Consider the following 51,275-nt stretch of genomic DNA (forward strand, 5'->3'; position numbering starts at 1 on the left):
GTCGCGGGACTGCCGGCCTGGCTGGTCGACGACAGCTACTCGCACGTCGGCGATCTCGCGGAGACCCTGGCGCTCTTGCTCCCCTCCAATCCGCTGCCTGCGGCGGAGGTTCCGCTGCATGCGTGGATCGAACAGCGGTTGCTGCCGGTCGCAGGTGCGGATGCCGAGGTGCGGCGCCGCACGATCATCGATGCGTGGATGCAACTGCCGGATGGCGAACGCCTGGTGTTCAACAAGCTGCTGACCGGCGCATTCCGCATCGGCGTGTCGCTGCGACTGGTGCAGCAGGCTCTCGCCGATCTGTCCGACGTTCCCATCGCCGTCCTCGCGCAACGCATGCTCGGCGACTGGCCGCCGACGCCGGACTTCCTCGCTGCCCTGTTGTCGACCGACGTGCTGGACAGCGACCGCGAACAGCCCTACCCGTTCTTCCTCGCCTCGCCGTTGGAAGCGGCCGTCGAGCAACTGGGCGACATCGGCGATTGGCTGCTGGAATGGAAGTGGGATGGCATCCGCCTGCAGATCATCCGACGTCGCGGCGAGGTCGCGCTGTGGTCGCGTGGCGAAGAGCGGCTGGACGGGCGCTTCCCCGAAATCGAAGCCGCCGCCGATGCGTTGCCCCGCGACGCGGTGATCGATGGCGAACTGCTGGCGTGGAACCAGGGCGACGCGCCCCTGCCTTTTTCCGCCTTGCAGACCCGCATCCAGCGCAAGCGTCCCGGCAGCAAACACCTGGCGGCCGCGCCCGCCCGCGTGCTCGCCTACGACCTGCTCGAGCTGGACGGCGAAGACGCACGGGAATGGCCGCTGCACGCGCGCCGGCAGCGCCTGCGCGAGCTCCTCGACGCCACCGGCGATCCGCGGCTGGTGCTGTCGCCGGAAGCACGTGCCGCGAACTGGGAAGAGGCCGCCGCGATGCGCGAGACCTCGCGTGGCCGCGGCGTGGAAGGCCTGATGGTGAAGCGGCGCGATTCGCCCTACCGCAGCGGACGCCGGCGCGGCGACTGGTGGAAGTGGAAGATCGATCCGCTCACCATCGACGCGGTGCTGCTGTACGCGCAGGCCGGCCATGGACGGCGCAGCACGCTGTACACGGACTACACGTTCGGCGTGTGGAACGAGGCAGGCGAGCTGGTGCCGGTGGCCAAGGCCTATTCCGGCCTCGACGACAAGGAGATCCTCGCGCTCGACCAGTGGATCCGCAGCCACACGCGGGAGCGCTTCGGCCCGGTGCGCTCGGTCGTAGCGGAACAGGTCTTCGAGCTGGGCTTCGAGGGCGTCAACGTCAGTGGTCGCCACAAGTCGGGTATCGCCGTGCGCTTTCCGCGCATCCTGCGCTGGCGCCACGACAAGCCGGCCACGGAAGCGGACCGTCTGGCGACCTTGAAGGCGCTGGCGCGATGACGCCGCTCGCAAGCCTGCAGCGCTGGTTCGCCGCGCGGGGCTGGAAACCGTTGCCGTTCCAGCGGCAGGCATGGCGGCACTACCTGGCCGGGGAATCGGGCCTGATCCACACCCCCACCGGCAGCGGAAAGACGCTGGCGGCCTTCGGGGGGCCGTTGCTGGAAGCCCTGGCGGAGCCTCCTGTGCCCTCTGGCCGGAAGCGCAACGCAACGCGACCGCTCCGGGTGCTGTGGATCACGCCCTTGCGTGCACTGGCGTCGGACACCACGCGCGCCCTGACGGATACCGCACATGCCCTCGGCCTGCCATGGACGGTGGCGCAGCGGACCGGCGACGCGAGTACGCGCGACAAGCGGCTGGCGCGCAGCGGCAAGCTGGACGTGCTGGTCACCACGCCCGAGTCCCTGTCGTTGCTGTTGAGCTATCCCGACACCGCGCCGATGTTCGCGGACCTGCGCTGCATCGTGGTCGACGAGTGGCATGAGCTGATGGGCAGCAAGCGCGGCGTGCAGACACAACTGGCACTGGCCCGCGTGCGGCACTGGTCACCGGACGCGCGCACCTGGGGCCTGTCGGCGACGCTGGGCAACCTCGACGGCGCCTGCCGTGCGCTGCTGCCTCCGGATGTTGCCCCGCAGGAGCTCTCCGCGGCACGTCCCCGCCCGATGACCCTGGAGACCCTGCTGCCTGCGGACATCGCACGCTTCCCGTGGAGTGGCCATCTCGGCCTGAGCCAGCTGGCAGGCGTGCTGCAACGCGTGCTGGCCGTGCGGACGACCCTGCTGTTCACCAACACGCGGGCGCATGCGGAACTGTGGCACCAGGCCCTGGCCTCCGTCTGGCCGGAGGACGCCGTTACGCTCGCGCTGCACCACGGTTCGCTGGATCCTGGCGTGCGGCAACAGGCGGAAGCGGGATTGCGCGACGCGACACTGCGCTGCGTCGTCGCGACCTCCAGCCTCGACCTGGGCGTGGACTTTCCTTCCGTCGACCAGGTGATCCAGATCGGCAGCCCGAAGGGCGTGGCACGCCTGCTGCAACGCGCAGGACGTGCGCGGCACCGGCCGGGTGAAACAGGTCACGTGCTCTGCGTCCCGACGCACGCGCTTGAGCTGGCGGAGTACGCCGCGACCCGGACCGCCATCGCAGAGGGCGTGGTGGAAAGCCGGCAGGCGCCGCGCATGCCACTCGACGTGCTGGCGCAGCACTGCGTCACCGTTGCGCTGGGCGGCGGCTTCCTGGCGGACGCGCTTTTCGCGGAGGTGCGGCGCACCGACGCCTTCGCCGGGCTCGATGCCGCCACCTGGCAGCGTGTGCTCGATTTCATCGTGCGTGGCGGCGGCGCGCTGGAGCACTATCCCGAGTATCGCCGCGTAGTGCACGACGAGGATGGCGTGCACCGCGTGCATGACCGCACCGTCGCCCTGCGCCATCGCCTCTCTATCGGCACCATCGCCAGCGACGGGAACGTCGCGGTGAAGTTCCTGCGTGGTGGCGGACTGGGCGCGGTGGAGGAAGCGTTCCTGAGCCGGCTGCGTCCCGGCGACCGCTTCCACTTCGCCGGGCGGTTGCTGGAACTGGTACGGCTGCAGGACATGACGGCCTACGTCCGCCTGGTCAAGCAGGGCGACGGCGTCGTTCCCCGCTGGATGGGCGGGCGGATGCCGCTCTCAACGCGGCTGGCCGGGCAGGTGCGCGCGACGCTGGCGAACGACCGCACGTCGCCGGAGATGCGCGCGCTGCAACCGCTGCTGGCGGTGCAGGCGCGGGTCAGCCGGATGCCTTCCCCCGACCTGCTGCTGGTGGAAACGGTACGCAGGCGTGACGGCCAGCACCTGTTCGTTTTTCCGTTCGCCGGCCGCCGCACGCATGAGGGCCTCGCTGCGCTGCTGGCGTGGCGGCTTGGCCAACGCGAGCCCAACACGTTCTCGATGTCGGCCAACGATCTCGGCTTCATGCTGTCGCCGCAACGGCCCCTGGAACTGGACGCCGATGCGCTGCGTAGCCTGCTGGCGCCGGAAGGTCTCGTCGACGACCTCATGCAGGGTGCCAACCTGGGCGAACTGGCGCGCCGGCAGTTCCGCGGCATCGCACGGGTGGCCGGACTGCTGCCTCCCTCGCTTCCGGGCCGGGCGCCGCGCAGCCTGCGCCAGCTGCAGGCCTCGAGCGGCCTGCTGTTCGATGTTCTCGCGCAGCACGATCCCGACCATCTGCTGCTGGCGCTTGCGCGTCGCGAAGCGATGGATGAAGACCTGAATGTCGCCGAGATCGACAACTTGCTGCGGCGGCTGCAGGACCATGCCATCGCCGTTGAACGGCCCGAAAGCCTCACGCCTCTGGCGTTCCCGCTGTGGGCCGACGGCATGCGCGGCCATCTGAGCACCGAGGACTGGCAGGTGCGCGTGCGCCGGGCGGCGGAGCAGCTGGAGCGCCGGCATGGCCGCTAGCCTGACGCTGGAACTGGCCGGCGAGTCCATGCAACTTCTTGCGGACCGCGCGCTGTTCTGGCCCGCACAGGCGGTGCTGTTCATCGCCGACCTTCATCTCGGCAAGGGCGAGGCCTTGCGCCGTGGCGGTATCGCCGTCCCTCGCGGAGGAACACGCGAGGACCTGCTGCGCCTGCAACACCTGCTGGACGAAACCCAAGCACGCGAGCTGTGCGTCCTCGGCGACTTTCTCCATGGTGCCGCCTCCGGAGGCGGCTGGCAGCAGGAATGGCAGGCCTGGCGCGCAGCGCATGCCGGGCTGGTCATTTCTGTCGTCGCAGGCAACCACGATCGCCGGTTGCATCGGCAGGCCGAGGACTGGAATCTCACGCTGCAGGAAGAGAACACCCCACGCGGCCCTTTTCGGCTATGCCACATCCCGAGGGCGACACCCGGGCACGTGATCGCCGGCCATCTGCATCCACGCGTCCGGTTTCCCGGCCTTCCTGGCCGATGGCCCGCGTTCCTGATACGCAACGGCCTGACCATCCTGCCCGCATTCTCCCGCTTCACGGGCGGCGTGGTTCCCGCGGGTGAACCCGGCGACACCTATGTCGTTTGCCTGGATGGGCAACTCGCGGAGCTGCGCCATGAGCGAAAGCCCGGGAAGGCGGTCGGCGACAGGCAGAGTCGCGAAAGATAACCACAGCGCCATCGGAACGAAGATATGCCCTCGGCTCACGAGGCGGTGCAGCTTTCCCGACTTGCGGGGCTACTGATCGCTGATGTCTTTTCTACAAGGGCACCACAAGGTTCGTCGTCGGGACCGTACCGGAAACGTACCTTCGAGCTTCCGCACACCCGCCACTCTTGCGCAAGCGATTGAAGCAGTTGGTGGGCCCACCAGGACTCGAACCTGGAACCAAAGGATTATGAGTCCTCTGCTCTAACCATTGAGCTATAGGCCCCCAGCGGCGGGATTGTACCGGAGGCGTCACTCGTCGATGGCGTGCTGTCATGCCGGGCGCGAAGTCCGAGGGCGCGGTCGAGCACGGGCGGCGGCGTGGTGTCCTCCGGCGTGCGGAACCAGCCCGCCGCGCACAGGCGGCTTCCCACCCGGGGCGAGGCGGTCAGGACATTGATCGGCACGGACAACACCATGCCCAGGATCACCGGCGCCATCCACGCAGCCAAGGCGGGAGACACCAGATAGGCGACGATGCCACTGAAGGCACCGAACAGGGTCAGTCCGGCGTATCGCCGCAGCAGGCTGCCGAGCGACACACTGCCATCGTCGCGGCGCTGCGTTTCCCAACCCGAGTCGCGGCCTGCGAGGACCTCGGCCACGCCGCGCGACTGCACGTACATGGTGACGGGCGCCATCAGCGCCGCCATCGCCGTTTCCAGCAACGCACTGCCGGCGATCCGCGCGGCGCCGCCGCATTGCCGCCGCAGCGCGGGGTCCAGCATCGTGGCGATGCATCCCATCACTTTCGGGGCAAGCAACACCGCCATGGTGAAGTAGAAAACCCACAGGAACCGTTCCGGGTCGCCACCGCGCCAGTACAGCGCAGGGGTGAATCCCGCCAGGTGCGGCTGGTCCAGATGGAAACCTGCCTGCTGCAGCGGGATCGCCAGGCCGACCAGCATCAGCATCGCCCACATCGGCGCGGTGAAGTAATGGCCGATGCCCACCAGCAGGTGCAGGCGGCTGATCCAGTGCAGGCCACGCGCGGGCAATACGGCGCCATGCTGCAGGTTGCCCTGGCACCAGCGACGGTCGCGCACCAGCATGTCGGTCAACGATGGCGGGCCCTCTTCGTAACTGCCGCCCAGCCCGGGCGCCATGTGCACCGCCCAGCCACCCCGGCGCAGCAACGCCGCCTCGACGAAGTCGTGGCTCAGCACCGCGCCCTCGAACGGCTTTCCGCCTCCGAGGTGCGGCAGACCCGCGTGCCGCGCGAACGCCGCGGTGCGGATGATGGCGTTGTGTCCCCAGTAGTTGCCTTCGGCACCATGCCACCACGCAATGCCATGTGCGACGACGGGCCCGTACACACGCCCGGCGAACTGCTGCATGCGCGCGAAGAACGTGCGCCCGTTGACGATCATCGGCAGCGTCTGCACGAGCGCCAGCGTGGGTTGCCGCTCCATGGCCGCCGCCAGCCTGACCAGGGTGTCACCGGTCATCAGGCTGTCGGCGTCCAGGATGAGGAAGTGCGGATAGGCGCCGCCGAAACGGCGGACCCAATCGGCGATGTTGCCGGCCTTCCGCTCGGTGTTCTTCTGGCGACGCCGGTAGAACACGCGCGCGCCACTTCCCAGCCGCTGCAGCAGCTCCTGCACGGCCGCGAGTTCCTCCCGCTGCGTCTCCGGCCTGGTCGTATCGCTCAGGATGAAGAAGTCGAAGCGATCCCCCTGACCGCTCTCCGCCAGCGACTCGTGCATCGCCTGGACCCCCGCGAGGACCCGCCACGGATCTTCGTTGTAGGTCGGCACGAGAAGCGCGGTGCGCTGTGTCAGCGCGGGCAACGGCGCGTCCGGATCGATACCCAGCGGATGCGGACGTTTCGCGAGCAGCATGACGAAACCGGCCAGGGCACTCGAGAACGAGAGTGCGATCCAGGCGAACAGCGCGACGAACAGCACGAGCAGGATGCCCTCGAGCACGTCGATGCCGCCACCGCGCAGTACCCACCACACCTGGTAGGTCGCGAAGAGCGTCAACATCGCCGCGATGCCCATCACCAGGGCACGACGTCCTCCGATTCCGGCGGGCGACGTGGGCAGCGGACGTGACGAAAGACGCCCTGTGCGCAGTTCCTGCACCGGCATGGGCAGGGGCGATTCGAGGGGCAGCCACTCACTCTGCAGGGCGGCGGAAGGCGGGGTTCGGTCGTTCATTACGGGCTCCAGCGGTACAGCCAGGTTTCGGACAGCGGCGTATGCCCCTCCAGCACGCGCGCATGCAGTTCCACATCATGTCCGTCCCCGTGGGGACGGAATTCGAAGCTCAGTCGCCATCCACCCGCTTCCGGATTCGGATACGCGACCGCATTCATGACGTCGCCATGGACCGCCCACACGTCGGGCGTCAGCGTCGTGTCATGGACCATGGACGCCAGGCGCCCTCCCTCCAGATCGATCACCACCAGGCGTCGCGTGGCATCCGGGGCCGCGCCGATGCGGGTGGCGCCGACGGTCGCCAACGCAGCCTCCCATCGGTGCGTGTCGCACCAGTGCATGCGGTAGTCGAAGCGATACTCGCGACCGGCACGCAGCGGTTGTTGCGGTCGCCAGAACGCCACGATGTTGTCGTGATACTCGTCGGCGGTAGGAATCTCCACCAGCGTCACCGCGCCGTCTCCCCACTCGCCCACCGGTTCGATCCAGAGACTGGGGCGCTGGTGGTAGCGCGCCTCGGTGTCGGCGTAATCGGCGAAGCGACGCTTGCGCTGCAGTAGCCCGAAACCACGTGGCTGCCTGTCGACGAACGCGCTTGTCCGCACGCGCGGCGGATTTCCCAGCGGCCGCCAGATCTGCTCGCCTTTGCCGTTGAAGATCGCCAGTCCATCCGAGTCGTGCACGGCAGGCCGGTAGTCGTCGACCCCGGCGCGGTCGCCGGCGTCGAACTCGAACATGCTGGTCAACGGCGCGATACCCGCGCGGGCAAGATCCACGCGCGGATACAGGCGCGACTGCACATCGATGACCGTCTCTCCGCCGGGCCGGATCGCGAAACGGAAAGCGCCGGCGACACTCGGACTGTCGAGCAGGGCATGGACGATCAGATGATCCGCATCGGATGCGGGCTGTTCTATCCAGAAGGCGCGGAACACCGGAAACTCCTCGGCGCCGGGATCGCCGCTGCCCAGTGCCAGTCCGCGCGCGGAAAGGCCGTAGAGGTGTCCCTTGCCCAGCGCGCGGAAGTAACTCGCCCCCAGGAAGACGATCAGTTCGTCGTACACCGTCGCCCGGTTGAGCGGCGTATGCACACGGAATCCCGCAAAGCCGGTGTCCGCGCCCAGTTCCGCGCCGACCCCGGGCGGCAGCGAGAACATCGCGGGCGAGTAGACGAGCGGCGTGGCGGCTCCGTCATGCACCAGGTGCAGGTCGATGCGCTGCTTGAACAGGAAACCGCGATGGAACATCTGCAGCTGGAACGGCAGGGCTTCGCGGCGCCAGATCGCCTGCCCGGGATCGAAACGCAGGTCGCGATACGCGTCGTAATCGGCCGCCAACGCCGCAGGCAGGCTGTCGCCTGGCGCGCGGAAGGGCTGCTTCGCCATCGCCTGCGCAAGGCGTGGAACCGTTTCCAAGTCGAAGCGTGTGGAGGGTGCGGCGGTGTTCGCTGCTGTCGAAACCTGCGCCAGCGCGCGGGGCATGGTGCCCAGCAATGCCATGGCGAGGACGGATTTCACTGCATCCCGTCGCTGCACGCGGAAGTCTTGCTCGTGGGGTGCGACCAGTCTAGGCATCCATGCGTGATGAAGATGAAAAGGCTGTCGTAAACCTTCACCCCTTCGCCAAAAACAAACGCGGCCCATCGGGGCCGCGTTTATCTGGTGCTTATGAAGCCTGGATGCGTCAGTCGATGTCGAGGAAGCTGCGCAGCTGCTCCGAACGCGACGGGTGACGCAGCTTGCGCAGCGCCTTGGCTTCGATCTGGCGGATGCGCTCGCGGGTGACGTCGAACTGCTTGCCGACTTCTTCCAGCGTGTGGTCGGTATTCATGTCGATACCGAACCGCATGCGCAGCACCTTCGCTTCCCGCGGGGTCAGGCCTGCGAGCACGTCGCGGACCGTTTCCGACAGGTTGATGTTGGTGGTGTTCTCGATCGGGGACTCCACGTTGGTGTCCTCGATGAAGTCGCCCAGATGGGAATCCTCGTCGTCGCCGATCGGCGTTTCCATGGAGATCGGTTCCTTCGCGATCTTCATGACCTTGCGGATCTTGTCCTCGGGCATGTCCATTTCCTTGGCCAGCTCCTCCGGCGTGGCCTCGCGGCCGTACTGCTGGAGCATCTGGCGGGAAATGCGGTTCAACTTGTTGATCGTCTCGATCATGTGCACCGGGATACGGATGGTGCGCGCCTGGTCGGCGATCGAGCGGGTGATCGCCTGGCGGATCCACCAGGTGGCGTAGGTCGAGAACTTGTAGCCGCGGCGGTATTCGAACTTGTCCACCGCCTTCATCAGGCCGATGTTGCCTTCCTGGATCAGGTCGAGGAACTGCAGGCCGCGGTTGGTGTACTTCTTGGCGATGGAGATGACCAGACGCAGGTTGGCCTCGACCATTTCCTTCTTGGCCTTGCGCGCCTTGGCTTCGCCATAGGCCATCGCACGGCTGATTTCCTTGATGTCGGCCAGCGTCAGGTGCATCGCCTGCTCGACGGCGATGGTGGCTTCCTGCTCGGCGACGATCTGCTCGCGCACGTCGCGCAGGCCAGACGACCACTTCTGCTTGCGCTTCAGCACCTCGTCGACCCAGCCGAGGTTGGTCTGGTTGCCCTCCCAGGCGCGCAGGAATTCCTTGCGCGGCATCTTGGCGACATTGGCGCACAGGTGCAGCACGCGGCGCTCATGGTCCTTCACCTGTGCCACGACCTCGCGCAGCTTGCGGACCAGCGTATCGGTCAGCGGCAACGGGAGCTTCAGGGTGACGAAGGTCTCGCCGAGTTCGGCGCGCAGCTTGGTGACGGCCTTGTTGTCCGCGCCATTTTTGGCATAGGACTTCTTGAACTTGGCGTAGCCGTCGGCCAGCACCTGCATGCGGCGCGCGACCTCTTCCGGATCCGGACCGGTCGGCGCGGCTTCCTCGGCGGTATCGTCGTCGCCGTCTTCTTCGTCCTCGGCGTCTTCGGTCGCGTCAGAGGCTTCTTCAGCGGCCGGTACTTCCGGCGCCGGTTCCTCGACATCGTTGAAGCCGACGACGACTTCGGCCAGGCGCTTCTTGCCGGCCTTGTGCAGTTCGTACTCTTCCAGCAGCAGCTCGATCGACCACGGGAAATTGCCGAGGGAGGCCTGCACCTGGCCCAGGCCTTCCTCGATGCGCTTGGCGATGGCGATTTCGCCTTCGCGGGTCAGCAGCTCGACGGTGCCCATCTCGCGCATGTACATGCGCACGGGATCGGTGGTGCGGCCGCCTTCGGTATCCAGCGAAGTCAGCGCGGCAGCGGCTTCTTCGGCCGCGGTCTCGTCGACTTCGCGGTTGCCGGTGTTGCCGTCGGCCAGCAGCAGGGTTTCGGCATCGGGGGCAACTTCATGGACATCGATGCCCATGCCGTTGATCATGCCGATGATGTCCTCGATCTGCTCCGGGTCGACCAGGTCGTCCGGCAGGTGATCGTTGACTTCGGCGTAGGTCAGATAGCCCTGCTCCAAGCCCTTGCTGATCAAGAGCTTGATATCGGACTGCTGCGCAGGACGTTCGTTGGCCATGGAGGTTGCGCCACCGGGAGTGAGGAAGGGAGAACCCCGTATTATACCAGCCCGGACCGGCTTGGGTTCCTGCAACCTGGTGCCCGGCAAGGGGGAAACGTCAGGGGCGGAGCAGGAAGGTCACGGGCCCGTCGTTGACGAGGCTGATCACCATATGGGCACCGAAACGGCCGGTTTCCACCCTCCCGGCGTGCCTTTCCCGGCAGATCGAGACCAAGTGGTTGAATCCCTGTTCAGCCTCGACGGGAGGGGCTGCCGTCGTGAAGCTGGGGCGCAGCCCCGACCGCGTATCTGCCGCCAGGGTGAACTGGCTGACCAGCAGCAGGCCGCCGCCCGTCTCGGAAAGTGAGCGGTTCATGCGTCCGGCCTCATCGGCGAACACGCGGTAGCCCAGCAAGCGCTCGGCCATGCGCGCGATCTGCGCGTCGCTGTCCCCCGGCTCGACGGCGACCAGCGCGAGCAGCCCGCCGTCGATGGCGCCGATCACCCGTTCATCGACGGCCACGGAAGCCCGGGTCACACGCTGGATCAGGGAAAGCATGGCGGGATGTCCGGACGGGGAGCGACAGGATAACGTCGCTCCGCGCCCTCGCCGCCAGGGACCGCCATCCGGGTTGGCTACACTCGACGCATGAAACCGGACACCCTCGCCGCCCTCGGCTACCACGCCGCCGCCCTGCTCGGGCGCCTCCCCTGGTCCTGGCTGCGCACCCTCGGCGACCTGATGGCGTGGGCGTGGCGCAAGGCGGACGCACGCGAGAGCCGGGTCACCCGCCGCAACCTCGAGATCGCGTACCCCGACCTGCTGCCGGGGCAGCGCGAGGAACTGCACCGCGCCATCCTGCGGACAACCTCCCGGCAGGCGCTCGAGACCCTTCGCTTCTGGACCCGACCGCCCGCGGAAAACCTCGCCTACCTGCGCGAACGCCATGGCGAGGCGCTATACGACGCGGCGCTGGCCAGCGGCAAGGGCGTGATCGTCGCAGCGCCGCACTTCGGCAACTGGGAACTGCTCAACCAGTGGTTGGCCTCGCGCGGCCCGCTCGCCATCGTCTACCGCCCGCCGGCCTCGCCGACCGGTGATGCGTTCCTGCTGCGCGTACGCGGCGCCGACAACATTCGCCAGGTGCGCGCGGAAGGCCCGGCCGTACGCCAATTGTGGAAGGTGCTCAAGGAAGGCGGTGCGGTCGGCATCCTTCCGGACCAGCAGCCCAAGGCGGGCGACGGCGAGTTCGCCCCCTTCTTCGGCAAGAAGGCGCTGACGATGACGCTGGTCTCGCGGCTTGCCGAGCGCACCGGCGCGGTCGTTCTGTTCGCCTGGTGCGAGCGGATCGGACCCGGACCGGACTTCGCGCTGCACGTCGAGCCCGCTCCCCCGGCGATCGCGGATGCGGATCCGGTGGCAGCGGTCACCGCGCTCAACGAAACCGTCGAGCGGATCGCGCGACGCGATCCCGCGCAGTACCAGTGGACCTACAAACGCTATACGCTGCGGCCTGCGGGCAGCGGCGAGGACAACCCCTACCGCTGAGGGGAACGAACAGGTGATGACGATGCGGATACGGGGATGGCTGACCGGGATGTTGGCTGGCGTGCTGGCGCTGCCGGCATGGGCGACACAGGACGTGTCCGCGATGAACGACGTGTCGCGGACCTGGGAGCGCTACAGCACGCTGAGCAGCCAGGACAAGGTCGAGTCCGTGGACATGCTGTCGGCGTCCAGCCTTGCGCATGTGGGGTTTCTTCGCGACATGGCGCTGTATGCCTCGACGGAGCAGCTGCGCCGCCTTCCGGTCCTCGACCGTATCGTCGTCTACCTCCTGCGCGCATCGCAGTCCGACGACGCCCTGCAGGCCATGGACGCCCGCGCGGTGGCCACGCTTTGCGTGAGTCGCGGCTGGATCAATGTGCGGGCGTCCCAGGCGGGAATGGCGTTGCCGAGCCTGTCGCACGTCACCATTCTGGGTGACCAGGCCATCGGGGAACTGAGCCCGCCGACGGAGACACAATTCCATTTCGGGCCGGCGTTCGTGCGCGAAGACGGTCATTGGCGCTTCCTCTACATGTCGATGGTGGGGGATATGTCCGTCGTCATGGACGAGCAGATCCGGCGTACCGGGATGAGCGAATCCCGCGTGCTGGAAATGTCGGTCTCCAATGCACTGAAAGGGCCGGCGCCCAGTCTGGCCACCCTGGACCGCGCGCCACTGGACGACGCCGCCAGACGCACACGGCTCAACGAGGCCTGGCCCGACTACGACCAATGGCAGCAGCTGCGTGTGCGTGCCATTTTCCGCAAGGCGGAGGACGGCGACGCGCTCGCGCAGTACGCGGCGGGCAACATCACCTACCTGGGCGAGATGCCGGCCGTCGCACCCAAGGACGAGGCGGCCGGCCTGGCGTGGTGGGAGAAGGCCAGCCAGAACGGACATGGCTTGGCGGCCTGGATGGCCTTCATGGCGATCACCGACGGAAAAGACGGGCAGACGGATGCGGCGGCGCTGCGCGCCCTGCCCCACCTGCAACGCGCGGCCGCCCAGGGCACGCCAGCCGACGCGTTGCTGGCCCAGTCCAACTACTATCTGGATGGCATGGCCGGGCTGCCGCGCGATTGCAGGCAGGCCGCCGAGTGGGCCACGCGCGCCGAGGAAGCCGGCGTGGAAAGCGCGCGCAACGAGCGCGTCTGGATCTGGGCCACCTGCCCGGTGGACGGTCAGCGTGATCCTGCCCAGGCACTGGCACTCGCGCAGTACATGATCGGCCGCGAGGACTCCCTCGGATGGGCTGAACTCGACACGGTGGCCGCGGCGCTGGCCGCCAACCGCGACTTCCAGCAGGCGGTCCGCTTCCAGCAGCTTGCCGTGAACAAGATGGGCGCGGATCCGGAATACACCGGCCGCGATCGGGCGGCGATCCTGAAGCGGATGAAGGCGCGCCTGAGCCGCTATCGCGGTGGGCGCGACTATGTGCTCGACTACCGCATGATCGACGAACTCAGGGTAGGCAAGCAGTGACATCCCCCGACATAGATGCATCTCCGAACGACGCGTGGCATGCCTTGCCCGGTCGCGGCGCCTGGCTCGCCGCGCTCGGCGGGGCAGCACTGCTGTTCCCGCTCGGCTTCCCGGTGTTCTTCATCTCCCGATCGACGGATGTCGTCTCGCCCTGGCTCGCCGTGCCGGCGGCCGCCCTCATCGGTGCCGCGGTGGGCGCCTGGGTCGCCGTCAAGCGCCACCGGCGCACGCGCTGGCGCCTCGACGATCGCGGATTCGCGGTGCGCCGCGGCAACTGGTGGCAGAGCGAAACGCACGTGCCCATTTCGCGCGTGCAACACCTCGACCTGAAACGCGGGCCGCTGGAGCGCAGCGCCGGACTGTCCACGCTGGTCGTGCACACGGCCGGCACCCGCATGGCCGCCGTCACCGTGTCGGGCCTGGATGCGGACGATGCAGAGCGGCTGCGCGAGCGGCTGGCGACCCAGGTCGACCACGACGACGCCCTGTGATGGACGGAGCACTCCACGGCGCGCCTCCCGACGAACGCCGCCTGCATCCCTGGTCGTGGCTGTTCGTGCTGTTGCAGCAGCTCAAACAGTTCATCTTCCCGCTGGTCGCGCTGGTGGTGTTCGGCGCGCGCAGGAGCAGCGGCGACGGCGAGCTGTGGGCCTCGTTCGCGCCCATCATCGGCATCACGGTGCTGGTGGTGCTGGCCATCCTGCAGTACTTCACCTATCGCTACACGATCGGGCGCGACGGACTGACCGTACGCGAAGGGCTGCTGCACCGGTCGCGCCGCGAGATCCCGTTCTCGCGCATCCACAACGTGGTCGTGCATCAGTCGCTGCTGCACCGCGTGTTCGGCGTGGCCGAAGTCAGGCTGGAGTCGGCCGGCGGCACCAAGCCGGAAGCGCAGATGCGCGTGCTCGGCCTGCACGAGGCGCTGGCGCTGGAAGACCTGGTCCGCCACCAGTCGCATGAAGCCGCGCCGGTTGCCCCTGGACAGGAGGCAGTGCCGCGCGACCAGGGCACCACCCTGCTGTCGTTGTCGACGATGGAAGTCCTGCGGCTGGGCCTGATCTCCAATCGCGGCATGATCGTGGTGGCCGCGGGCTTCGGTGCCGCGTGGCAGATCCTGCCCGAGAGCATGATGGAGCAGTTCTTCCGCCAGGGCGCGAAACAGGCTTACGGCTATGCCGAAGGCCTGCACCTGGGCTGGCTGGCCGGCGCCGCGGGCGGCATCGCCCTGATCGGCGTCGCGCTGGCCCTGGTGCGTCTGCTGTCCGTCGCGCTGGCCCTGTCGCAGTTCCACGGATTCCGCCTGACCGAAGAGCCGCGCCGCCTGATGGTGGAACGCGGCCTGTTCGCGCGCCTGCGCACCAGCGTCGCGCGCCGGCGCATCCAGGCGTGGACGCTGCACGAAGGCGTGCTGCACCGCCTGTTCGGTCGCCGCTCGCTGCGCATCGACACGGCGGTCGCCGAGAAATCGGGGCAGCAGGACATGCGCGCACTCAAGGATGTCGCCCCCATCGCAGCACCCGGCGCCTGCGATGCGCTGATCTCCCACCTGTTGCCGCAGGCGCAATGGCCGCGCGACGACTGGCAGGCGGTCGATGCGTCCGCGCGCTGGCGCCTGTGGCTGCCTTCGCTGGCATGGCTGCTGCCGGTGACGGCACTGGTCGCCTGGCAGTTCGGCGCCTGGCTGTGGTTTCCCGGGATGGCGTGGATGCTTGCGGCCGCCTATGCCGCACGCCGGCAGGCACATCGGATCGGATGGGCGCTGGACGACCATCTGGTCGCCGTGCGCAGCGGCTGGTGGTCCCGCTACTGGCGCTTCGCCGAGATCGACAAGCTGCAGGCGCTACGCCTGTCGCGCTCGCCGCTGGACCATCGCATGGGGACCGCGACGCTGTGGCTGGACACGGCCGGTGCCGGCGGCATGTCAGCGCCGCTGGCGCTGCGCTTCATCCCCGAGGCCGACGCCGTAGCCGTCCACGAACGACTGATCACCGCGCTGGCGCGGCGACGCCTGCACTGGTGACCCGATGTCGATGCCCCTCCCGACGCCATGACCCCTCCCCTTCCCCTGTCCGCGGTGATCATCACCAAGAACGAGGCCGACCGGCTGGGTCGCTGCCTCGCGTCGCTGCAGGGCGTGTGCAGCGAGATCCTGGTGCTGGACTGTGGATCCGATGATGGAACGGTCGAACTGGCGCGGGCGCATGGCGCGCGTGTCGAGCACCAGGACTGGCTGGGGTTCGCCGGCCAGAAGAACGAGGCCATCCGCCGCGCCACCCAACCCTGGCTGTTGCTGATGGATGCGGACGAGTGGCTCGCCGACGGCAGCGAGGCGCCGCTGCGCGCGCTGTTCGCCAGCGGCGCCGTCGAGCAGGCCGACGTGTGGAAGTTGAGGCGATGCAACTGGTTCCTGGGTCGCATGCTGAGCGGATTCGAGCGCACCGAGCGGCTGGTGCGGCCGGACCATCGCTACCTGCCGATGCGCGTGCATGAGAAACCCGACCTCGCCGGCAAGCGGGTGAAGGACAGCGACATCGTCATCGAGCACAACACGGCGCGCACGCTGGACGCGCATCGCGCCAAGAACGACCGCTATGCGCGCCTGTGGGCCGAACAGCGGCACGAGGAGGGCAAGCGCTGCTCCGCGATCAGCCCATGGACGCATGCGGCCGCCTACTGGCTGAAGATGTACCTGCTGCGCGGTGCCTGGCGCGACGGTCGCCAGGGCTGGTGGTTCCATGCCAGCCACGCGCGCGCCGTGGTCCGCAAGTATCGGCATCTGCATGAGCTGGGGAAGTCCGCTTGACCGTGAACGACATGACCTCCGCGCCTCCCCTGGTCGTGCGCTGCGGCGCCTTCGGCGACGTGGTGATGCTGACCACCATGGTCCGGCTGCTGCATGCACGGTATGGCCAGCGTGTCGACGTGCTGGGCTCCGGGGGCTGGACCGAACCCCTGCTGGAGCCCCTGCCGGAGATTGGACACGTCCGGATCGTCACCAGCCGCAACACGCCCTACCTGATCTGTCCCAGCCAGTGGGCCGCCGTCCGCTGGCTGCGGGCACGGGGGCGCGGCCCCGTCTACGTCTGCGACACCGATGCCGCGACCCTGCAGCTGCTGACGCGCGCCGGCCTGCATCCGGACGACCGCGTGCAACGCACCCGCGACGACGACGAAAGCGGCGGCATCACGCGTCTGTGGCCGGACCGTTGGCTGCGGATCGGCATGCGCGATCCAGACCACACGTATCCGACGCGCGAGGTCGATCCGCTCGCGTACCGCTATCCACGCCTGCAGATCACCGAAGAGGATCGCCGCGACCTCGCCCAATGGCGTGCCGGACAGGGACTGGAAGGCCCCTGCGTGCTGTTCCAGCCCGGCAACAAGCGCACGCACAAGCGGGGCAATGTGGCGACGGCCTCGCACCCCAAGTACTGGCCGCCGCAGGCATGGGCTGCGCTGGCGGCATCGGTCTGGCGCGATCTGCCCGAGGCGCGCATCGTGCTGTGCGGATCGCCCGCCGAGCACGCGGTACTGGAAGAGATCGCGACCGCAGCCGGTCGCGATCCCCGCATGCACAACGCCGCACGCGAACTGCCGATCCCGCGCCTGCTCGCGCTGCTTGAGCAGGCGCACAGCCTGGTCTCGGTCGACACCGGGCCCGCGCACGCGGCCGCCGCGCTCGGTTGCCCTCTGGTCGTCATGTTCGGCGCCGCCTCTCCGGCGAAATGGCGCCCGATCGGACCCGGCGCGATCACCGTACTCGGCGGCGAGCAGGGCGAGGCCAGCCGTGTGCGCGACATCCCCACCGCGGACGTGATCGCAGCCTGGGAGGCGCTGCCGACCCGAGCAGCGCTCTGATTCCCCGGATTCAGCCCGCCTTGGACGGGGCGGTCTTGTCGATGCCGTACGGCGTCCAGGTGATGCGCTGCGCGCGCGTCTGCGCGCGGATGGCGAGGTTGCGTTCCACCGACTCGCGGGTCTTGTAGCCGCGCGCATGATCCAGGTGCACGCAGATGGCGCGGTGGCGGACCTGCTTGCCGCGGACGCCATGATTCTCCAGCCGTTCGCCCAGCTCGCGATCCGGCCCGCCGTACTTCATCCGCTCGTCGTAGCCGTTGATCGCCAGCAGATCCGACTTCCATGCCGATGAATTGCAGTTGTTGAACGTCGGCCGCGTCGTGGTGACGGTGTCCAGCCACCGGCCCGCCAGCGCGCCCGCGCCCAGTTTCAGCGTGTTCGACAGGCCGAGACGATCCTGTGCGCGCAGCCAGCCACGATCGAAGGCGCGTCCGTCGCGGATATCGTCGGCGCCGATCGCCTTGCTGAGTTTCATGCTCAGCTTGCAGTAACCGCCGGAAAGGAATCGCCCCGGCTCCGCCTGCTCGGCGTGGATCTGCACGAAATCGCGCCGCGGGATGCAGTCGCCGTCGGTGAACAGGAGGTAGTCGTGCCGCGCTTCCAGGATGGCTACGTTGAGGATTTCCTGGCGCCGATAGCCCTCGTCTTCGTGCCAGACATGCCGCAACGGCACCGGATAGTCGGCGGCGAACCGCTCCACCAGCGCGCGGGTCGATGCGCGCGATCCGTCGTCTGCCACGATCAGCTCGAAATCGCGCCAGGTCTGGCAGCGGTAGCCCAGCAGGACCTTCTCCAGCCATTCCTCGGCGTTGTACGTACTGGCGATGACGGTGATCTTCATGGTGCCCTCCACACGTGCACGGCGTCGATGCCCCCTCGGCTCGACGCTCGTTCCCAAATGGATTGTCCCTCGCCCAGATGACAGCCGGTAGTGCCTTCCGTCCCGGCCTCAGGCCGGACCCCAGTACCCGATGCGCCGGCGAATCTTCAACTTGCGCCACAGGTTCATCGGCTTGGACTTGCGGTTGCGTGAACCCGCCGCGATGAACGCATCGATGGCATCCAGCACGCGCTCGCTGGAGCGGCCGTCGCGGTACGGGTGGATGCTGTCGGCATACGCGACGATGGCCTGCATCAGTTCCGGCGGCCTCGACAGCGCGCGGCGGATCGCCGGCTCGAACTGGGCCGCATCGTCGATGTCGATCAGCTGCGGACCCGGGCGCCGGTTCTTGAACGTCACCACCGGCTTGTGCGTGAGCAGGAACTCGTTGAGCGCGGACGAGGTGTCCGAACACATCATGTCCACCTGCGGAAACAGGTCGAGGATGTTGTCGTCGTCGGCGAAACGCAGGTGCTCGTTCTCGATCGCGCGGAACTTCGCCACGGTGTCCGGATTCATCTTAGGGTGGAAGGTCACGATCCACTTCCATTCACCGTCGCGCGACAGCCGCTTCACTTCTTCGTACAGCGTCTCCGCCGCGCTCCAGGAAGGCGAGAACGTGGAGTGGTACAGGATGACGGGCGGTTTGCGCACCGGGGGCAGGCCACCGGCGATGTCCTGCATGAAGGGGTCGATCTTCGGCCAGCCGGTCTCGACGACCTTGAAATGGCCCACGCGCTCGGCGATCTCGGAGAACGCGCGGGTGTCGTTGGGCCCGGTGGTGCAATACAGATCGAAGAATCCGCGGATATAGATATGCCGCGGCTTGCCGGCATCGAAACCATGGAAGGTTTCGACCTTCACCCCCGGGAAGAAGTGCGGCACCGCGTTGCTGCCGGTGATCACCGCAATGGCGTTCCAGCGCCGCACCTCTTCGGTCGTGGTCAGCAGCTTCTCGTCCGGACGCAGGTCTTCGGCGCCGGGACCATCGAAGAACCACGCCGCCTCGCCGCCGCGTGCGCGGATGGCGTCCTGCAGCGGGCGCAGGATGGCGAGCGCGTAGCGCTCCGAGCCGTAGAGGAGATAGTGCTTGGCCATCAGTGTTCCAGTTCGTGGCGGGCGAGCTTGCGGTGCGCGGCGTCGACGGAGGCGGGATTGCGCTGCATCTCGTAGTAGCGCATGCGCTTATAGGTGGCGTAGCTGGCCGCGGTCTGCGCGATGATGAAGCCGCGCCAGCCGTCCAGAAACGCCAGGCGCAACAGGTAGTCCTTGATGAAGCTGGACAGATAGACCAGGGGCGTCAGCCACATGCGGACCGGCCGCTGCTTGTCGCGCCAGTCGAGCGCCTTCAGTTCGCTGTAACGCAACACCTTCAGCTGCTTGTGCACCAGGCTGGGGTTGTCGGCGTGGTTGAACGGCGCCTTGAACTCCACCGTCTCGCCATCGAATCGCAAGGATTCATGCACGCGTGCATCGGTCCAGCGCGCGCGGCCGCGATGGTAGATGCGAGCCGACCGCTCCCCGACCATCGGCCGGTACCAGCGCATCGGCGCCCCCATCAGCCAGGTACGGCGCCGCAACCAGGCACCGGCCTTCCCCGATGCCATCAGTGCAGGCAGCTCCTCCTCGAGTTGCGCGGCAAGTTCCGGAGACAGGAACTCGTCGGCATCCAGGACCAGGATCCAGTCGTGGGCGGCGTGAATACTCGCGGCATTGCGCTGCGGCCCGAAGCCCAGCCAGTCCTGGTGCACCACCCTGGCGCCATGGGCCTGCGCGATAGCGATGGTGCCGTCGGTGCTGCCGCTGTCGACGATCAGCTTTTCTGCGACGAAGGACACACTATCCAGGCATCTGCCGATGTTGGCCGCCTCGTTCTGGGTGATGACGACTAGGGACAGGGGCAGCGGCGACATGGTCACATTCTAGGGCCCAGACCAGATCGGCGGCGAGCCCCACGAAACCTGCGTTTCGCCGTGTATCTGACTGACGGCTGTCTCACCTGCGGGCGCCACCTAGCGCTGACACACGCGCCCCGGACAATTGTGACTTCACCCTGACCCCCCCACCCCCCATGCAGCGCACTTTGGTCGTCGGTGGCGCCGGCTCTCCTGCGTCTCGCGGCTCGCACGATTGGTCTCGCCAGCATGACTGATCGCCCCCTGATGCAGCAGGCTGAGAACGCTGGATCTCCTCGCGCCTCCGCCACGGTCGACGCGGATGGCCTTCGTCCCGACCGCCCGCCGATGAAGATCGCGGTTGTCTCCATGACGCCCGTCTTTCCGGCCAAGGCAGGCCATAGCGTCCGCATTCTGCAACTGTGCAAGGCAATCAAGACGCTCGGCCATGAATTGACGTTCATCCACTTCACTTCGAAGCTGGATACCCAGAAGCCAGACACGGCTTCTCATGTGGCGTTCTTCGGCACGCAGGATTTCCTGCACCTGGACAACGGAAGACGGCTGTCGCGCGCAGCCTTCTGGCTCCGCGGCAAGCTGTTGCGCCGAAGACGGAAGATACTGCGCAGGCTGGGAAACGACCGCAGCCACTACTCACGCCTGGACGAGAGCTGGCGGGAGGCCTGGACCCTCCAGCTGCAGGCGTTGAAGCGGGAATTCGATGCAGTCATCGTCGAGTACGCGGTCAATTCGCGGGCCCTGGATGCATTTCCGGCCACCACGCGCAAACTACTGGACACGCATGATTCCTTCGCCGACAGGCACCGCGCCTTCGTTGCAAGGGGTTTCCGCAAGGGATACTGGGTTTCACTCACCCGCGACGAGGAAAACAGGGGCCTGCGACGCGCCGATGCCGCCATCGCCATCCAGCGGGAAGAAGCGGAGAACTTCCGCAGACAGCTGGGGGAAAACCACCATGGCGAACGCAATCCGGATATCGCCGTCGTCAGTCACTTCATCGGCCTTGACCAGGCGGTGTCCGATCATGGCGCAGATCATGTGGCGCTGTACCTCGGCACCAACATGCTGTCGAACCAGATCTCCTTGCGGCAGTTCCTCGATCACGTATTGCCGCGCGTTGTAAGCGAGATCCCTGATTTCAGGCTGAGGGTCGCCGGCTCCATATGCAACTGGCTGCCAGATCTTCCGAATGTGGAGAAGCTGGGCTTTGTTGACGACCTCCACCAGGCGTTCGCTCGAACGCCCCTGTCGGTCAACCCGACGGTCGCGGGCACCGGCATCAACATCAAGCTGCTGGACGCCATGGGCTCTGGGGTTGCGACCGTTTCAACAGCCACTGGCGTCCGTGGCCTGCCGGAAGACTTCAGGAATGGCGTCGTCGTCGTGGCGGACCAGGATCATCAGGCGTTCGCCGACGAAATCGTCCGCCTGTCCAAGGATGCCGCGGCGCGGCGCACGATGGGCCAGGCCGCCTTTGCCGACGCCCAGCGCTGGAATGCCCGTCAGCTGGCCGCGCTGGAGTGCTGCCTCCGGGGCGGCGAGCGCACGCCGGAAGCTGCCCAGTGACGCCCCTGCTCCGCCGACCCGCAGGCACGCTGAGGCGCGCCTCCCGACGGGCAAGAAACACGCGGCGAATCGACGTCCACAAGTTCTACCGGCATCGGGAAGAAGAGCCATTGCGACTCACGATGACGCCCTTTCTCTATTGCGCTTTCACCGGCCGGCTCCCCGCATGAAACTGCTGTACACCAATTTCCACAGCGGTAGCGGCGGCGGCCACACGACGTACATCCGCGAACTGGCACGCGGGCTGGCGCAACGTCATGACGTGCATGTGGCAGTCCCCGGGGAGAGTCGACTGTTCCGCGAAACCCAGGCGTTCCCGAACGTCAGTGCATTCGCCCAGACCTACCCCAACGGACTGCGCCGTTGGCGGGCGCGCCAGCGCGCTCGCGCGAGGCTGCACGCGTATCTCGCCGAACATCGCTTCGATATCGTGCACGTCAATGGCTCCGCGGACCACCGCCTGGTGATGGCCGCAGTGCGGGGATTGAAGCATCGCCCCCGCATCGTCGTTACGAAGCACAACACCAAATCGATGGTGGGGCTGCAGCATCTGTGGCGCGCACGCTTCGGAACCGACAAGGCCATCGCTGTCTGCGATTACGTTCTCCGCCAGTTGCACGCGACACCCTACCGCCGTTGCGATCCGGAGACCGTTCACAACGGCGTCGACACCACCTTCTATTCGCCGCCTCTAACGCATCCCAGCCACCGTGACGGAGTACGGCTGCGGATTGGCAGCAACGCCGGTACGGCGGACTACAAGGGCTGGACCGACCTGGTTTCCGCATTGATGTTGCTGTCCGACGAAGACCGTCGGCGCGTCGATGTCATCATCGCCGGGCACCCTCCATCGCAGTCGCAACACCAGCTGCTGGAACAGTCGGGCCTGCGTGAGTACTTCCATTTCCCCGGCATGCTTGACGATGTCCGTCCGATGATCGCTTCGCTGGATGCCGGCTTTGTGCTGTCCTACGATGTCGAGACGATCTCGTTCGCTTGCCGCGAAATGATGGCGATGGGAAAACCCGTGATGGTGACCAACTACGCGGGTTTGCCTGAAAACGTGCGTGATGGCGAGGACGGCTGGGTCGTGCCGGTACACGACCACGAGGCGATGGCGAAGGCGTTGCGCTCCATGCTGGAAGACCGCGAAGATCTGTGGCGGCGAGGGCGGGCCGCACGCGAACACGCAGTGGCCGAGTTCGGGATCGAACGTTTCATTCGGCGGACGGAGAATATCTACCTTCAGCTGCTGGCCAGCCCCGAGTCATCGACCGACCCAGGAAGCGACCCGCACCTTCAGCCCGTCGGGACTTCTCTTACGGAGAGGGGAAGCAAGCAACACCGACCTCAATGGTCGACGCCGCCATCCACCGACGCCACCTAGTCCCCGCTTCCAGCCCTCACCTCCGAAAGGCATAGCGGAGCGCATGCCTGCGGTTGGCCCGCAGCGAGGCCGGCCGCGAAGATCGTCCCCTGCGCTCCTGCGCCGTGCATCTGCCGTCGCAGGAGCGCAGGGATTGTCCCGATGAAGATCGCTGAGCACACACGGCTTCTACGGTCCCGCCAGCGCCGCATGCGCTGACAGTCCCGTCACGCCCGTTGCGCTACCCGGACACGCCGTTGATTTGCCTTGGCGGCAAGGCGCTCCCCAGCAACAGTCCCACGAACACGACGAAGGCACTGGTACTGAGCGCATGGGCGAACATCGACTGTGTCAGTCCCGACACCATGTAGGTAGCTACCAGCATGCCAACCGTCCATGCCGGCCCGATGGGTACATGAAGGTGTTCGCGCCGGATCTGTCGCGCAGCCACCCACAGCGGCGCCAGGTACAGCATCGCCAGGCCAGCGACGCCAATCAGCCCCATCGTCGCCCCCCATTGCGCAAGGTCGTTGTGCGCATGGCCCAGCCCGCAGAAGTGCCGCTGCGCATCCTCGCAATACGTGCTGGCATCGATCCGGTCGGCAAAAGTCCCAACCCCCGCACCTGTCAGCGGCGACTCGCGGAACGCGTCCCACGCGACCGACAACAACGCCATGCGCGCACTGATGGGCTGGTCTACTTCGCCGACGGCGAAGCCGGACACATCGTCGTGAAGTTGGTCGAGCCGGAACTGACTGGACAGCCATGGCACGCTCCACATGGCGACAAACAGCGCACACAGCAGGCAGACCGCGCCCCCCAGGCGCCACCAGCGATGGCGGGACGCCGTGCCGACCAGCAGCATCAGCATCACCAGCCCGAGTCCGGGCAGAACCCCGCGACTGCCGCTGAGGATGACCACCACATTGGCGAGCACGATCGCGATGGCCAGCAGCAACTTCAGGGCTCTGCCGTCGTGCGCCGGGCGACAGAACACGGCGATGACCAGCAGCGCCAGCACCGCATTGGCGAACACGATCGGGTTCGCATCGCTGCTGGCCCGTTCGACGCCCAGCGACATCTGCGCAATGGAAACGACGAACGCGATCAGCAAGCCCGTCAGCGCGCCGTACCACAAGCCTGACATGCGCACACGCGTCGTCCATGCGAGCCACGCACACCACGGCAACAGCAACGCGCGCGATGGATTGTCCAGCACCGATAGCGGCGCGCCATCCATCCACATGGACACTGCCACGACCGCAACCACCCCCAGCGCGGCCGCCAACAGGACGTACAGCGCCTGCGGCACAGGCCGGCGGCTGCGCCAGGCGTCGGGCAAGGCCAGCACCGTTGCGGCCAGCATCAACACGGCGAAGACCGAAAGGCCTTTCGGCACCACCAGCAACGCGGCTGCGCTGAATCCGGCAAGCCACGCCGACCCGCGCGCGACATCCTGTCGACGTGTACTCCTTTCCTGCATGTCCTCGGGTCCTGCGAATGGCAACAGCACGATCATGAAAGCAGCGGCCCGGAAACCTCCTGGGTCAGGAAGTCTGCGCCATCCCCTCCGCCACAACGTCAACGTGACGTGAATCGATGGCCTGCCGGCACGCGGGAAGTATGCCGCATGCCAAGAATCCGCGAACGCCCGTTACCGTGAGATGGGATACCTGCGTGGCATCCTGCAACGCGACTCACGCTTTGCGCATTGACGCGTAGAAGAATCCATCCATGTCCTGTTCGCCAGGCAGGCGCTGGCGCCCCGCACCGTCGAGATGACCCCAACGCTCTCCCGCGAGCTCGATCCGTGCGTCAGGATGTCGCACGCGGAAAGCATCGATCTGATCCGCGTTCTCCCTCCGCAGCAGGGAACAGGTCGCGTAGACCAATCGCCCCCCCGGACGCAGCACGTGCCAAGCCGCATCGAGCAGGCGCGCCTGCAGAGCGACCAGCGCCGCCAGGTCTTCCGGGCGCCGGTGCAGCAGCACGTCCGGCTGCCGGCGCACGATGCCGGTCGCCGAACAGGGCGCATCCAGCAACACCGCATCGAAAAGCTGCCCGTCCCACCATGCCGCCGTGTCCGCGGCATCGGCGGCGCGCAGCTGCGCATCCACGCCTACGCGCTGCAGCGTTTCGCGCACGCGCTGCAGGCGCCGGTCGTCGACATCCAGCGCGAGCACCTGCAGCGTCGGGTCCCGCTCAAGCAGATGTGCGGTCTTGCCCCCGGGCGCCGCGCACATATCGAGTACGCGCGCACCCTGCGGAAGATCATGGAACAGATCAGCAACGCACTGCGCCGCTCCATCCTGCACGGAGACATCGCCAGCGGCGAAACCCGGCAATGCCGTGGCCGCCACCGGCGCATCCAGCACCAGGGCATCGGGCACGCCGTCCGCCGGCGCGGCGGCGATACCGGCCTCCCCCAGGCATTCCAGGTAGGCCTCACGGGTAAGACGCCGCCGGTTGACCCGCAACCAGAGCGGTGCCTCCTGGTGGCTGGCCGCGAAGATCGCGTCCGCCTGCGCCGGCCAGTCCTCGCGCACCTGCTGCCGCAGCCAGACGGGCCACAGGGCATCGGCAGGCGCGGATGGCAACCCTTCGCGTTGCGCGCGCCGGAGCAGCGCGTTCACCAGCTTGTCCTGATGGGGACGCCCTAGGGCACGCACCGCCTCGACGGTCGCCGACAGGGCCGCATGCGCCGGCAATCCCATCACCACCACCTGTGCGAAGCCCACATGCAGCAACGCGCGCAGTTCGTTGTCGGCGCGTCCCAGCGGCTTGGCCATCCACGCCGTCAATGCCGCCTCGCTGCGGGCACGCGATCTCAGTGCCGCGAAACAGATCGCCTCCAGCAGCGCGCGATCGCGGGCGTCCTCGATGCGGGGCAGGTTCGTGGCCAGTTCCGCCTTCAGCGAGCGGCCGCGGTGCATCACCGCATCCACCACCCGGGCGGCCATCACGCGCACCGCGACGCCGGCCTGCGTACTCACGGCGACACCAGGTCCCGTCGCGCGTTAAGGTAATCCGCGACCGTGATCGCCTTGCCACCCTCTCGCTGGACGACGCGCACGCGCAGCACGCCCTCGCCACAGGCGATATCCAGGCCCTGTCGGCTGGCGGCCAGCAAGGTGCCCGGCGACGCGGCATGCGCCTGCCCGACCGCCACCGCGCCGTGGATGCGCAGACGTTCGCCGGCGACCTGCGCTTCGGCGATCGGCCATGGGTTGAAGGCGCGCACCTTGCGCGCCAGCACCTCGGCAGGCTGCGTCCAGTCCAGCTTCGCCTCTGCCTTGTCCAGCTTGTGCGCGTACTCGACGCCCACCTCCGACTGCGGGTGCGGCGGCAGACGGACACCCGCGCGCAGCAGACCCAGCGCATCGCGCAGCACCTGCGCGCCAAGGTCCGACAGACGGTCATGCAACTGACCACCCGTGTCGTCCGGCCCGATCGGCAGGCTCTGAGCCAGTAGCACCGGTCCGGTGTCCAAGCCCGCTTCCATCTGCATCAGGCAGACGCCGGTCTCGTCATCACCGGCCTCGATCGCACGCTGGATGGGCGCCGCACCGCGCCAGCGCGGCAGCAGCGAGGCGTGTACGTTCCAGCACCCGTACTGCGGGATGTCGAGCACCGCCTGCGGCAGGATCAGACCGTAGGCGACCACGATCATCACGTCCGCCTGCATGTCGCGCAGCGCGTCCTGGGTGGACCGCTTCTTCAACGACAACGGCTGCAGCACCGGAATGCCGCGCTGGATCGCCTCCAGCTTCACCGGCGATGGCGTCAGCCCGCGCCCGCGACCGGCAGGACGGTCGGGCTGGGTATAGACCGCGACCACCTCATGGTGGGCATGCGCCGCGCGAAGGCTGGGCACGGCAAACGCCGGCGTGCCGGCGAAGATGATTCTCATGGGAGTGCGGGTTCCGGAAAGGGGGATGAAGCGGGCGGGGACACCCCGGTCACCCGATCCCGCCGCAGGTGCACGTCAGGCGACGTGCTTGCGCTGCTTGGCCAGTTTCTTGCGCACCATCTCGCGCTTCAGCGGCGAGAGGTAGTCGACGAACAACTTGCCATCCAGGTGGTCCATCTCGTGCTGGATGCACACCGCCAGCAGGCCGTCGGCACGCAGCTCCTGCGGCTGGCCCTGGCGGTCAAGAAAACGTACGGTGATCTCGTCGGCGCGGGTAACGTCCGCGAAGATGCCGGGCACCGACAGGCAGCCTTCCTGATAGACCTGTTCGCCCAGCTTGTCGCTCAGTTCGGGGTTGATGAAGACCTGCGGCTGATTCTTCTCCTCGCTGATGTCGATGACCATGAAGCGCTGGTGCACGTCCACCTGGCTGGCGGCCAGGCCGATGCCGGGCGCGTCGTACATGGTCTCGAACATGTCGTCGAGCAGGCGCTGGAATGCGGGCGTCGTCACATGTCCGGCGTCGACCGCTGCCGCCTTCGTGCGCAGGCGCGGATCGGGGAATTCGAGGATGGGGAGCAGGGCCATGGTACGTCTCGGTATGGGGGCGCCAGTGGAATCCGGCAAGGCCTCACGAATTCTAACGCGGGCGCTTGCGTTGCGCCGGGTTTTCTGGACTATAGTGCTGACCACCTGTCGGGGAATCAGGTAGATACCGCCATGTTTAAATGTTTTCGTACGGTTTTCGCCGTTGCGGTGCTGACCGTCGGCACCTATGCGGCTGCCGCCGAGATGGCGGAACGCCATCCTGATACCTACGTGGTCAAGCGTGGCGACACGCTGTGGGACATCTCGGCCCGCTTCCTCAAGAAGCCGTGGCTGTGGCCGGAGATCTGGCAGGCCAACCCGCAGATCCAGAACCCGCACCTGATCTATCCGGGCGACGTCATCAGCCTGGCCTACCTGGACCGCGTCGCGGTGCAGCCGGGTCCGCGCCAGGAAGCGCCGCTCAATGCCATTCCGCTGTCCGACATCGAGGCCTACCTGAAGGATCGCCGCATCGTCGACAGCTTCGACCACCTGCCGCATGTGGCAGCGCTGGAAGAGGACCGCCTGCGCGGTTCCGGTGGCCACAACATCTACGTGCGTGGCCTCGATGGCGCACAGGCCGGCCAGCGCTTCCTGGTCGTGCGTCCCACCGCCCGGTTCACCGACAACCCGCGCGCCCAGGACCTGGATTTCCGCGGCAAGTCCATCCGCGGCGAAGTGGATCAGTGGAAGGACATCGTCGAGCAGACAGGCAAGGGTGCTTTTCTGGGCTACGAACTTGCCAAGGTCAACGTGGCGACCTTCACCCGCGGCGTCGTGCCGGGCACCGAAGTCAGCACGCTGGTGGCCGATATCGGCGGCCATGAAGTGCGCGTCGGCGATCGACTGATCCCGGTCGATGCCCAGCCCTACGATCTGCACTTCTTCCCGCACCCGCCCGCCGCCGATCCGGCTGGCAAGCTGCGTGTGCTGGCGGTGGCTGATGCCCTCACCTCCGGAGGCACGCGCGACGTGATCGCCATTTCCGGCGGCCGCCTGGACGGCGTGGACAACGGCACGGTGTTCTCGATCTGGCGCAACGGCACCCATACGGCCAACCGCATGGCGCACCCGGAGTCGTCACGCATCAGCGAGTCGACGAAGTCGGGCGCCGGTCGCGTCAGCCTGCCGGACGAGTACGCCAGCCATGCGATGGTGTTCCGTACCTTCGACAAGGTCAGCTACGCGCTGGTGATGGAAGGTGTGGATGTCACCCGTGTCGGCTACGAGCTGAAGCACCCCGACGCGACGTACTGACGCGGGTCAGGCAAGTCCTACGCAACACCGCGACGGCGCCTGAGGGCGCCGTCGTCGTTCCGGGCCTACGCTGGCCCGCATGCCCAACGAAGACACGATGGCCCTGGCCCGGCTGGTCCTGGCCGGCGGCCCCGTCCTGCCCCGCCGCCGCCTGCTGGAGCGGTGGCGATCGCCTGTCGCTGCGATCGCGGCGGGTGCACGCGCATGGCGGGAGGAAGGACTGGACGCGGTCCAGACAGCGCGCCTGCAGGGCGACGACATCCCCCCTGCACTTGCTCGTACACAGCATTGGCTGCAGGTCTCCGGCCACCATCTGCTGGGCTGGCACGATGCGGACTACCCCGCCCAGTTGCGCGCGATGTCCAGCCCGCCGCTCGCGCTGTTCGTCGATGGCGACCCCACCCTGCTCTGGCGCCCCGCGGTCGCCATCGTCGGCAGCCGCAGCCCGACCAGCGGCGGCCGCGACAATGCCCACTACTTCGCGCGCACGCTCGCTTCGGCAGGGATCGTCGTGATCAGCGGCATGGCACGGGGTATCGATGCGGCGGCACACGAAGCTGCACTGGCAGCGGGCAGCGGCACGACGGTGGCGGTGGTCGGCACGGGTCCCGACATCGCCTATCCGCCCACCCACGACCGCCTCCGCGACCGGCTGGCCATACAGGGCGCCGTGGTCAGCGAGCATCCTCCCGGTACGCCCGCGGTGCGCAGCCACTTCCCGGCCCGCAACCGGATCCTCGCCGGGCTGGCGCTGGGCACGCTGGTCATCGAGGCGGCCGAACAATCCGGGGCGCTGATTACCGCCCGGCAAGCCGGTGAAGCCGGACGCGAGGTCTTTGCCGTTCCCGGCTCGATCCACAACCCCAGGGCCCGTGGCTGCCATCGGCTGATCCGCGACGGCGCCGCCCTCGTCGAAGACCCCCGTGAAGTCGTCGATGCCCTCGTCCACCTGGCAGCGGACCTCGCCGACGCCCTGCGCGCCCGGCTTGGCGAGGCTGAATCGGGGGTGATCGCAGGCCCGGGAGAGACGCCCCTGCGTCTGGATGCCGACTACCAGCGATTGTGGGACGCACTCGGTCATGACCCAACAGGTATGGATCAGCTCGTCTCACGGACCGGATTGACGGCCGCAGAACTGTCCTCCATGCTGCTGGTCATGGAACTGGATGGCTTAGTAACGGCGGAACACGGCCGATACCAGAGAAAGACCGGTTTCTTCACCTCCACAGCGTCGTTGACGCAGGCCGAGGGGCAATGAAAGAGAGCATCCTGGATGTACTGCTGTACCTGTTCGAACACTACTTCACCGAAGATGCGGACCCCGTCCGCGACCGCGACTCTCTCCAGAACGGCCTGATCCAGGCCGGCTTCAGCCCCACCGAGATCAGCAAGGCCTTCGACTGGCTCGACGCCCTCGCCGACCAGCGGCCCGCAGCATCCACGCCGCGCGTCGGTGGCCCGACCCGCGTCTTCCACGGTCCGGAACTCGAGAAACTGGACGTCGACTGCCGCGGCTTCCTGCTGTTCCTGGAACAGCATGGCGTCCTCGACGCGGACCAGCGCGAGCTGGTGCTGGACCGCGCCATGGCGCTGGACCAGGACGAGCTGGACCTGGACGACCTGAAGTGGGTCGTGCTGATGGTGCTGTTCAACCAGCCGGGTTCCGAAGCCGCCTACGCGTGGATGGAAACCCAGATGTTTGCCGACGAGCCCGAGCCGGTACACTGAGGCGTTGATCCGCTTCAGGGGGAAGCATGTCGGGTTGGTATTACGCCGACCGGAACCGTGAACAGCACGGCCCGGTCTCGTCGGATGAACTGGTCACCCATTTCCGTTACGGACGCGTCGCGCTGGACAGCCTGGTCTGGCGCGACGGCATGTCGCAGTGGCAGCCGCTGCGCGATTTCGCCGACGAGATTGGCCTGAATCCCTCCCCTGCGGAAGCGACCATCACGCCGCCCCCGGTACCGCCTGCGCCCTCCGCGCCCGCCGGCACCTCGCCGCACGACCGTCTCTTGCGTACCCCCGTGGCGCCTGCACCCAAGCCGCGCATGTCGGGCGGCAAGATCGCGCTGATCGTCATCGCCGTGCTGCTGGTGCCCTGCCTGGTCATCGGCGCGATCCTCGCCGCGATCTCGATTCCCGCGTACAACGACTACACGGTGCGCGCCAAAGTGACGCAGGCCATCGCCGAGAGCCAGACGCTGAAGCAGCACGTCGAAGCCGTCCGCGTCGGCGGTGGGCGTTGCCCCGGCAATGGCGAAGACGGCATCGGTACGCCGGAGAGCTACGCCAGCACCTACATCGCGCGCGCGACCGTCGGCGAGTTCGACGATGGCACCTGCGGCTTCGAACTGGAATTCCGCAACACGGGCAACACCGAGATCGACGGCGGCAAACTGTGGTGGGATCTGGGCAGCGAGCACAGCCAATGGCAGTGCTCGTCGGAGATCCCCGACAAGTGGCTGCCGCTGGACTGTCGCGGCTGAACAACGTCAGCGTGGCGACGCGGGCCACGCTTTTCATCGGGGAATGATGCAATGACGCAGTGGTACTACGCCGACGCCGGTGGGCATCGGCAGGGGCCGTTCTCGGCCGAGGAACTGGAAAGCCACGTGCGCCACGCGCGCCTGCATGCGGCATCGCTGGTGTGGCGCGACGGCCTGCAGGAGTGGCAGCCGTTGTCCACGGTCGCGGCGGAACTCAACCTGCAACTCGACGCACCGGCCGCGCCCATCGCGGACGCCGCGGTGCCGGCGGCGGATGCGCCGTACTCACCGCCGACCGCCGACCTGGCCGCGTCACAGCCGGTCTTTGCCGGCGGCCACATCGTGCACGCGGGCTTGTGGAAGCGGTTCGCCGCCAGCTTCATCGACAGCATCGTCACCACCATCATCAGCTATGCGCTGATGATCCCGCTGATGCTCATCGGCGTCGGCGTGATGGGGGCCGGCGGCTCCGACAATCCGTTCGCTGCCGGGGCCGGCATCGCCTCGATGCTGGCGATCTATCCGATCCTGTTCCTCGCGCCCTGCATCTACTTCGGCTGGATGCAGTCGTCCTCACTGCAGGCCAGCCTCGGCAAGCTGGCGGTCGGCATCAAGGTGGTCCGCACCGATGGCCAGCGCACCAGCTTCTGGCGCAGCTTCCTGCGCTCGCTGGCGTATCTGGTCTTCAGCATGGTCACCTGCGGCCTGGGTGTACTGATCTCCGGCCTGATGGTGGCATTCACCGAGCGCAAGCAGGCGCTGCACGACATGATCTGCGACACGCTGGTGGTCGACAAATGGGCCTTCACTGCGTTCCCGGAACGCCAGCGCGACGAACTGGGCGTGGTGACCATCGTGATCCTGGTCCTGGCCGCGCTGATGATCCTCGGCAGCCTGGCGATCTACGGTTTCATGGGCGCGATGATGATGAAGGGCATGTCATGACGCAGTGGTATTACGTCGATGCGCAGCAACAGCGCCATGGTCCGGTCGATCCCCGCATGGTGGGCGACCTGTTCCGCGACGGCACGCTCGGTCGGAACTCGCTGGTGTGGCGCGAAGGCATGCAGGAATGGACGGCGCTGATCAACGTGGCACCGGAGCTGCGCCTGGACATGACGCCGCCCCCGCCGCCCGTGCCCGAAGCGACCGAGGCTCCCGCCGCGGCGGCGCTGGAAGCCGAGCGCCCGCTGACCGGCCGCGCAGTGTTCACGGCCAGCGAACCCGTCTACGTGGCCCCCGCCGCCAGCGCGCGGGCGGAACAGGGATCCGCAGCGACGGGTTCCCCCTATGCGGCACCACGCGCTGACTTCGGCACGCGCGCATATGCGGCCGCTGTGCCGGCAGCGCACGTGGTCTACGCCGGCTTCTGGAAGCGCGTGGCGGCCAGCTTCATCGACGCGTTCGCCATCGGCCTGCCGGTCGGCATCCTGGCCGCCATCATCGCCGGGCTGCTGGGGTTCGGGAGTTCCTTCTCCAGCGGCTTCGCCTCCGATGCGATCAACCTGGGCGAAACCGGCATCTCTTACGTGCTGACGTCCATGACCTATGCGTGGTTCCACTCGGCCGCCGGGCTGATGGCCACGCCCGGCAAGCTCGCTATCGGCATCAAGGTAGTGCGCACCGACGGTGACAAGATCAGCTTCCTGCGGGGCTTCGGCCGCTACTGGGCTGCCTTCCTGTCGTTCATCATCCTCTGCATCGGCTTCCTGATGGCGGCGTTCACTGCGCGCAAGCAGACGCTGCACGACATGATTTGCGACACGCTGGTGGTCGACAAGTGGGCGTTCACCTCGCAGCCGGAGCGCCAGCGCGAGGAGTTGGGCACCGTGGCTCTGGTGGTCCTGATCATCGGGGGCCTCCTGATCGGCGGCACCCTGATCCTGATGCTGGTGGCCTTCGGAACACTGCTGTCGATGGCCCGCTGACGGCAACCGCCGGACGTGACCGGGGTCGCGGCCCCGGCGTCTGGCCGCCCGCCGCGGCTTGACAGGCCGGGCCCGGCCGTGACACCACTATAAAAAGGAAAACTGAACGCCCGGGGCCCCCGCCCCGGGCGTCCGCTTCTCTGGCGCCCGCGTCCGGGGCACCCTAGCCGACCCTGCCGGCCCACCCGAACTCCCCTGAATCCCTGACATGCCCAAGCACCTGCTCATCGTCGAGTCGCCCGCCAAGGCCAAGACGATCAACAAATACCTCGGCAAGGACTTCACCGTCCTCGCGTCCTACGGCCACGTCCGTGACCTGGTGCCGAAGGAAGGGGCGGTGGACCCGGCCAACGGGTTCGCGATGCGCTACGACCTGATCGAGAAGAACGAAAAGCACGTCGATGCGATCGCCAAGGCCGCCAAGGGCGCCGACGACATCTTCCTAGCAACCGACCCGGACCGCGAAGGCGAGGCGATCAGCTGGCACATCGCGGAGATCCTCAAGGAACGCGGCCTGCTCAAGGACAAGCCGCTGCACCGCGTGGTGTTCACCGAAATCACCCCACGCGCCATCAAGGAAGCCATGGGCCAGCCGCGGCAGATCGCCGACGACCTGGTCGATGCGCAGCAGGCGCGCCGCGCGCTGGACTACCTGGTCGGCTTCAACCTGTCGCCGGTGCTGTGGCGCAAGGTGCAGCGCGGCCTGTCCGCCGGCCGCGTGCAGTCGCCGGCGCTGCGCATGATCGTCGAGCGCGAGGAGGAGATCGAAGCCTTCATCGCCCGCGAGTACTGGAGCATCGAGGCCGAGTGCGCGCATCCGCGCCAGGCCTTCACCGCCAAGCTCACCAAGCTGGACGGGCAGAAGTTCGAACAGTTCACCGTCACCGACGGCGATACCGCCGAAGCCGCGCGCCTGCGCATCCAGCAGGCCGCACAGGGCACGCTGCACGTCACCGACGTGACCAGCAAGGAACGCAAGCGCCGTCCCGCGCCGCCGTTCACCACTTCGACGCTGCAGCAGGAGGCCTCGCGCAAGCTCGGCTTCACCACCCGCAAGACCATGCAGGTCGCGCAGAAGCTGTACGAGGGCGTCGCCATCGGCGACGAAGGCACCGTCGGCCTGATCAGCTACATGCGTACCGACTCGGTGACGCTGTCGCAGGACGCGCTGGCCGAGATCCGCGACGTCATCGCGCGCGACTACGGCACCCAAGCACTGCCGGACAAGCCGAACGTCTACGTCACCAAGTCGAAGAACGCGCAGGAAGCGCACGAAGCCGTGCGCCCGACCAGTGCGCTGCGCACGCCGGCGCAGGTGGCCAAGTACCTGAGCGACGACGAGCGCAAGCTCTACGACCTGATCTGGAAGCGCGCCGTCGCCTGCCAGATGGTGCCGGCCACGCTGAACACCGTCAGCGTCGACCTCGCCGCCGGCAGCCAGCACAGCTTCCGCGCCAGCGGCACCACCGTGGTCGACCCGGGCTTCCTGGCCGTGTACGAGGAAGGCAAGGACAGCAAGGGCGCCGAGGACGATGACGAAGGCCGCAAGCTGCCGCCGATGAAGCCCGGCGACACCGTGCCGCTGGACCGCATCCACGCCGACCAGCATTTCACCCAGCCGCCGCCACGCTTCACCGAAGCGGCGCTGGTCAAGGCGCTCGAGGAATACGGCATCGGCCGTCCCTCCACCTACGCCTCGATCATCCAGACGCTGATCTTCCGCAAATACGTGGAAATGGAAGGTCGCGCGTTCAAGCCCAGCGATGTCGGCCGCGCCGTCTCCAAGTTCCTGTCCGGCCACTTCACCCAGTACGTCGACTACGACTTCACCGCCAAGCTGGAGGACGAGCTCGACGCCGTCTCCCGCGGCGAGGAGGAGTGGGTGCCGCTGATGGAGAAGTTCTGGGGCCCGTTCAAGGAACTGGTGGACGAAAAGGCCGAGACCGTCGACCGCAGCGAAGCCACCGGCGCGCGCGAACTCGGCACCGATCCCAAGTCCGGCAAGCCGGTCAGCGTGCGCCTGGGCCGCTACGGGCCGTATGCGCAGATCGGCGACAAGGACACCGACGAGAAGCTGGAGTTCGCCTCGCTGCGTCCCGGCCAGTCGATGCACACCATCAGCCTGGAAGACGCGCTGGAGCTGTTCAAGCTGCCGCGCAAGCTGGGCCAGGACAAGGACCAGGAAGTGAGCGTCGGTATCGGCCGCTTCGGTCCGTTCGCCAAGCGCGGCAGCACCTATGCCTCGCTGAAGAAGGAAGACGATCCGTACACGATCGACCTGGCGCGCGCGGTGTTCCTGATCGAAGAGAAGGAAGAGATCGCGCGCAACCGCATCATCAAGGAATTCGACGGCAGCGATATCCAGGTGCTCAACGGCCGCTTCGGCCCGTACATCAGCGATGGCAAGCTCAACGGCAAGATCCCCAAGGACCGCGAGCCAGCCTCGCTGACGTTCGAGGAAGTGCAGAAGCTGCTGGAAGAGACCGGCAAGCCGGTGCGCAAGGGCTTCGGCAAGAAGGCCGCGACCAAGAAGGCCGCGGTGAAGAAGGAAGCCGCGCCGAAGAAGGAAGCCGCCAAGAAAGCGCCAGCCAAGAAGGCCGCGAAGAAGGCGACCAAGAAGACGGCGGCGAAGAAAGCCGCAACAAAGAAGACTGCGGCCAAGAAGACCACGGTGAAGAAGGCCGTCAAGCCCGCGGCCGACGACGACGCGCCGTTCTGACACCGCTCGAAGGACCCGGGCCATGCCGATCGAAAGGACCATCGAGGAAGCGGCGGAAGTGATCCGCAGCGGCGGCGTGGTCGCCTACCCCACCGAGGCCGTGTGGGGACTGGGCTGCGATCCGTTCGATGAAGGCGCCGTGCTGCGCCTGCTGGCGATCAAGCAGCGCCCGGTCGAGAAGGGCCTGATCCTGATCGCCGCCACGCTGGAACAGCTGAAGCCGCTGATCGACGTGGCCGCCGTGCCGACCGAGCGCCTGACCGAGGTGCTGTCGAGCTGGCCCGGCCCGCATACCTGGATCATGCCCGCCACCGCGCAGGCACCGCGCTGGGTGACCGGTGCGCACCGCGGCATCGCCGTGCGGGTCAGCCAGCATCCGGTCGTGACCGGTCTGTGCCAGGCCTATGGCGGTGCGCTGGTGTCCACCAGTGCCAACCTCAGCGGCCAGCCCCCGGTCAGCGAGCAGGCGGCGCTGGATCCCGCCCTGCTGGCGCGCGTCGACGCCGTGGTACCGGGTGCTACCGGCGGCCTGGAGCGCCCCACCGCCATCCGCGATGCGCTGACCGGCCAATCGCTGCGTGACTGACGGCCATACGGGCCGCGCTTTCACCTTCCCATCCCCTGCCCCGGCGCGCACCATGGGGACATGCCCCGTGTCGTCCTGCCCCTGCTGGTCCTGCTGACCGCCTTGCCGTCCGGCGCGCACGCGCAGGCGACAGCGGGCACCCAGGTCACCATCTACCGCTGCGTCGCCGCCAACGGCACCGTGGCCTTGCGCGATTCGCCCTGTCTGAAAGGCGAGAAGCAGGAAGTCCGCGCGATGCAGCGGCCGCAGGATCCACCGCCGCGTCCCGCCGCCAATACGCCCGCCCCCGTGCCGCAACAGGCCCCGCCTCCAGCGCCGACGACGCGCGTGGTCTACCTCACGCCGCCGAAGCCGATGTACGAATGCACCACCCCCGAGGGCCAGACCTATACCAGCGACAACGATGACGGCAATCCGCGCTGGATGCCGTATGGGGGCGTCTATTCCGGCTATCCGGTGTACCCGCGCAGCGGCGGCAGCGTGTCGGGCAACGTGTCGATCGGCAACGGCAACCTCTCCTTCCACAGCGGCGATCGCCCTCCGCCACGACCTCCCGGTGGTGGCGGCCACCATCCTGGCCCCCGCCCGGTCTTCGTCCCTGGCGGCGCCTGGGTGCGCGACACCTGCCATCCGCTTCCACAACAGGAAGTCTGTGCCCGCCTGTCCGACCGCCGTTACGAAATCCTCCGTCGCTATGGCGCGGCGCTGCCCAGCGAGCGCCGCACGCTAGACTTGGAACAGCGCGGCATCGATGCGCGCATGTCCAACGATTGCAGGTAATGATGAGCGCCTTTCCACGTCCCTTGGCATGCCTGCTGCTCGCACTGTCGTGCGGCAGTGCCGGCATCGACGCGGCGACAGCCGCCGAAATCACCATCTACCGCTGCACCGATGCCAGTGGCGCCCTGACGCTGCAGAACTCGCCATGCCCCAAGGGCATGAAACAGGAAGCCCGCACCATGCAGGGCGTGAACACCGTGCCGATGGCACCGGGCCAGCCGGGCACCGCGGCGACGCCTGCCCTCGCACCTGCTGCGCCCGCACCCGCGACGACCTCCGCGGAACCGCCGACCACCCCGGAGATCGCCACACCGCCTGCATCGCCGACCAGCAACACCCGACGCCTGCCGCCTCCCGTCATGTTCCAGTGCACGACCTACGACAAGGGGCGCTACGTCACCGAAGATCCCGAACCGGCATCCCGCTGCGTCACGCTGCAGACCATCGGGCTGGATGGCAACCCGCAGTCCGGCGCCGGCCAGGCCTGCGAAGTGGTGCGCGATATCTGTGCACGCGTGCCCGATGGTGCGCTGTGCGAGGCCTGGCAGAAGCGCCGCGACGAAACCGAAGTCGCCTTCCGCTTCGCGCGCCCCGAGAATGCCGAGAAGAACCGCGCCGACTACGAGCGCGTCGCGCGCATCGTCGCCGAGAGCAGCTGCGGGCTGTAACCCGCACTCAACCGCGCCAGCGCCTGCAGCTGCCACGCCTCGCCGAGGCGCCCCTGCATGCCGGCCACCAGCGCATGCATCAGCAGCAGGCGCTTGTCCGCCTCCGGTCGCGCCACCCGCGCGCGGCGCGCGGCGTCGATACCGTCGCGGTGGTAGGCCGCCAGCACCTGCACGGCGAGTTCGTCGCGCCCCGGCGCACGCGCGACCGGTTCATGGCCCAGCGCGCGCACCATCGCCTCGGCGGTGGACCAGGTCGACCACGGGTTCTGCCCGGTCACCAGCCGGCCATCGACGACCGTGGTGTCGACGTACATCGGGCCTTCGACGTACTTTGCGCCCTTCTCCTGCAGGCGATCCTGCAGCAGATAGGGGAAACGCGCGCGCGCATCCTTGATCAGGAACAGCTCCTCGGCATTGCTGAAGCCAGCCACGCGACGGTTGCGCAGCAGCGGCGTGCCGTCGTCCAGCACCACCTCCAGCAACGCCGCCGGTCCGTGGCAGACCGCGCCGATCACGCCACCCGCCTGGTAGACCGTGCGCACGACGCGTTGCAGGTCGGCATCACCGGGGAAGTCGAACATCGTGCCCTTGCCGCCGACGAAGTAGACCGCCGCGTACTGCGCGGGATCCACCTCGCGCAACACGAGACTGGCATCGAGCTTCCTGCGCGCATCAGTGTCGTTGAGGAAGGCGTAGTCGGCAGCCACCATGTCCTCGTCGTCCAGCCGCATCGGCGGTGACCCGCCCTGTGGACTGGCGATGTCGACCTCGTACCCGTTGGCGCGGAACACGTAGTACGCCCGCGCCAGCTCGGTCAGTTCGAAACCCGCCTTCTTCTCCCCGCCGGGAAAGTGCGACGTACTGGTCACCACGGCGAGGATCTTCCCCCGCGTCGCCGGCATCGCATCCCGCATGAAATCCAGGTCCGCCACCGTGCTGTCCGCACGCGCCGGCGGTTGGCTGTCCAGGTCCAGCGCATGTACGTAGGCGAAGCCGCCGACAACAGCCACCACCAGCCCCGCCGCACAGGCCAGCAGGCCGCGCTTGATCCATCGCTTCATGTCCGCTCCCGCTTCCGTCGATGCAGGCACGCTACGCATCGTGTGTAAAACGAACTTCAATCGCGCCGCCGATGGCGGCCCGGCTCGCCGGCATTGCGGACACGCGTGAGGCCCATGCGCACGGCACGCTCGCTAGAATCGGCGGTTTCCCACCGCAAGGACCTCCGATGCCGCACGACCCGATGCCTCGCCTGCTGCGCGAAATGCGCCTGTTGCGCCTTTATGCCGGCGCGCTGACCCTCGCCTTCGTCGCCGTGCTGCTGACCGCCTTCAAGACGCCGGACCCGCACTACGCGCGACTGTCGGTGGAACGCCTGGACATCGTGGATGCCGACGGCACGCCGCGCGTGGTGCTGGCCAACCAGCAGCGCTTCCCGCCACCGATGTTGAACGGCGAGACGTTCAAGCGCGCCGTCACGCCCGCGGGCCTGGTGTTCTACGACCGCAAGGGCAACGAGGTCGGCGGGCTGGCGCTGACCGATGTGGAGGCCGGCAAGGTCTCCGCCCTCGCCTTCGACAATCCCAACATGGATGCCATCGGCCTGATGACACGCATCGGCGCCGACGGCGAGCCGATCAGCAGCGGCCTGCAGATCAACCAGGCCGTGCCGTCGCACGTGAAGGTGCTGGATGCGGCCAAGCAGGCCACGCGCCGCATCGCCATCCAGAACGAACACAACGACGCCGAGATCCTGCTGGCCGATGCCAGCGGCAAGGACCGCATCCGCCTGCGCGTGGACCGCGCCGGCGACGCACGCATCGAAGTGCTGGATGCCAACGGCCGCGTGGTATTCAGCGCGCCGGAGGCGGCGACCCGGAAGCCGTAGCGCGGACACGCGATGCGCGCATGCCGCCGCGCATCGCATCGCCTCACACTCAGGCATGGCTTCCTGCCCATGGAGCGGCACGCCTGCGGCGCGTAACGTCATCCGCGTTCCGGGGAAGGGCGTGCGCGATGGCGAAGTGGATGAAGCGGTTGGCGCTGGTGTTCGCACTTGCCAGCGCGGCGTTGATCGGCCTGGTGGTGTTCGGTGGTTTCCGCCTGAAGGATCCGCACGGCAACGTCGCGTTCGGCTGGGATGCGGACGCGCGGCGCTTCCAGATCATGGAGAAGCCGGCGCTGGCGGTGGAGGGCCCGCATGTGTTCCTTCATGACAGCGGCTACGAGGTGCTTGCCACGCAGCAGGATGCGCACGTCTGGCGACTGGTCCGTACGCGCCTGCCCGCGTCGCCGTTGCCGACGCTCACCGTGCAGGTCGGCAATGCCGCGAAGACGCGCTTCCCGGTGCCGTTGCGCCCGGCCTCGCCCGCCCGTAGCGCGGTACATGCCGACAACCCCTCGCGCCTGCTGATGCTGTCGGACATCGAGGGCGAGTTCGACAAGTTCACCTCGCTGTTGCGCGCGCAGGGCGTCATCGACGACGCCCTGCACTGGCGCTACGGCGACAGCCATGTCGCGCTGGTCGGCGACTTCGTCGATCGCGGCGACGACATGACGGCCGTGCTGTGGCTGATCTACCGGCTGCAGGTCGAAGCCGATGCCGCCGGCGGACGTGTGCACTACGTGCTCGGCAACCACGAACACCTCGCGATGTCGGGCCGCAAGAAGTACTGGCCCAGCGGCCTGGTCGCGTTCGCGCAGGCCCTGGGCGACGACGGCGACGAGCGCCTGTTCTCCGCGCAGTCGGTGCTCGGCACCTGGCTGGCGGAACAGCCGGTGGTCGCGCGTGTCGGCGATCATCTTTTCGTGCACGGCGGCATCAGCCAGGACGTGCTCGCACTCGACCTGGACATCGACCAGATCAACGCGCTCGCGCAACCGCACCTGCACGATGAACCGGAAGGCCTGCACGGCGACGCCGACATCCTGCTCGGGCGCAGCGGGCTGACCTGGTACCGTGGCATGGCGTTGCCCGACGATGCCAACCATCGTCGCGAAGCCGATCCTGCCGCCCATCTGCAGCGCGCGCTCGCGCGCTACGGCGCCAAGCGCATCGCCATCGGCCACACGCTGGTCCCCGACATCAGGCTGGAACAGCAGGGCCGCCTGCTGCGGCTCGATGTCCACCATGCCGATCAGACATCGCAGGCGGCCCTGTACGAAGACGGCGTGTTGTGGCGCGTGGATGCGGAAGGTGGGCGCGCTCGTCTGCAGTAGAAGCTCAGCACGCCAGCGAGGGCCATCGTCGACCCAGGAAAATGCACTCTACGTGGTCGGGCGGCCGCGGATCCAAGCGATGCCGGCAGCCACGCCATTGGCCGACAGGATCAACAGCGCATTCCAGAAGAAGAAGGCGATGGCCTTGAAGCCACCGTCCTTGTGCATGGCAGTCAACGATGTCTCTGCATCCTGGCCGGCGTAGTACGAACAGGCCGCAAACAGCGCAAGCGAAGACACGACACACCAGATCGACACGATCCGCCACCAGCGGCCGAACACCCGTCTGCTTGCCAGCAGGCGATCGACCCGGCGCGTGACCCATAGCGCCAGCAGCATCGGCAGGACGACGAAGAGGAGGATCTCCATCTGTCTCAGAACCCGTACCGCAAGAACCCGCCATCCACCGCGATGCACTCGCCGGTGACATAGCTGGACGCGGGCAGGCACAGGAAGGCGACGGCGCCAGCGACTTCCTCGGGTTCGCCGATGCGGCGCATCGGCGTGCGTTCGATCACTTCGTCGTAGTAGTCCGCGTCCGACAGCGGGCCGGACGTGCGGCGCGTGCGGATGTACCACGGCGCCACCGCGTTCACGCGCACGCCGTCCTCGGCCCATTCGGCGGCGAGGTTGCGGGTGAGCTGGTGCAGCGCGGCTTTTGTCATGCCGTAGGGCGCGCCGCTGCGCACGGCGGTGATGCCGGACACGCTGCCGACGTTGACGATGCACGAGGCGGCGTGGCGCGTGAGTAGCGGATGCGCGTAGCGCGAGAGTTCGAACACGGAGAACAGGTTGGTCTCGAAGATGCCGCGCCACTCGTCCTCGGTGTAGTCCACCGCGGCGCGGGTGACGTTGCCACCGGCGTTGTTGACCAGGATGTTGAGGCCGTCGCCGTGGTCTTCGACCCAGTCGAGGATGGCGCGCCGGTCCTCGTCGTCGGCCACGTCGGCGGCCAGCGTGCCGATCTCGCGCTCGGGGAATTCCTCACCCAGGTCGGCACGCGCCTCCTGCAGGGCGTCGACGTCGCGCGCCACCATTAGCACGTCGGCGCCCAGGCCCAGCAGTTCGCGCGTGATCGCCAGCCCGATGCCCGCGCTCGCGCCGGTCACCAGTGCCCGTTGTCCGTCCAGCCGCCACCGGTTCGCCGCCACATGCGCCTCCTTCATCGATGGGCGTAGCATAGCGCCACGTCACAGGAGGACCGTCGCCATGACCCGGATCCGCCTCACCCTGCTTGCCGCGTTGCTGCTGGCCTGCGCCGCCTGCCGCGCCCCCGAGCCTCCCCCTACCGACAAGCCGCCGGAACCGCAGGCGGGCGCGGACAGCGTCGCGGCCTGAGCCGTCGGTCACGCCACCGCGAAGACGAAGGACGTCATCGACAGCACATACAGTAGTACTCGTAGCCCCATCACCATCCTCGTCCGGGGAAGGAGCGGTGGTACGCACGACGTCACGCCGGAGGTTCCGTGAAAGTACCGCTCCTGTGTCTGCTGCTCATGCTTCCTATCAGCGCTATCGCCGAGGACGAACCGGAGCTCGGTCCCGACACGTGGCCGACCACGGTCGAGGCGACCGTCAAGGACATCGTCGGTGCGCTTTCCGAGGACGACAAGGCCACGGTACGGGCGACAAAGAAGGACGACCTCATCATGTTCCATCACGGGTGGGGGATGGGCATCCGTAACCACTACGGGCTCTGGCGAGGTAACAGCCAACTCATCGAGTCAGCCTGCGGCAAGCCCTGCCATCCTGATGACGCTTCCATGGTGATCATCGAAGCGGTGTGGTCGGCGCTGCAGCGCAAGGACTGAAACGGATCACCCCAACGGAGTGTCCGACCTGACACGCGCTGGTGCGCATGTCGGGCAACGTATCGGCCCGCACGCATCCTCTCGCCCGCTCGCGGGGGAGAGGGTGCAGAAGCATCAGTGGAGGTCGCGCGGCGGTACTTCGCCCTTGCGCAGCGTCAGCACGCGCGCACCGGTGCGCGTCACCGCGACGGTATGTTCGAACTGCGCGGAGAGTTTCCCGTCACGCGTGTACACCGGCCATTGGTCCGGCGTGTGGCGCACGGCGGCACGGCCTTCGTTGAGCATCGGTTCGATGGTGAACACCATGCCTTCCTCCAGCACCTGGCCGGTGCCGGGCCGACCGTAGTGATGCACGTGCGGGGCTTCGTGCATCTCGCGGCCGATGCCATGGCCGCCGTACTCCTTCACCACGCTGTAGCCCTGCGAGCGCGCGTAGTGCGCGATGGCGTGGCCGACGTCGCCCAGGCGTGCGCCGGGACGCACGGCGGCGATGCCTTTCCACATGGCGTGGTACGCGGCCTGCACCAGCCGGCGCGCGGGATACGCGACCTCGCCCACCAGGTAGGTGGTGCTGGAGTCGGCGATATAGCCGTTCTTTTCCAGCGTGATGTCGAAGTTGACGATCTGCCCGCTGCGCAGCACGTCGTCGTGCGAGGGCATGCCATGGCAGACCACGTGGTCGATCGACGCGTTGAGCACGTACGGGAAGTCGTACTGCCCCTTGCTTGCCGGCCGCGCGTGCAGCTCGTCGGCGATCATGCGTTCGACGAGGTCGTTGACCGCCATCGTGCTCATGCCTTCCAGCGTGAGCGTGCCGAGCCGGTCGAACACGGACGCCAGCAGCGCGCCGGCCTCCGCCATCAGCGCGAGCTCGGCCTCGGTCTTGATCATGTGTGGCCCGAGCGCAGCGGCGCCGGTTGCACGCCGGCCGCGCGCAGTTCGTTGGCGACGATGTCCTGGAAGCTCAGCTCCGGATGCATCTCGCAGAGCATGCCGACCTTGATCCAGAAGTTGGCCTGCGCGTTGATCGAGCGATGGCTGACGGTGCAGGCACGACGCAGTTGGTCGTGCAGCGCGTCGTCGATGTTGACGATGCCCATGGGGGGCCCCGAGGGAAACGAATATATGAATCATATACGATTCGTGTATTCCGCTCCAGCAACCCTTTTCCCGATCCCGCCTGCGGAGATCCGCCGGCCATATCCCGCGCGCCCAAACTGACCTCTCGCGAAGCACACCCCGCGCGTCCTTCCCGCCGCCCCCTGCGCCACCGAGGACGGCGGACCGACGCCGTCGGCCGTCCTGCTCCCGCTGTTGCCGACCCGGCACGCCGGGCGCAGCGCCCGATCCATTGCGTTCGGCGCGCGGCAGGTCGCGTTACCGACGCGACACGCGGCGTTCGAAACGCAGCGCGCGAGGTTGTCCTGCCCGGTGTTCCGCGTTCCGAACGCGGAGCGCCGGGTTGTCGAACGCGGTGCGCGAGACGATGGACGCGGAGCACCGCGTTCTGGACGCGATGTTCCGGGTGGCCGACGGGGTGGACCGCGTTCCGGACGCGGCATGCGGAGGCGCGGACGTGGCGTTTCGCGTTGCCCTGCGTCGCGTGCGGGGTTCGCAGCGCGGCCCGTCGGGTGGCGGACGCGGTGCACGGCGTCGTTAGCGCGGCGCTCCGCGTCGCGGACGCGGGGCATCGCGTTCGCGCCCCCGCGTTCCGCCGGGGCGACGCGATACGTGCCCGGGCCGACGGGGCGTGCGGTGCCGGGGACGCGTGCTGCGGGGCCGCACACGCAACGGGCCGCGCGGTTGCCCGCGCGGCCCGTCGGTCAAACAGCGGTGATGCGGCTCAGAACCCGCAGAAGCAGTACGCCAGGCTCTTCACCGGGGCGCCGTTGCGGTCGTTCACGGCCTCGTCTACGAAGCGCAGCTGCGCTTCCATCTCCGGCAGGCTGCGCGCGAGCAGCGCGCGGGCGAAGTCGGAATCCTTCAGCCAGGCCGCACCGAGGCGGCTGCCGGCGAAGCCACCCATGAACTGCGAGAACGGCGAGGACATCTTCTCGATGTAGCGCACGCGATAGGCATCGGCGTCGCCCAGCTTGGCACGCTTGGCAGCATCGGCCACCGCGGCATCGAAGCCGGCGAGTTCATCGACCAGACCACGCTCCTTCGCCTGCGCACCGCTCCACACGCGACCGCGGGCGACGGCGTCGACGTCCTCGACCGGCTTCTTGCGCGCCTCGGCGACCTTGCCGGTGAAGTCGGCGTAGCCCTTGTCGATGACCGACTGGATCACCTGGCCCACGGCCGGGTCCAGCGGACGGGTGATGTCGAAGGCGCCGGCGAAGCGGGTGGTGCCCACGCCGTCGGTGCGCACGCCGATCTTCTCCAGCGTACGCGGCAGGGTGGGGATCACGCCGAAGATGCCGATGGAACCGGTGATCGTGGACGGATCGGCATAGATGCGGTCGGCATTCATGCTGATCCAGTAACCGCCGGAGGCGGCCAGGTCGCCCATCGAGACGACCACCGGCTTGCCGGCCTTCTTCAGCGCGGCCACTTCGCGGCGGATCTGCTCGGAGGCGTACACGCCGCCGCCGGGCGAATCCACACGCAGCACCACGGCCTTCACGTCGTCGTCGTCGCGCGCCTCGCGCAGCAGCGCCGAGGTGGACAGGCCACCGATGCGGCCGGCCGGCTGGTCGCCGTCGGTGATCTCGCCTTCGGCCACGACCACGGCGATCTGCGGACGCTTGTCGAGCGGATTCTTCTTGGCGTCGACCTGGGTCAGGTAGCCGGTCAGGCCGATGGCGCGGAAGCCGGTCTCGGAATCCTCGTCGGCCACGCCGCGCTCGATCAGCAGGTTCTCGACTTCTTCCTGCGTCTTCAGGCCGTCCACCAGCTTCTGCTGCAGGGCGTACTTGGCCAGGTCGCCACCGGCGGCGGCGATGCCTTCGGGCAGCGTGTCGATGCCGGCGGCCAACGCTTCCGGCGTGGTCTTGCGGACCTTCGCGATGTCGGCCAGCAGGCGCTGCCACACATCGTTCATCCAGAACAGGTCAGCTTCCTTGGCCTCCTTGGACGCGGCATCCAGCACGTAGGGTTCGGCGGCGGACTTGTATTCGCCCACCTTGAACAGGTGCACGTCCACGCCCAGCTTTTCCTGCAGACCCTGGCGGTAGTACTGGCGGTAACGGCCCAGGCCCTCGAGCATCAGGCTGCCCATCGGATCCAGGTAGACCTCGTCGGCCTGCGCGGCCAGCAGGTACTGGGTCTGGCTGATGTTCTCGCCGAAGGCGACGATCTGCTTGCCCGATGCGCGGAACTTGGCCAGCGCCGCGGCGACTTCACGCAGCGAGGCGTAGCCGGTGGGCTGCAGCTGGTCCACGCGCAGCAGCATGCGTTCGATCTTCTCGTCCTTCTGCGCCGCGTCGATGGCGCGCAGCAGGTCGCGCAACTGCACCTCCTCCCCGCTCTTGTCGCCCAGCGCCTTGGCCAGCGCGCGCGTGGCGGGATCGGAGGTGAACTGCTCCACCAGGCGGCCTTCCGGCGCCAGCACGAAGGTGGTGCGTTCCATCAGCGGCTTCACCCCGCCACTGCCGGCGGCGATGACGAAGACGATGAAGAGCAGGAACAGCAACCCGAAGAAGATCAGGTTGAGGACCAGCTTGCGGGTGAAGTTCATCACGTCCCACAGGCCGACGAAGAAGGCGACGACCGGGCTGCGGCGGGGGGCGGCGGGTGCGACTTGGCTCATGGAAAACTCCGGGAAACTGGGGTCACTGTAGCGTGCGCGTGTGAGGCTTTCATGTTCCGTTGGTCACCGTGCCTGCGGACGGGGCCACGGCCGGCCAGCGCCTGCTGCTGCGCTCGAAGCGCCAGCCCAGCAGCACGGCCGCGGCGGTCAGGCCCACGATCAGGCCCAGCCACATGCCCTGCGGGCCCCAACCGAGCCCCAGGCCCAGCCCGGCGCCCAGCGGCATGCCCAGACCCCAGTAGGCAGCCACGGCCAGCCACATGGGCACGCGGGTGTCCTTCAGCCCGCGCAGCGCGCCGGCCGACAGCACCTGGATGCCGTCGGGGAACTGGAACGCGGCGGCGAACAGCAGCAGCGTGCCGGCCAGCGCGGCCACCGCCAGGTCATCGGTGTACAGCGACACCACCAGGTCGTGGCCCAGCAGCAGGAACAGCGCGGAGATCGCCTGCGTCGCCAGCACGATGACGTAGCCGGCGTGCGCGGCGCGGCGGATGCCCATCGTGTTGCCCGCGCCGACCGCATGACCCACGCGCACGGTGGTGGCCTCGGCCACGCCCATCGGGATCATGAAGCACAGCGCCGACACATTGATGGCGATCTGGTGCGCGGCTGCCGGTATGGCGCCCAGGCGCGCGATCAGCAGCGCGGTGACGATGAAGAGGCTGCCTTCCATCAGCACGGTGATGCCGATCGGCAGGCCGGTGCGCAGCAGCTGCATGATCGGCGCGCGGCGCGGCGGCTCGAAGTGCGCGAACAGCTGCAGGTCAGCGAAGCGGCGCGCACGCGTCAGGTAGATCGCGAACGCGATCGCCTGCATCCACATCGTCAGCGCCGACGCGATGCCGAGACCTCCGGCTCCCATCTCGGGGAAACCGAACTTGCCGAACGCCAGCACGTAGCCCACCGGCGCCAGCACCAGCAGGCCGCCGAAGCCCAGGATCATGGTCGGCAGCGTCCAGTGCGTGCCCTCGCTGAGGTAACGCATGCAGAAGTAGAACGTCAGCGCCGGCACGCCCCAGCGGATCCCGTGCAGGAAGGCGGTGGCGCCGGGAATGATGTCCGGCGCGATGCCGAACGCGGCCAGCGCGTACGGCGCCACGCTGAGGAAGGCGAACATCAGCAGGCCCAGGCCCAGCGACAGCCACAGCGCCTGGCGGAACAGCGGGGCGATCTCGCTGCGGCGGTTGGCGCCATCGAGCTGCGAGACCGAGGCGGTCAGCGAGATCAGCGTGCCGATCGGCACCATCATCGGCAGCCACAGCAGGGCGGTGCCCACGGTCACGGCCGCCAGCGTGGCGGTGGCGTGGTGGCCGGCGATGACGTTGTCGACGAAGCCGATCAGGCCCGTGGAGACATGGCCCAGTACCAGGGGCAGGGCGAGCGTGCCCGTGGCGCGCACTTCCTGGCCGAAGCGCGGGGTCGGGGAGGGGGAGACGGACATGAGGATCAACCGCCGGACTGCGGTCGCGCGGAGTCGCGCTGGCACCGGGTCACGGGAGGCCGGTATCTTACCCGCTCGCCCGCCGCGCCACCCGAACGCCCCATGACCCCATCGCACGATGCCGACGCCGTGCACGCCAGTGCGTGCGACAACTGCAAGACGCCGCTGCAGGGAGGCTACTGCCACGTGTGCGGGCAGAACGCGCACAACCCGCTGCGCAGCTTCGGGCATGCGGTGGAAGAGGTGTTCGAATCGTTCTGGCACCTGGACGGGCGCATCTTCCGCACCCTGCGCACGCTGCTGTCGCCCGGCAAGCTGGCCAACGCCTACCTGGCTGGCCACCGCGCGCCGTTCGTGGCGCCACTGCGGCTGTTCGTGATCCTCAGCGTGCTGACGTTCTTCGTGGCCAAGCTGACCCTGCACTTCGAGGAAGTGAGGTTGCCGAACCCGCCGGCGACGGCCGACGGCAAGACCAACCTGGTCGCTCCGCCGGACGAATCGGGCATCAGCTTCTCGAAGCAGACGACCGTCGACGCGGTCATCAAGGAGCGCGACAAGACGCTGGATGGACTGGTCTCGGCACGCGCGGGCATCCCTCGCGGCCTGGGCTTCGTGCGCAAGCCGATCGAAGAGAACATCTACGCCACCCAGCGGCTGGCGCGCGAGCGGATCATGCAGTTGCAGCCGGATCATCCGTCGCTGGCGCAGCCCGATCGCTTCCCTGTCGGCGCACCACTGCCCGAAATCCCCATGCGCGCGCTGATCACCATCGACGGCAAGCCGTTCGATGCCGAGACCAACCCGGTGCGCGTGGGCTGGCTGCCCGACTTCGCCAATCGCTGGTTCAACAGGAAGCTGGCGCGGGCGGAAGAGAACGTGCCGCGCGTGGCGCAGGATCCGGATTACTTCTTCACGCGCCTGATCGGCTCGGTGCCGTCGGCCCTGTTCGTGCTGGTGCCGGTGTTCGCGCTGCTGCTGAAGCTGGCGTACATCGGAACACGGCGCGTCTACCTGGAACACCTGGTGGTGGCGTTGTACAGCCACGCCTACCTGTGCCTGTGCGTCCTGGCGCTCTGCCTGACCCAGGCGTTCGGCAGCCTGGTCACGGCCGACAGTTACTGGTGGAAGATCCCCTACTGGACGGTGCTGACCGCGATCCTGGTGTGGATGCCGATCTACCTGCTGAAGATGCAGCAGCGCGTGTACCAGCAGCACCGCATCGTCACCCTGCTCAAGTTCTCGATGCTCGGCGCGCTGTACTTCATGATGCTGGTGACGGCGCTGATCTTCCTGACGCTGACAACGTGGGTGAACGCGTAAGCAGGGAGGAATACAGGTGAAGAATCCCGCACGTCTGCTGTTGTGCTGCGCGCTGTGCATCCCGACGCTATCGAGCGCATGTGAGCCGACCGCTGCCCAGGCAGAGGACTACTGGCAGCGCAGCCGCGAGAATGAGGAAGCCCACGTCGGCCGCCTCGCTCGGACAGCGGACCAGATATTCACCGGCACGGTCGTCGACGTCACCGACCTGCCCGACGGGCCGCATGCTCAATTGGCACACATCAGTGTGGAGGCCGTACTCAAGGGCCATCCGGACGACGTCACGAGCGCCAGGATGTATCTGCGCGTCAATCCAGCGCGCGACAACCCCTCGCTCGACCAGAGCCGATCCTGCGACGAAGCCCGCGATCCAACGCGAGACGAGCCCTACGTGGTGAAGACCTACCGGTATCTCTACTACGTCAAGGACGGCGTCCTGCTGCGCGCCAATGCATTTCCCATCGGCCCACCGCCGCTGCAGCCGGAAGCCGAGATGGAATTGCTCAGGCAAGCAGGCCTCTAGCCTAGTCCCGCCGCCTGACCACGCATCCGCGCTGATACCAACCGCTGGCGCCTAGCGATCCCGCCGCTGCCGCAGCCACGCGCGGCGCTGGGCCTCGGGCACGGCGAGCAGCTCGCGACGGAATGCGTCGCGATCCTGCGGCGGCAGGCGCTGCGCCAGCGCCGCAAGGTCGTCGCGCTGTTCCGCGTCCAGCCGGCGCAGCAACGCCAGCAGGCTATCGCGCTCGGCGGACGGCACGAAGGCGAACAGCGGCTGCAGGCGCGGCCAGTCCGCGCCGAGTTCCGGCCCCAATCGCCAGCCTTGCCGCTGCATGCCATCCAGCACGCTGAACTGCGTACGCAGCGCGGCCTGGTGTTCCGGCGGCAGCGCGGCGATCTCGCTGGCGGCCGCGCGCAGGCGCGCACGCTGTATCTCGTCCAGCGCGCGCCACGCCGCATAGCGCGCGCGCCGGTCCTCGCGTTCCTGCCGCGGCAAGGCATCCCAGGCCACGCGGCGTTGCTGCCAGTCCGCCTGCGCCGCCGGCGACATCGCCGCCCAGCGGGCCGCATCCGCGGTGTCCTGCGCGGACGAGGCCGCGATACCCATCGCGATGGCGATGACGGCGAGCGCGCCGGCGGCGACGCGACGCCGGCGGTCAGCGGTCCGCATCGGGGGCTCCTGCATCCGCATCGGAGGTCGACACCGCGGTCGCCGGCGTCGCACCGGCACCGGCGACGTACCAGGCCAGGAAATCCGCTTCGCGCGCTCGCGCCTCGTCATCGGCATCCGCCAGCAGCGCGAAATCGGCGTGCGCGTCGGCAGCGATGACGTCATCCGCCCGCACGGCGGGGGCGTCTGCGGCAGGTAATGCGGCGGTCGTTATCTCCGGATCGGGCGGCAGCGCTACCACGCCGTCCTCTTCGATGGATGCCGGTGCCTGCGCCGATGGCGGCGCCAGCTGGGCCTGGCCGCGCCACCACCACAGTCCAGCGCCCACGGCCGCCAGCAGCAGGACCACGGCCAGCACGATCCACGGCCAGCGCCGGGGGGCCGGGGTCGCGGCGAACGTGGGCGTCTTGACCGAAGGCGGCTGGCGGGTGCCGGCGAGGGCGTCCTCGCGCAGGCGCGCGAGCTTGGCCAGGCGGTCGGCGGGCAGTTCGCGCAGGTGGTGCTGGATGGCGTCGGCCAGCGCACGCCAGGCACCGGCATCCGGATGTCCCAGCGCATCGCGCGGGCAGGCGCGGGCCAGGGCGTCGCGGTAGGCCGCACCGTCGAGCCCAAGGGCGTCGGCCGCTTCGGCCTCCTGCAGCCCGCCGGCAAGGCGCAACAGCAGCGCCGCCCGGTCGGCCGTGGCAGGTCGGAATCAACGTCGAGATGACGTGCTCCAGATAGGTCTCGAACTCTTCCGAGGTCATGCGCGGCTGCTGCAACT

At 67.9% G+C, this 51,275-nt stretch carries 47 protein-coding genes and 1 tRNA gene (1 of these 48 only partly in view); 27 read left to right on the forward strand and 21 right to left on the reverse strand.

Annotated elements, in window-relative coordinates:
* The 3 genes in view from IB230_RS08895 to pdeM are tightly spaced (each overlapping or abutting the next) and all read left to right on the forward strand, a layout consistent with a single transcriptional unit that may run on beyond the window.
* A protein-coding gene (locus IB230_RS08895) for an ATP-dependent DNA ligase (protein WP_192271049.1) crosses the window boundary here: on the forward strand, positions 1-1,404 show its 3' portion. Its footprint begins 189 nt before the window's first position; the window shows 1,404 of its 1,593 coding nt (coding positions 190-1,593); its start codon lies beyond the left edge, outside the window; its stop codon occupies positions 1,402-1,404.
* Entirely contained in the window at positions 1,401-3,851 is a 2,451-nt protein-coding gene (locus IB230_RS08900; RefSeq protein WP_192271051.1) for a ligase-associated DNA damage response DEXH box helicase, read from the forward strand. Before IB230_RS08895 ends, IB230_RS08900 begins: the two co-directional genes overlap by 4 nt.
* Complete coding sequence (gene pdeM, locus IB230_RS08905) at positions 3,841-4,533, forward strand: ligase-associated DNA damage response endonuclease PdeM (RefSeq protein ID WP_192271053.1); 693 nt, start codon at positions 3,841-3,843, stop codon at positions 4,531-4,533. The genes IB230_RS08900 and pdeM overlap by 11 nt, the downstream gene beginning before the upstream one ends.
* Before the next feature lie 189 nt (positions 4,534-4,722).
* On the opposite strand, the gene IB230_RS08910 is transcribed toward pdeM, so the two are convergent.
* From IB230_RS08910 to dtd, 5 genes are all read right to left on the reverse strand, one after another.
* Positions 4,723-4,798: transfer RNA gene (locus tag IB230_RS08910), tRNA-Ile, on the reverse strand.
* Complete coding sequence (mdoH, locus tag IB230_RS08915) at positions 4,761-6,734, reverse strand: glucans biosynthesis glucosyltransferase MdoH (RefSeq protein ID WP_192271428.1); 1,974 nt, start codon at positions 6,732-6,734, stop codon at positions 4,761-4,763. Before mdoH ends, IB230_RS08910 begins: the two co-directional genes overlap by 38 nt.
* Positions 6,734-8,251, reverse strand: a complete 1,518-nt coding sequence (locus IB230_RS08920) for a glucan biosynthesis protein G (protein ID WP_343227278.1) — start codon at positions 8,249-8,251, stop codon at positions 6,734-6,736. Before IB230_RS08920 ends, mdoH begins: the two co-directional genes overlap by 1 nt.
* Before the next feature lie 166 nt (positions 8,252-8,417).
* On the reverse strand, positions 8,418-10,271 hold the full coding sequence (gene rpoD, locus IB230_RS08925) for an RNA polymerase sigma factor RpoD (RefSeq protein ID WP_192271056.1): 1,854 nt from the start codon (positions 10,269-10,271) through the stop codon (positions 8,418-8,420).
* Positions 10,272-10,371: 100 nt separating this feature from the next.
* A complete protein-coding gene (gene dtd / locus IB230_RS08930; protein WP_192271058.1) occupies positions 10,372-10,812 on the reverse strand; it encodes a D-aminoacyl-tRNA deacylase in 441 nt (146 codons plus the stop codon).
* Positions 10,813-10,902: 90 nt separating this feature from the next.
* Here dtd and IB230_RS08935 point away from each other — a divergent pair, with 90 nt between their 5' ends.
* The 6 genes from IB230_RS08935 (at position 10,903) to IB230_RS08960 (ending at position 17,146) form a co-directional block, all read left to right on the forward strand.
* On the forward strand, positions 10,903-11,802 hold the full coding sequence (locus IB230_RS08935) for a lauroyl acyltransferase (protein ID WP_192271060.1): 900 nt from the start codon (positions 10,903-10,905) through the stop codon (positions 11,800-11,802).
* Positions 11,803-11,971: 169 nt separating this feature from the next.
* On the forward strand, positions 11,972-13,285 hold the full coding sequence (locus IB230_RS08940) for a sel1 repeat family protein (protein ID WP_192271062.1): 1,314 nt from the start codon (positions 11,972-11,974) through the stop codon (positions 13,283-13,285).
* Positions 13,282-13,776 (forward strand): PH domain-containing protein, encoded by a 495-nt coding sequence (locus tag IB230_RS08945; RefSeq protein WP_192271064.1) that lies wholly within the window; start codon positions 13,282-13,284, stop codon positions 13,774-13,776. The genes IB230_RS08940 and IB230_RS08945 overlap by 4 nt, the downstream gene beginning before the upstream one ends.
* A complete protein-coding gene (locus IB230_RS08950; RefSeq protein ID WP_192271072.1) occupies positions 13,776-15,308 on the forward strand; it encodes a PH domain-containing protein in 1,533 nt (510 codons plus the stop codon). The genes IB230_RS08945 and IB230_RS08950 overlap by 1 nt, the downstream gene beginning before the upstream one ends.
* Before the next feature lie 27 nt (positions 15,309-15,335).
* Positions 15,336-16,091: a glycosyltransferase family 2 protein gene (locus tag IB230_RS08955; protein ID WP_192271074.1), complete on the forward strand. Its 756-nt coding sequence runs from the start codon at positions 15,336-15,338 to the stop codon at positions 16,089-16,091.
* A gap of 2 nt (positions 16,092-16,093) precedes the next feature.
* Positions 16,094-17,146, forward strand: coding sequence for a glycosyltransferase family 9 protein (locus IB230_RS08960; RefSeq protein ID WP_343227292.1), 1,053 nt, complete (start codon positions 16,094-16,096; stop codon positions 17,144-17,146).
* A 10-nt stretch (positions 17,147-17,156) separates the two neighbouring features.
* Here IB230_RS08960 and IB230_RS08965 read toward each other — a convergent pair whose 3' ends face one another.
* The 3 genes from IB230_RS08965 to IB230_RS08975 all read right to left on the reverse strand — a co-directional run bounded on the left by IB230_RS08965 (position 17,157) and on the right by IB230_RS08975 (position 19,939).
* Positions 17,157-17,987, reverse strand: a complete 831-nt coding sequence (locus tag IB230_RS08965; RefSeq protein WP_192271078.1) for a glycosyltransferase family 2 protein — start codon at positions 17,985-17,987, stop codon at positions 17,157-17,159.
* Positions 17,988-18,095: 108 nt separating this feature from the next.
* On the reverse strand, positions 18,096-19,124 hold the full coding sequence (locus IB230_RS08970) for a CDP-glycerol glycerophosphotransferase family protein (RefSeq protein WP_192271080.1): 1,029 nt from the start codon (positions 19,122-19,124) through the stop codon (positions 18,096-18,098).
* Positions 19,124-19,939 carry a glycosyltransferase family 2 protein gene (locus tag IB230_RS08975; protein ID WP_192271082.1) on the reverse strand — a complete coding sequence of 272 codons (816 nt, stop codon included), beginning with the start codon at positions 19,937-19,939 and terminating at the stop codon, positions 19,124-19,126. Before IB230_RS08975 ends, IB230_RS08970 begins: the two co-directional genes overlap by 1 nt.
* A gap of 231 nt (positions 19,940-20,170) precedes the next feature.
* Between IB230_RS08975 and IB230_RS08980 the strand changes: the two genes are divergently transcribed.
* Positions 20,171-21,508 (forward strand): glycosyltransferase family 4 protein, encoded by a 1,338-nt coding sequence (locus IB230_RS08980; protein WP_192271084.1) that lies wholly within the window; start codon positions 20,171-20,173, stop codon positions 21,506-21,508.
* Between the two features lie 166 nt (positions 21,509-21,674).
* Positions 21,675-22,895 (forward strand): glycosyltransferase family 4 protein, encoded by a 1,221-nt coding sequence (locus IB230_RS08985; protein WP_192271086.1) that lies wholly within the window; start codon positions 21,675-21,677, stop codon positions 22,893-22,895.
* A 220-nt stretch (positions 22,896-23,115) separates the two neighbouring features.
* On the opposite strand, the gene IB230_RS08990 is transcribed toward IB230_RS08985, so the two are convergent.
* The 4 genes from IB230_RS08990 to def form a co-directional block, all read right to left on the reverse strand.
* Positions 23,116-24,393 carry an O-antigen ligase family protein gene (locus tag IB230_RS08990; RefSeq protein WP_192271088.1) on the reverse strand — a complete coding sequence of 426 codons (1,278 nt, stop codon included), beginning with the start codon at positions 24,391-24,393 and terminating at the stop codon, positions 23,116-23,118.
* 178 nt (positions 24,394-24,571) lie between these two features.
* On the reverse strand, positions 24,572-25,867 hold the full coding sequence (gene rsmB / locus IB230_RS08995) for a 16S rRNA (cytosine(967)-C(5))-methyltransferase RsmB (protein WP_343227279.1): 1,296 nt from the start codon (positions 25,865-25,867) through the stop codon (positions 24,572-24,574).
* Entirely contained in the window at positions 25,864-26,784 is a 921-nt protein-coding gene (gene fmt, locus IB230_RS09000; RefSeq protein ID WP_192271090.1) for a methionyl-tRNA formyltransferase, read from the reverse strand. The genes rsmB and fmt overlap by 4 nt, the downstream gene beginning before the upstream one ends.
* Before the next feature lie 75 nt (positions 26,785-26,859).
* Entirely contained in the window at positions 26,860-27,372 is a 513-nt protein-coding gene (def, locus tag IB230_RS09005; protein WP_192271092.1) for a peptide deformylase, read from the reverse strand.
* Positions 27,373-27,504: 132 nt separating this feature from the next.
* On the opposite strand from def, the gene IB230_RS09010 reads away from it, so the two are divergent.
* From IB230_RS09010 to IB230_RS09055, 10 genes are all read left to right on the forward strand, one after another.
* Positions 27,505-28,629, forward strand: coding sequence for a LysM domain-containing protein (locus IB230_RS09010; RefSeq protein ID WP_192271094.1), 1,125 nt, complete (start codon positions 27,505-27,507; stop codon positions 28,627-28,629).
* 79 nt (positions 28,630-28,708) lie between these two features.
* Positions 28,709-29,887: a DNA-processing protein DprA gene (dprA, locus tag IB230_RS09015; protein WP_192271102.1), complete on the forward strand. Its 1,179-nt coding sequence runs from the start codon at positions 28,709-28,711 to the stop codon at positions 29,885-29,887.
* Positions 29,884-30,357 carry a DUF494 family protein gene (locus IB230_RS09020; RefSeq protein ID WP_055937630.1) on the forward strand — a complete coding sequence of 158 codons (474 nt, stop codon included), beginning with the start codon at positions 29,884-29,886 and terminating at the stop codon, positions 30,355-30,357. The genes dprA and IB230_RS09020 overlap by 4 nt, the downstream gene beginning before the upstream one ends.
* 26 nt (positions 30,358-30,383) lie before the next feature.
* A complete protein-coding gene (locus IB230_RS09025) occupies positions 30,384-31,118 on the forward strand; it encodes a GYF domain-containing protein (protein WP_192271110.1) in 735 nt (244 codons plus the stop codon).
* 51 nt (positions 31,119-31,169) lie between these two features.
* Entirely contained in the window at positions 31,170-32,063 is an 894-nt protein-coding gene (locus tag IB230_RS09030) for an RDD family protein (protein ID WP_192271112.1), read from the forward strand.
* Positions 32,060-33,046 carry an RDD family protein gene (locus IB230_RS09035; protein WP_192271114.1) on the forward strand — a complete coding sequence of 329 codons (987 nt, stop codon included), beginning with the start codon at positions 32,060-32,062 and terminating at the stop codon, positions 33,044-33,046. The genes IB230_RS09030 and IB230_RS09035 overlap by 4 nt, the downstream gene beginning before the upstream one ends.
* Before the next feature lie 208 nt (positions 33,047-33,254).
* Positions 33,255-35,765, forward strand: a complete 2,511-nt coding sequence (locus IB230_RS09040; RefSeq protein ID WP_192271116.1) for a DNA topoisomerase I — start codon at positions 33,255-33,257, stop codon at positions 35,763-35,765.
* A 22-nt stretch (positions 35,766-35,787) separates the two neighbouring features.
* On the forward strand, positions 35,788-36,351 hold the full coding sequence (locus tag IB230_RS09045) for an L-threonylcarbamoyladenylate synthase (RefSeq protein ID WP_192271118.1): 564 nt from the start codon (positions 35,788-35,790) through the stop codon (positions 36,349-36,351).
* Between the two features lie 60 nt (positions 36,352-36,411).
* Positions 36,412-37,131, forward strand: a complete 720-nt coding sequence (locus tag IB230_RS09050) for a DUF4124 domain-containing protein (protein ID WP_192271120.1) — start codon at positions 36,412-36,414, stop codon at positions 37,129-37,131.
* Between the two features lie 2 nt (positions 37,132-37,133).
* Entirely contained in the window at positions 37,134-37,799 is a 666-nt protein-coding gene (locus IB230_RS09055; protein ID WP_192271122.1) for a DUF4124 domain-containing protein, read from the forward strand.
* Here the strand turns inward: IB230_RS09055 and IB230_RS09060 are convergent.
* Complete coding sequence (locus IB230_RS09060) at positions 37,751-38,860, reverse strand: type 1 glutamine amidotransferase domain-containing protein (RefSeq protein WP_192271124.1); 1,110 nt, start codon at positions 38,858-38,860, stop codon at positions 37,751-37,753. The two genes, IB230_RS09055 and IB230_RS09060, sit on opposite strands and share 49 nt — an antisense overlap.
* A 167-nt stretch (positions 38,861-39,027) precedes the next feature.
* Here IB230_RS09060 and IB230_RS09065 point away from each other — a divergent pair, with 167 nt between their 5' ends.
* Positions 39,028-39,687 carry a hypothetical protein gene (locus IB230_RS09065; protein ID WP_192271126.1) on the forward strand — a complete coding sequence of 220 codons (660 nt, stop codon included), beginning with the start codon at positions 39,028-39,030 and terminating at the stop codon, positions 39,685-39,687.
* A 128-nt stretch (positions 39,688-39,815) separates the two neighbouring features.
* Positions 39,816-41,018: a metallophosphoesterase gene (locus tag IB230_RS09070; RefSeq protein WP_192271128.1), complete on the forward strand. Its 1,203-nt coding sequence runs from the start codon at positions 39,816-39,818 to the stop codon at positions 41,016-41,018.
* A gap of 48 nt (positions 41,019-41,066) precedes the next feature.
* Here IB230_RS09070 and IB230_RS09075 read toward each other — a convergent pair whose 3' ends face one another.
* Both IB230_RS09075 and IB230_RS09080 read right to left on the reverse strand, forming a co-directional pair.
* On the reverse strand, positions 41,067-41,387 hold the full coding sequence (locus IB230_RS09075) for a hypothetical protein (RefSeq protein WP_192271130.1): 321 nt from the start codon (positions 41,385-41,387) through the stop codon (positions 41,067-41,069).
* A 5-nt stretch (positions 41,388-41,392) separates the two neighbouring features.
* Entirely contained in the window at positions 41,393-42,169 is a 777-nt protein-coding gene (locus IB230_RS09080) for an SDR family oxidoreductase (protein WP_192271132.1), read from the reverse strand.
* Between the two features lie 58 nt (positions 42,170-42,227).
* Between IB230_RS09080 and IB230_RS19825 the strand changes: the two genes are divergently transcribed.
* Together IB230_RS19825 and IB230_RS09085 are read left to right on the forward strand one after the other, a co-directional pair.
* A complete protein-coding gene (locus IB230_RS19825; RefSeq protein ID WP_255430476.1) occupies positions 42,228-42,356 on the forward strand; it encodes a hypothetical protein in 129 nt (42 codons plus the stop codon).
* 128 nt (positions 42,357-42,484) lie between these two features.
* Positions 42,485-42,829, forward strand: coding sequence for a DUF6794 domain-containing protein (locus tag IB230_RS09085; protein ID WP_192271134.1), 345 nt, complete (start codon positions 42,485-42,487; stop codon positions 42,827-42,829).
* 114 nt (positions 42,830-42,943) lie between these two features.
* On the opposite strand, the gene map is transcribed toward IB230_RS09085, so the two are convergent.
* The 4 genes from map to IB230_RS09105 all read right to left on the reverse strand — a co-directional run bounded on the left by map (position 42,944) and on the right by IB230_RS09105 (position 48,021).
* Positions 42,944-43,720: a type I methionyl aminopeptidase gene (gene map, locus IB230_RS09090; RefSeq protein ID WP_192271136.1), complete on the reverse strand. Its 777-nt coding sequence runs from the start codon at positions 43,718-43,720 to the stop codon at positions 42,944-42,946.
* Positions 43,717-43,929: a ParD-like family protein gene (locus IB230_RS09095; RefSeq protein ID WP_192271138.1), complete on the reverse strand. Its 213-nt coding sequence runs from the start codon at positions 43,927-43,929 to the stop codon at positions 43,717-43,719. The genes map and IB230_RS09095 overlap by 4 nt, the downstream gene beginning before the upstream one ends.
* Before the next feature lie 743 nt (positions 43,930-44,672).
* Positions 44,673-46,580, reverse strand: coding sequence for a signal peptide peptidase SppA (gene sppA / locus IB230_RS09100; RefSeq protein WP_192271139.1), 1,908 nt, complete (start codon positions 46,578-46,580; stop codon positions 44,673-44,675).
* A 49-nt stretch (positions 46,581-46,629) separates the two neighbouring features.
* On the reverse strand, positions 46,630-48,021 hold the full coding sequence (locus IB230_RS09105; RefSeq protein ID WP_192271141.1) for an MATE family efflux transporter: 1,392 nt from the start codon (positions 48,019-48,021) through the stop codon (positions 46,630-46,632).
* 102 nt (positions 48,022-48,123) lie between these two features.
* On the opposite strand from IB230_RS09105, the gene IB230_RS09110 reads away from it, so the two are divergent.
* Together IB230_RS09110 and IB230_RS09115 are read left to right on the forward strand one after the other, a co-directional pair.
* Complete coding sequence (locus IB230_RS09110; protein ID WP_192271143.1) at positions 48,124-49,341, forward strand: DUF3667 domain-containing protein; 1,218 nt, start codon at positions 48,124-48,126, stop codon at positions 49,339-49,341.
* Between the two features lie 16 nt (positions 49,342-49,357).
* Entirely contained in the window at positions 49,358-49,864 is a 507-nt protein-coding gene (locus IB230_RS09115) for a hypothetical protein (RefSeq protein WP_192271145.1), read from the forward strand.
* 51 nt (positions 49,865-49,915) lie between these two features.
* Here IB230_RS09115 and IB230_RS09120 read toward each other — a convergent pair whose 3' ends face one another.
* Both IB230_RS09120 and IB230_RS09125 read right to left on the reverse strand, forming a co-directional pair.
* On the reverse strand, positions 49,916-50,512 hold the full coding sequence (locus IB230_RS09120) for a DUF3106 domain-containing protein (RefSeq protein ID WP_225589333.1): 597 nt from the start codon (positions 50,510-50,512) through the stop codon (positions 49,916-49,918).
* The gene (locus tag IB230_RS09125) at positions 50,499-51,170 is read right to left on the reverse strand and encodes a hypothetical protein (protein ID WP_192271147.1); all 672 of its coding nucleotides are present in this window, start codon (positions 51,168-51,170) and stop codon (positions 50,499-50,501) included. The genes IB230_RS09120 and IB230_RS09125 overlap by 14 nt, the downstream gene beginning before the upstream one ends.
* Positions 51,171-51,275 lie beyond the last annotated feature (105 nt).

The sequence above is a fragment of the Pseudoxanthomonas sp. PXM01 genome, assembly GCF_014851815.1.
Classification (GTDB): Bacteria; Pseudomonadota; Gammaproteobacteria; order Xanthomonadales; family Xanthomonadaceae; genus Pseudoxanthomonas_A.

Excerpts from the sequence above, each read along its gene's own strand:
- IB230_RS19825 (WP_255430476.1), top strand. The coding sequence starts at position 42,228 with ATGACCCGGATCCGCCTCACCCTGCTTGCCGCGTTGCTGCTGGCCTGC.
- IB230_RS09075 (WP_192271130.1), bottom strand. The coding sequence starts at position 41,387 with ATGGAGATCCTCCTCTTCGTCGTCCTGCCGATGCTGCTGGCGCTATGG.
- IB230_RS08990 (WP_192271088.1), bottom strand. The coding sequence starts at position 24,393 with ATGATCGTGCTGTTGCCATTCGCAGGACCCGAGGACATGCAGGAAAGG.
- sppA (WP_192271139.1), bottom strand. The coding sequence starts at position 46,580 with ATGAGCCAAGTCGCACCCGCCGCCCCCCGCCGCAGCCCGGTCGTCGCC.
- IB230_RS09045 (WP_192271118.1), top strand. The coding sequence starts at position 35,788 with ATGCCGATCGAAAGGACCATCGAGGAAGCGGCGGAAGTGATCCGCAGC.
- IB230_RS09010 (WP_192271094.1), top strand. The coding sequence starts at position 27,505 with ATGTTTAAATGTTTTCGTACGGTTTTCGCCGTTGCGGTGCTGACCGTC.
- IB230_RS09025 (WP_192271110.1), top strand. The coding sequence starts at position 30,384 with ATGTCGGGTTGGTATTACGCCGACCGGAACCGTGAACAGCACGGCCCG.
- rpoD (WP_192271056.1), bottom strand. The coding sequence starts at position 10,271 with ATGGCCAACGAACGTCCTGCGCAGCAGTCCGATATCAAGCTCTTGATC.
- IB230_RS09040 (WP_192271116.1), top strand. The coding sequence starts at position 33,255 with ATGCCCAAGCACCTGCTCATCGTCGAGTCGCCCGCCAAGGCCAAGACG.
- IB230_RS08965 (WP_192271078.1), bottom strand. The coding sequence starts at position 17,987 with ATGAAGATCACCGTCATCGCCAGTACGTACAACGCCGAGGAATGGCTG.
- dtd (WP_192271058.1), bottom strand. The coding sequence starts at position 10,812 with ATGCTTTCCCTGATCCAGCGTGTGACCCGGGCTTCCGTGGCCGTCGAT.
- IB230_RS08950 (WP_192271072.1), top strand. The coding sequence starts at position 13,776 with ATGGACGGAGCACTCCACGGCGCGCCTCCCGACGAACGCCGCCTGCAT.
- pdeM (WP_192271053.1), top strand. The coding sequence starts at position 3,841 with ATGGCCGCTAGCCTGACGCTGGAACTGGCCGGCGAGTCCATGCAACTT.
- IB230_RS09105 (WP_192271141.1), bottom strand. The coding sequence starts at position 48,021 with ATGTCCGTCTCCCCCTCCCCGACCCCGCGCTTCGGCCAGGAAGTGCGC.
- IB230_RS08975 (WP_192271082.1), bottom strand. The coding sequence starts at position 19,939 with ATGTCGCCGCTGCCCCTGTCCCTAGTCGTCATCACCCAGAACGAGGCG.
- fmt (WP_192271090.1), bottom strand. The coding sequence starts at position 26,784 with ATGAGAATCATCTTCGCCGGCACGCCGGCGTTTGCCGTGCCCAGCCTT.
- mdoH (WP_192271428.1), bottom strand. The coding sequence starts at position 6,734 with ATGAACGACCGAACCCCGCCTTCCGCCGCCCTGCAGAGTGAGTGGCTG.
- IB230_RS09050 (WP_192271120.1), top strand. The coding sequence starts at position 36,412 with ATGCCCCGTGTCGTCCTGCCCCTGCTGGTCCTGCTGACCGCCTTGCCG.
- IB230_RS09065 (WP_192271126.1), top strand. The coding sequence starts at position 39,028 with ATGCCGCACGACCCGATGCCTCGCCTGCTGCGCGAAATGCGCCTGTTG.
- IB230_RS09030 (WP_192271112.1), top strand. The coding sequence starts at position 31,170 with ATGACGCAGTGGTACTACGCCGACGCCGGTGGGCATCGGCAGGGGCCG.
- IB230_RS08980 (WP_192271084.1), top strand. The coding sequence starts at position 20,171 with ATGACTGATCGCCCCCTGATGCAGCAGGCTGAGAACGCTGGATCTCCT.
- IB230_RS08970 (WP_192271080.1), bottom strand. The coding sequence starts at position 19,124 with ATGGCCAAGCACTATCTCCTCTACGGCTCGGAGCGCTACGCGCTCGCC.
- IB230_RS08935 (WP_192271060.1), top strand. The coding sequence starts at position 10,903 with ATGAAACCGGACACCCTCGCCGCCCTCGGCTACCACGCCGCCGCCCTG.
- IB230_RS08900 (WP_192271051.1), top strand. The coding sequence starts at position 1,401 with ATGACGCCGCTCGCAAGCCTGCAGCGCTGGTTCGCCGCGCGGGGCTGG.
- IB230_RS08955 (WP_192271074.1), top strand. The coding sequence starts at position 15,336 with ATGACCCCTCCCCTTCCCCTGTCCGCGGTGATCATCACCAAGAACGAG.
- def (WP_192271092.1), bottom strand. The coding sequence starts at position 27,372 with ATGGCCCTGCTCCCCATCCTCGAATTCCCCGATCCGCGCCTGCGCACG.
- IB230_RS09035 (WP_192271114.1), top strand. The coding sequence starts at position 32,060 with ATGACGCAGTGGTATTACGTCGATGCGCAGCAACAGCGCCATGGTCCG.
- IB230_RS09095 (WP_192271138.1), bottom strand. The coding sequence starts at position 43,929 with ATGGGCATCGTCAACATCGACGACGCGCTGCACGACCAACTGCGTCGT.
- IB230_RS09055 (WP_192271122.1), top strand. The coding sequence starts at position 37,134 with ATGAGCGCCTTTCCACGTCCCTTGGCATGCCTGCTGCTCGCACTGTCG.
- IB230_RS08985 (WP_192271086.1), top strand. The coding sequence starts at position 21,675 with ATGAAACTGCTGTACACCAATTTCCACAGCGGTAGCGGCGGCGGCCAC.
- IB230_RS09020 (WP_055937630.1), top strand. The coding sequence starts at position 29,884 with ATGAAAGAGAGCATCCTGGATGTACTGCTGTACCTGTTCGAACACTAC.
- IB230_RS09060 (WP_192271124.1), bottom strand. The coding sequence starts at position 38,860 with ATGAAGCGATGGATCAAGCGCGGCCTGCTGGCCTGTGCGGCGGGGCTG.
- IB230_RS09110 (WP_192271143.1), top strand. The coding sequence starts at position 48,124 with ATGACCCCATCGCACGATGCCGACGCCGTGCACGCCAGTGCGTGCGAC.
- dprA (WP_192271102.1), top strand. The coding sequence starts at position 28,709 with ATGCCCAACGAAGACACGATGGCCCTGGCCCGGCTGGTCCTGGCCGGC.
- IB230_RS09070 (WP_192271128.1), top strand. The coding sequence starts at position 39,816 with ATGGCGAAGTGGATGAAGCGGTTGGCGCTGGTGTTCGCACTTGCCAGC.
- IB230_RS09120 (WP_225589333.1), bottom strand. The coding sequence starts at position 50,512 with ATGCGGACCGCTGACCGCCGGCGTCGCGTCGCCGCCGGCGCGCTCGCC.
- map (WP_192271136.1), bottom strand. The coding sequence starts at position 43,720 with ATGATCAAGACCGAGGCCGAGCTCGCGCTGATGGCGGAGGCCGGCGCG.